Annotated in this window: 46 protein-coding genes and 2 pseudogenes (1 of these 48 cut by a window edge); 22 read left to right on the top strand and 26 right to left on the bottom strand. The window is 71.7% G+C overall.

Translation table 11 applies throughout. The features are described 5' to 3' along the window. Nucleotides 1–236, bottom strand: a 236-nt coding sequence (locus tag ACP4J3_RS27280) for a cbb3-type cytochrome c oxidase subunit I (RefSeq protein WP_426538688.1), incomplete at its 3' end; no start/stop codon positions are given. A gap of 105 nt (nucleotides 237–341) precedes the next feature. Between ACP4J3_RS27280 and ACP4J3_RS27275 the strand changes: the two genes are divergently transcribed. Continuing rightward, nucleotides 342–875, top strand: coding sequence for an RNA polymerase sigma factor (locus ACP4J3_RS27275; protein ID WP_426538687.1), 534 nt, complete (start codon nucleotides 342–344; stop codon nucleotides 873–875). Next, on the top strand, nucleotides 868–1857 hold the full coding sequence (locus ACP4J3_RS27270) for a CU044_5270 family protein (RefSeq protein WP_426538686.1): 990 nt from the start codon (nucleotides 868–870) through the stop codon (nucleotides 1855–1857). Before ACP4J3_RS27275 ends, ACP4J3_RS27270 begins: the two co-directional genes overlap by 8 nt. Before the next feature lie 73 nt (nucleotides 1858–1930). On the opposite strand, the gene ACP4J3_RS27265 is transcribed toward ACP4J3_RS27270, so the two are convergent. Continuing rightward, nucleotides 1931–2296: a nuclear transport factor 2 family protein gene (locus ACP4J3_RS27265; RefSeq protein ID WP_426538685.1), complete on the bottom strand. Its 366-nt coding sequence runs from the start codon at nucleotides 2294–2296 to the stop codon at nucleotides 1931–1933. A gap of 169 nt (nucleotides 2297–2465) precedes the next feature. Between ACP4J3_RS27265 and ACP4J3_RS27260 the strand changes: the two genes are divergently transcribed. Further along, nucleotides 2466–2786, top strand: a complete 321-nt coding sequence (locus ACP4J3_RS27260; RefSeq protein WP_426538684.1) for a hypothetical protein — start codon at nucleotides 2466–2468, stop codon at nucleotides 2784–2786. A gap of 67 nt (nucleotides 2787–2853) precedes the next feature. Here the strand turns inward: ACP4J3_RS27260 and ACP4J3_RS27255 are convergent, their stop codons facing one another. From ACP4J3_RS27255 to ACP4J3_RS27215, 9 genes are all read right to left on the bottom strand, one after another. After that, nucleotides 2854–4053, bottom strand: a complete 1200-nt coding sequence (locus ACP4J3_RS27255) for a type III PLP-dependent enzyme (RefSeq protein WP_426538683.1) — start codon at nucleotides 4051–4053, stop codon at nucleotides 2854–2856. Then, complete coding sequence (locus ACP4J3_RS27250) at nucleotides 4050–5807, bottom strand: IucA/IucC family protein (protein ID WP_426538682.1); 1758 nt, start codon at nucleotides 5805–5807, stop codon at nucleotides 4050–4052. The genes ACP4J3_RS27255 and ACP4J3_RS27250 overlap by 4 nt, the downstream gene beginning before the upstream one ends. Then, nucleotides 5807–6991, bottom strand: a complete 1185-nt coding sequence (locus ACP4J3_RS27245) for an MFS transporter (protein ID WP_426538681.1) — start codon at nucleotides 6989–6991, stop codon at nucleotides 5807–5809. The genes ACP4J3_RS27250 and ACP4J3_RS27245 overlap by 1 nt, the downstream gene beginning before the upstream one ends. Beyond that, complete coding sequence (locus ACP4J3_RS27240) at nucleotides 6988–8640, bottom strand: IucA/IucC family protein (protein WP_426538680.1); 1653 nt, start codon at nucleotides 8638–8640, stop codon at nucleotides 6988–6990. Before ACP4J3_RS27240 ends, ACP4J3_RS27245 begins: the two co-directional genes overlap by 4 nt. Continuing rightward, nucleotides 8637–9812, bottom strand: coding sequence for an ATP-grasp domain-containing protein (locus ACP4J3_RS27235; protein WP_426538679.1), 1176 nt, complete (start codon nucleotides 9810–9812; stop codon nucleotides 8637–8639). The genes ACP4J3_RS27240 and ACP4J3_RS27235 overlap by 4 nt, the downstream gene beginning before the upstream one ends. A 92-nt stretch (nucleotides 9813–9904) precedes the next feature. Continuing rightward, nucleotides 9905–10921 carry an ABC transporter substrate-binding protein gene (locus tag ACP4J3_RS27230; RefSeq protein WP_426538678.1) on the bottom strand — a complete coding sequence of 339 codons (1017 nt, stop codon included), beginning with the start codon at nucleotides 10919–10921 and terminating at the stop codon, nucleotides 9905–9907. Nucleotides 10922–10950: 29 nt separating this feature from the next. Next, nucleotides 10951–11769, bottom strand: coding sequence for an ABC transporter ATP-binding protein (locus tag ACP4J3_RS27225; RefSeq protein WP_426538677.1), 819 nt, complete (start codon nucleotides 11767–11769; stop codon nucleotides 10951–10953). A gap of 73 nt (nucleotides 11770–11842) precedes the next feature. After that, complete coding sequence (locus tag ACP4J3_RS27220; RefSeq protein WP_426538676.1) at nucleotides 11843–12892, bottom strand: FecCD family ABC transporter permease; 1050 nt, start codon at nucleotides 12890–12892, stop codon at nucleotides 11843–11845. After that, nucleotides 12889–13881: a FecCD family ABC transporter permease gene (locus tag ACP4J3_RS27215; RefSeq protein ID WP_426538694.1), complete on the bottom strand. Its 993-nt coding sequence runs from the start codon at nucleotides 13879–13881 to the stop codon at nucleotides 12889–12891. The genes ACP4J3_RS27220 and ACP4J3_RS27215 overlap by 4 nt, the downstream gene beginning before the upstream one ends. Nucleotides 13882–14087: 206 nt before the next feature. On the opposite strand from ACP4J3_RS27215, the gene ACP4J3_RS27210 reads away from it, so the two are divergent. After that, nucleotides 14088–14921, top strand: a complete 834-nt coding sequence (locus tag ACP4J3_RS27210) for a (2Fe-2S)-binding protein (protein ID WP_426538675.1) — start codon at nucleotides 14088–14090, stop codon at nucleotides 14919–14921. A 43-nt stretch (nucleotides 14922–14964) separates the two neighbouring features. Here the strand turns inward: ACP4J3_RS27210 and ACP4J3_RS27205 are convergent, their stop codons facing one another. Beyond that, entirely contained in the window at nucleotides 14965–16719 is a 1755-nt protein-coding gene (locus ACP4J3_RS27205) for an ABC transporter ATP-binding protein (protein WP_426538674.1), read from the bottom strand. Between the two features lie 122 nt (nucleotides 16720–16841). On the opposite strand from ACP4J3_RS27205, the gene ACP4J3_RS27200 reads away from it, so the two are divergent. From ACP4J3_RS27200 to ACP4J3_RS27180, 5 genes are all read left to right on the top strand, one after another. Continuing rightward, entirely contained in the window at nucleotides 16842–17129 is a 288-nt protein-coding gene (locus tag ACP4J3_RS27200; RefSeq protein WP_426538673.1) for a metal-sensitive transcriptional regulator, read from the top strand. A gap of 78 nt (nucleotides 17130–17207) precedes the next feature. Next, nucleotides 17208–18296 carry an S-(hydroxymethyl)mycothiol dehydrogenase gene (locus tag ACP4J3_RS27195; RefSeq protein WP_426538672.1) on the top strand — a complete coding sequence of 363 codons (1089 nt, stop codon included), beginning with the start codon at nucleotides 17208–17210 and terminating at the stop codon, nucleotides 18294–18296. Then, nucleotides 18296–18925: an MBL fold metallo-hydrolase gene (locus ACP4J3_RS27190; RefSeq protein ID WP_426538671.1), complete on the top strand. Its 630-nt coding sequence runs from the start codon at nucleotides 18296–18298 to the stop codon at nucleotides 18923–18925. The genes ACP4J3_RS27195 and ACP4J3_RS27190 overlap by 1 nt, the downstream gene beginning before the upstream one ends. Nucleotides 18926–18991: 66 nt before the next feature. Next, a complete protein-coding gene (locus ACP4J3_RS27185; protein WP_426538670.1) occupies nucleotides 18992–19366 on the top strand; it encodes a DUF4180 domain-containing protein in 375 nt (124 codons plus the stop codon). 95 nt (nucleotides 19367–19461) lie between these two features. Further along, nucleotides 19462–20376, top strand: coding sequence for an SDR family oxidoreductase (locus ACP4J3_RS27180; protein WP_426538669.1), 915 nt, complete (start codon nucleotides 19462–19464; stop codon nucleotides 20374–20376). Here the strand turns inward: ACP4J3_RS27180 and ACP4J3_RS27175 are convergent. Next, nucleotides 20367–20915: a hypothetical protein gene (locus ACP4J3_RS27175; RefSeq protein WP_426538668.1), complete on the bottom strand. Its 549-nt coding sequence runs from the start codon at nucleotides 20913–20915 to the stop codon at nucleotides 20367–20369. The two genes, ACP4J3_RS27180 and ACP4J3_RS27175, sit on opposite strands and share 10 nt — an antisense overlap. Before the next feature lie 113 nt (nucleotides 20916–21028). On the opposite strand from ACP4J3_RS27175, the pseudogene ACP4J3_RS27170 reads away from it, so the two are divergent. Together ACP4J3_RS27170 and ACP4J3_RS27165 are read left to right on the top strand one after the other, a co-directional pair. Continuing rightward, nucleotides 21029–21124, top strand: a pseudogene (locus tag ACP4J3_RS27170) (oxidoreductase); the annotation flags it as partial. A gap of 157 nt (nucleotides 21125–21281) precedes the next feature. After that, nucleotides 21282–21983, top strand: a complete 702-nt coding sequence (locus ACP4J3_RS27165; protein WP_426538667.1) for a L,D-transpeptidase family protein — start codon at nucleotides 21282–21284, stop codon at nucleotides 21981–21983. A 32-nt stretch (nucleotides 21984–22015) separates the two neighbouring features. On the opposite strand, the gene ACP4J3_RS27160 is transcribed toward ACP4J3_RS27165, so the two are convergent. Genes ACP4J3_RS27160 through ACP4J3_RS27145 form a run of 4 tightly spaced genes read right to left on the bottom strand, consistent with a single transcriptional unit; the run spans nucleotide 22016 to nucleotide 26497 of the window. Further along, nucleotides 22016–23218 (bottom strand): Gfo/Idh/MocA family protein, encoded by a 1203-nt coding sequence (locus ACP4J3_RS27160; RefSeq protein ID WP_426538666.1) that lies wholly within the window; start codon nucleotides 23216–23218, stop codon nucleotides 22016–22018. A 14-nt stretch (nucleotides 23219–23232) separates the two neighbouring features. Then, complete coding sequence (locus ACP4J3_RS27155) at nucleotides 23233–24582, bottom strand: ABC transporter substrate-binding protein (RefSeq protein ID WP_426538665.1); 1350 nt, start codon at nucleotides 24580–24582, stop codon at nucleotides 23233–23235. 10 nt (nucleotides 24583–24592) lie between these two features. Next, on the bottom strand, nucleotides 24593–25513 hold the full coding sequence (locus tag ACP4J3_RS27150) for a carbohydrate ABC transporter permease (RefSeq protein ID WP_426538664.1): 921 nt from the start codon (nucleotides 25511–25513) through the stop codon (nucleotides 24593–24595). An 18-nt stretch (nucleotides 25514–25531) separates the two neighbouring features. Beyond that, complete coding sequence (locus ACP4J3_RS27145; protein ID WP_426538663.1) at nucleotides 25532–26497, bottom strand: carbohydrate ABC transporter permease; 966 nt, start codon at nucleotides 26495–26497, stop codon at nucleotides 25532–25534. Nucleotides 26498–26662: 165 nt separating this feature from the next. Here ACP4J3_RS27145 and ACP4J3_RS27140 point away from each other — a divergent pair, with 165 nt between their 5' ends. Continuing rightward, nucleotides 26663–27823, top strand: a complete 1161-nt coding sequence (locus tag ACP4J3_RS27140) for an ROK family protein (protein ID WP_426538662.1) — start codon at nucleotides 26663–26665, stop codon at nucleotides 27821–27823. A 99-nt stretch (nucleotides 27824–27922) separates the two neighbouring features. Continuing rightward, nucleotides 27923–28108, top strand: coding sequence for a hypothetical protein (locus ACP4J3_RS27135; protein WP_426538661.1), 186 nt, complete (start codon nucleotides 27923–27925; stop codon nucleotides 28106–28108). A gap of 75 nt (nucleotides 28109–28183) precedes the next feature. On the opposite strand, the gene ACP4J3_RS27130 is transcribed toward ACP4J3_RS27135, so the two are convergent. Further along, a complete protein-coding gene (locus ACP4J3_RS27130; protein WP_426538660.1) occupies nucleotides 28184–29551 on the bottom strand; it encodes a S1 family peptidase in 1368 nt (455 codons plus the stop codon). 143 nt (nucleotides 29552–29694) lie between these two features. Here ACP4J3_RS27130 and ACP4J3_RS27125 point away from each other — a divergent pair, with 143 nt between their 5' ends. Beyond that, on the top strand, nucleotides 29695–30873 hold the full coding sequence (locus ACP4J3_RS27125) for a MalY/PatB family protein (protein WP_426538659.1): 1179 nt from the start codon (nucleotides 29695–29697) through the stop codon (nucleotides 30871–30873). 75 nt (nucleotides 30874–30948) lie between these two features. Then, nucleotides 30949–31338 (top strand): PPOX class F420-dependent oxidoreductase, encoded by a 390-nt coding sequence (locus tag ACP4J3_RS27120; RefSeq protein WP_426538658.1) that lies wholly within the window; start codon nucleotides 30949–30951, stop codon nucleotides 31336–31338. 27 nt (nucleotides 31339–31365) lie between these two features. On the opposite strand, the gene ACP4J3_RS27115 is transcribed toward ACP4J3_RS27120, so the two are convergent. Further along, the gene (locus tag ACP4J3_RS27115; RefSeq protein WP_426538657.1) at nucleotides 31366–34128 is read right to left on the bottom strand and encodes a hypothetical protein; all 2763 of its coding nucleotides are present in this window, start codon (nucleotides 34126–34128) and stop codon (nucleotides 31366–31368) included. 169 nt (nucleotides 34129–34297) lie between these two features. Here ACP4J3_RS27115 and ACP4J3_RS27110 point away from each other — a divergent pair, with 169 nt between their 5' ends. Beyond that, entirely contained in the window at nucleotides 34298–35659 is a 1362-nt protein-coding gene (locus ACP4J3_RS27110; RefSeq protein WP_426538656.1) for a Gfo/Idh/MocA family protein, read from the top strand. On the opposite strand, the gene ACP4J3_RS27105 is transcribed toward ACP4J3_RS27110, so the two are convergent. Continuing rightward, entirely contained in the window at nucleotides 35641–36054 is a 414-nt protein-coding gene (locus ACP4J3_RS27105; RefSeq protein WP_426538693.1) for a Zn-ribbon domain-containing OB-fold protein, read from the bottom strand. The two genes, ACP4J3_RS27110 and ACP4J3_RS27105, sit on opposite strands and share 19 nt — an antisense overlap. Nucleotides 36055–36221: 167 nt before the next feature. Further along, nucleotides 36222–36923: a TetR family transcriptional regulator gene (locus ACP4J3_RS27100; protein ID WP_426538655.1), complete on the bottom strand. Its 702-nt coding sequence runs from the start codon at nucleotides 36921–36923 to the stop codon at nucleotides 36222–36224. Between the two features lie 81 nt (nucleotides 36924–37004). Between ACP4J3_RS27100 and ACP4J3_RS27095 the strand changes: the two are divergent. After that, nucleotides 37005–37837 (top strand): annotated as a pseudogene (locus ACP4J3_RS27095) (hypothetical protein). A gap of 107 nt (nucleotides 37838–37944) precedes the next feature. Next, nucleotides 37945–38718: a cellulose binding domain-containing protein gene (locus tag ACP4J3_RS27090; protein ID WP_426538654.1), complete on the top strand. Its 774-nt coding sequence runs from the start codon at nucleotides 37945–37947 to the stop codon at nucleotides 38716–38718. A gap of 32 nt (nucleotides 38719–38750) precedes the next feature. Here ACP4J3_RS27090 and ACP4J3_RS27085 read toward each other — a convergent pair whose 3' ends face one another. The 5 genes from ACP4J3_RS27085 to ACP4J3_RS27065 all read right to left on the bottom strand — a co-directional run bounded on the left by ACP4J3_RS27085 (nucleotide 38751) and on the right by ACP4J3_RS27065 (nucleotide 45244). Beyond that, on the bottom strand, nucleotides 38751–39125 hold the full coding sequence (locus ACP4J3_RS27085) for a hypothetical protein (RefSeq protein WP_426538653.1): 375 nt from the start codon (nucleotides 39123–39125) through the stop codon (nucleotides 38751–38753). Between the two features lie 359 nt (nucleotides 39126–39484). Next, complete coding sequence (locus tag ACP4J3_RS27080) at nucleotides 39485–40432, bottom strand: MurR/RpiR family transcriptional regulator (protein ID WP_426538652.1); 948 nt, start codon at nucleotides 40430–40432, stop codon at nucleotides 39485–39487. Between the two features lie 56 nt (nucleotides 40433–40488). Further along, a complete protein-coding gene (locus ACP4J3_RS27075) occupies nucleotides 40489–42159 on the bottom strand; it encodes an ArnT family glycosyltransferase (protein ID WP_426538692.1) in 1671 nt (556 codons plus the stop codon). 93 nt (nucleotides 42160–42252) lie between these two features. After that, a complete protein-coding gene (locus ACP4J3_RS27070) occupies nucleotides 42253–44175 on the bottom strand; it encodes a phosphatase PAP2 family protein (protein WP_426538651.1) in 1923 nt (640 codons plus the stop codon). Between the two features lie 169 nt (nucleotides 44176–44344). Then, complete coding sequence (locus tag ACP4J3_RS27065) at nucleotides 44345–45244, bottom strand: N-acetylglucosamine kinase (RefSeq protein ID WP_426538650.1); 900 nt, start codon at nucleotides 45242–45244, stop codon at nucleotides 44345–44347. Nucleotides 45245–45677: 433 nt separating this feature from the next. On the opposite strand from ACP4J3_RS27065, the gene ACP4J3_RS27060 reads away from it, so the two are divergent. From ACP4J3_RS27060 to ACP4J3_RS27045, 4 genes are all read left to right on the top strand, one after another. Continuing rightward, a complete protein-coding gene (locus ACP4J3_RS27060; RefSeq protein WP_426538649.1) occupies nucleotides 45678–46799 on the top strand; it encodes an ROK family transcriptional regulator in 1122 nt (373 codons plus the stop codon). Nucleotides 46800–47079: 280 nt separating this feature from the next. Beyond that, nucleotides 47080–48408 carry an extracellular solute-binding protein gene (locus tag ACP4J3_RS27055; protein ID WP_426538648.1) on the top strand — a complete coding sequence of 443 codons (1329 nt, stop codon included), beginning with the start codon at nucleotides 47080–47082 and terminating at the stop codon, nucleotides 48406–48408. A 116-nt stretch (nucleotides 48409–48524) separates the two neighbouring features. Further along, complete coding sequence (locus ACP4J3_RS27050; RefSeq protein WP_426538647.1) at nucleotides 48525–49436, top strand: carbohydrate ABC transporter permease; 912 nt, start codon at nucleotides 48525–48527, stop codon at nucleotides 49434–49436. Then, nucleotides 49433–49600, top strand: the beginning of a protein-coding gene (locus ACP4J3_RS27045) for a carbohydrate ABC transporter permease (RefSeq protein ID WP_426538646.1). The gene runs 732 nt beyond the window's last position; the window shows 168 of its 900 coding nt (coding positions 1–168); the start codon lies at nucleotides 49433–49435; its stop codon lies beyond the right edge, outside the window. Before ACP4J3_RS27050 ends, ACP4J3_RS27045 begins: the two co-directional genes overlap by 4 nt.

Below are 49600 nucleotides of genomic sequence, written 5' to 3'. Positions count from 1 at the left end.
GCGAACATCAGCAGCATGATCGTGCCGTGCATCGTGAACGCCTGGTTGAACTGCTCGTTCGACATGATCTGCAGACCAGGTCGGGCCAGCTCGGCGCGCATGAGCAGCGCCATCACGCCACCGATCACGAAGAACGCGAACGACGTGACCAAGTAGAGCGTTCCGATCGTCTTGTGGTCGGTGGTGGTCAGCCACTGAACGGCCCTGACGCTCTTGATGTCTCTGATCCTCTTCACGCCCCGCCTGTGTCCGCACCCCACCCCTACGTCACACTCGAGTGACGCGACGAGAATCACGCAGACGGGTGTGACGATCCGGCGGGTGCCGGACACGAACGGGACATGAGCAACGACGAGATCTTCGCCGCTGCCTATCGCGAGCACTACTGGGCGGTCAGCCGCTATGTCGCGCGGCGACTGGACGGGCGTACGAGTGAGGTCGAGGAAGTGGTGGCGGAGGTGTTCACCGTCGCCTGGCGCCGCCGCGCCGACCTGCCGGACGCCCCGCTGCCCTGGCTGTACGGCGTGGCACGCAACTGCCTGGCCAACGCGGTACGCGGCTACGGCCGCAGGCGGCGGCTGGTCGACCGCCTCGGCAACGACGACGCGGCGCACGGCCGGCACCTCGCGGCCGGCCCCGACGCGGAGCGCCCCGGCGCCTGGGTGCACGAGGCGCTGGCCCGGCTGTCGGCGGCCGACCAGGAGGTGCTGCGGCTGACGGCGTGGGAGGAACTCGGCGTCGAGGAGCTGGCCGTCGCCCTCGGCTGCGGCAGACGGGCCGCGTCGATGCGGCTGCACCGGGCCCGCCGCCGGCTGAGAGCCGAGATCGACCGTGTGAGCCCGACGACCGCGCCCAAGGAACGAAGCCATGGCTGACGAACTCGAACTGCTGCGCAGGGCCAACCCGGTACCGGCCGACGGCCCGCACTACGGCGACGGCCCGCTGGACCACAACGCCGAACGGCACCTCGGCCAACTGCTGCTCGAGCGCCCGCCCGCCCCCCGCCGCCGTACCCGGCAGGCCTGGGGCCTCGCGGCCACGGCCCTCGTCGTCGCGCTCGTGTCGGCACTGCTGCTCACCGGCCGGACCACCGCCCCCGCGGTCGCCGCGCCCCGCCCGCTGGTCGTGCGGGCCGACTCCACGCCCGTACCGCTGGAGCGGCTGGCCGAGCGGGCCGAGCAGGCCGCGTCGGCGGGCTCGCCCGCGCTGCGCAAGGGCACGCATGTGCAGTCGTGGAGCCTGGCCATGAGCGAGGCCGACGCGCCGATCACCCTCCCGCGGGAGACGATCGTGCGCTGGAACGACGACGACAGCCACACGGAGATCGTCGTGGCGACCGACCCGCGCCACCCCGGCCGGCCGGTCCTCACCGACGAGGGCGGCGAGCCACGGCTCGTCGCCGACGGTCACGTCCTCACCAGGCGGACCTATCCGCCGAGTTGGAGCGACGCCCCGCCGGATTCCCCACCCCCGCAGGACGCCGCAGGACTGCACGACTACCTGGAGGAAGCGGAGCGCGCCTTCCTGTCGGACCACTCGCAGCCGCTGTCCACCGCCGAACTCCTGGACGCCACCAGGACCCTGCTCGACCACTGGACCCTCGGCACCCGCGAGTCGGCCGCGCTGGCCAGGCTGCTGGCGGACGCCGAGGGGCTACGGCCCGTCGGTCAGGTGACGGACCGGCTGGGGCGGCGCGGGCAGGCGTACGTGTACGACGGCCGAGGCAGCCGCCGGATGCTGATCCTCGACCCCGCCGACGGTGCCGTGCTCGGGCTGGAGGCGACCTTCACCCGCGACGATGCCCGCTTCGGCGTGCGGGCCGGTGACGTGATGGAGTACAGCGCCTGGATGCGCTGACCGGCCCGCCCCGCACGTGCCCCGAAGGCCCAGGTCGGTCGTCCCGTGACCTGGACCTTCGGCAGCGTCCTCCCTACTCGTCCCAGGCCTCGATCATGATCTGCCGGGAGATCTTCCCGTCCCGCAGCGTGATCATCGACTCGGCCAGGACGCGCACGCCGTCCGCGTACTCGCAGGACTCGCTGTAGGCCGCGCGGTCACCCTGGACCACACATCCCTCCAGCTTGTGCGTCATGTCGCGGCTGTAGACGTCGGTGAGCATCTCGGCTATCTCGCCACGGCCGTGCAGCACCTTGGGGTGGCTCGGCTGCGCGTTGCGGTTGACGACGCGGATCTCCGCGTCGTCCGTGTAGAGCGACAGCAGCGTGTCCGGGTTCTGTCCTTCTACGGCCCGGCGCAGTGTCTCGGTGTCGAAAGCGGGGGTTGCGGCGGTGCCCATGGTGACCTCCTCAGAGGCCCGCGGCAGGAACGGGTCGGCCGCGAGGGCCTCACCTCCGAGCCTCCTCCGCCCCGCCGGGCTCGGCAAGCGCTGCCGGAGCGCTGGGCCTGACGGGTGAGGGGCGCCGGCCGGCCGTGTCCGGCGGCGGGTCGGTCGCGTTGCGGAAAGCATGATGTCAACACGACGTATCGCCGCCGCCGTTGGTCTCGCAGTCGGTGTCACCGGCCTCGCCGCTCCGCTGGCGAACGCGGGCACGGCGGACGCCTCGAACGCCTCGAAGGCCGGAATGCTCAACCCGGTGACCACCCTCGACCAGCTCGCGATGTCCGGGGTTCCCGCGGACCGCAGGGCGAAGATGCCGCTGCCGTCCCAGCAGCTCGCCCGGCTGGACCAGCTCAAGGAGCTGAGCCGGCAGCAGCAGCGGCCGAAGCAGCAGATCAAGGCCGTCGACACCCCGGTCACCAGGATGCTGCCCGCCGTCGACCTCTGAGGCACCGCACCCAAGGGCCGCCCGTGCACCGGGCGGCCCTTCGCATGTGCCGAGCGTGACGGGCCGCCTACCCAGCGGTGTCCAGGAAGTGGAAACCGGGCCTCGGATGCATCAGGAACTCGTGGTGGGAGATGTTCCACGCATACGCCCCCGCCAGCGCGAACGCCACCCGGTCCGCGGCCCGCAGCCCGGCCGCCGGCACCCGGCGGGCCAGGACGTCCTTCGGGGTGCAGAGCTGCCCCGCCAGGGTGACCGTCCCGCCCTCGGCGGCCGGCCGCGGCCACGGGTGCGGCCAGGCGTCCACCGGCAGGACGGAACACGGCTGGTCGTGCCCCTTGGTCGCCGGGGTGCGCAGATGGTGCGTGCCGCCCCGGACCACGGCGAACTCCTCGCCATGGCTGTGCTTCACGTCCAGCACCTCGGTGGCGTACCAGCCGCAGTACGCCGTCAGCGCCCGCCCCGGCTCGATACGCAGGGTCAGCTCCGGATGCCGCTCCGTCAGCCGGGCGAGCCCCGTGCCGTAGGCCGCCCAGTCGAAGCGGCGCTGCGGGTCGCCGTAGTCGACGTGCATGCCGCCGCCGACGTTCACCTCGTCGAGCCGGACCCCGAGTCCCGTCGCCCACGAGACGACCGACTCGGCCACCGCCACCTGCTGCGCGGCCTGGAGTCCGCTGGCCAAGTGGGCGTGGATGCCGCGCAGTTCGAGCTGCGGGTAGGCGCCGTCGGCCAGTTGCCGGATCACCGGCTCGGCGCGTGCGGGATCCATGCCGAACGGCGTCGGCCGGCCGCCCATCGCGAGCGAGCTGCCCGCCAGCGACCCGTCGCCCACCGGCAGGTTGACGCGCGCCAGCACCGCCACCCGCCGACCCGGCACCACCCGCCGCGCCAGCTCGGCCAGCATGCCCAGCTCATACTCGCTCTCGACGTGGAAGCGCTCGACCCCCTGCTCCAGCGCGGCCGTCACCTCGTCCGGAGTCTTGCCGGGACCACCGAAGGCCAACGGGCGCCCCGGTACGGCCTTGGCGACATGGGCGAGTTCGCCGCCCGAGGAGACCTCGTAGCCGTCGACGTACGGGCCGAGCGCGCCGAGGATCTCCGGCTCCGGGTTGGCCTTGGCGGCGTAGTACAGCTCGACCCGCTCCGGGAGCGCGTCCCGCACGGTGGCGGCGTGGGCGCGTAGGGCCGCCAAGTCGTAGATGTACGCGGGGAGTTCGGTCGAGGGGAGGGACAGGACGCGGTCGCGGACCGCGGGCGTGGGCGGCGTCATCGGGCGGCACCTCCGGTCGTGTCGCGCAGGACGTCCTCGGCGAGCGGCGACGGCAGCCGCACATACCCCGCGTCCCGGTCGGCCTTGCGTTCCCAGCGGGTGAGGAGATTTGCCTTGGCGGGCAGCGGCACCCCGGCGAGGAGGGCGGCCAGCCGGGGCGGGCAGCCCCGGTCGTCGGCGTACGCCCGGATCGTGTCGCGCACCCGGGACCACAGCGCGGCCTCCGCCTGCGGGTGCAGGTCGGCGAGGGCGGCGAGCAGCTCGGCGACATGGTTGACCAGCAGGCAGTAGACGACGCGGTCCCAGCCGCGCTGCGCGTCGTACGTCATCGGCCCCGCGACCTCGGGCGGCAGCGCGCCGAGGGTGTCCCGGTGGTGGTCGGGGACCAGCTTGGTGCCCTCCAGGTCGCGGAAGAGGACCTGGGCGGGCCTGCCGTCGCCGTCGACGCAGATCAGGACGTTCTGGAGGTGGGGCTCCAGGACCAGTCCGTGGTCGAAGTACGCGGACAGCACGGGCGGGACGAGGAGGCCGAGGTACGTCGACCACCAGTCGAGGGCCGTGCGTTCGTCCGCGCCGGCCAGGAGCCGGGACAGATGCGCGGCGCCGGTCGGATACTCGTCGGCGACGGCTGCCGCGAGTAGGGGAGTGGTGCCGGGGGCGAGCCGGTTCGGCAGTCCCTCGCGGACGATCACCCCGAAGCCCTCGAACAGCGCGCGGTCCGGGGTGCCGTCCGGACCCGGCAGGGCGAGCGTGCGGTAGGCCGGCTCGCGCAGCATGTCGCTGCCGGGGAAACGCTCCGCCAGGTCGGCGAGGGCCGGGGCCAGCACGCGGGTCAGGGCGACGGCGCCGGACAGCTCGTAACTGCTGTTCTTGCGCAGGCAGTTGGTGATCCGCACGTTCAGGCTGAACTTCAGGAAGGTCTCCCCGTCGTACAGCGTGCGCACCGACGCGGTGGCGGCGAAGGGCTCCCCGCCGGGGCCCAGGTCGAGGATGTCGCCCCGGTCGAGGGCGGCGCGCAGCAGCGGGTGCTCGCGCAGCGTCTCGTACTGCCAGGGGTGGGCCGGCAGCAGCCGGTAGCCGTCCGGGACGTCCGTGCGCTGCCGGTCCAGCGGGGCGACGGACGCGGGGTCGGTGTACTCCTCGGCGATCAGGTGGGGGCGCACCGCGAGGTGCCGCAGCGGGAAGGACGCGCCCACCTCGGGAGCGTACGCGGACCAGGCGCGCGGGTCGCCCGTGCGGGCCTTCGGGGTGGGGTGGAAGCGGTGGCCGAACAGCAGGGACTGCTCCGAGGCCAGGTAGGCGGAGAGCCGGTCGTCCGCGGGGCGGGCCGTTCGCGGGGCGGCCAGGGCGGTTGCGACGGCGCCGTGGCTGGAGACGATCTGCTCCAGGAACTCCTCGTTGCGCACACCCGTGCGCAGCCACAGCTCGTCGTGCGTGTACTCGGCCAGCCGCCGCCAGTCCACCTCCACCCAGTCCTCGCCGCACTGCTCGCTCACCGGCCCGGTGAACCGGTGCGCGCCGAGCAGCGACGTACGGCGCAGGGCGACGCGCAGCAGGACCCCGCGGCGGGGCAGCCGCAGCAGCAGCTTGCCGTCGGTGACGACGCTCTGGTGCTCGGGTCCTGAGACCTCGCGCAGCAGGCAGTTGAGGAGGGTGTGGGCCACCACCTCGTCGGCGGCGGGCAGTTCGGCGGGGGACTGGGGCGAGGGCGAGAGCTTGCGGGACGTCCCGAGCGAGTCGGTCAGGGAGGGCATCAACGGCTCCAGCGGGTGCGCAGGTGCGAGGAGGGGAGAGCAACGGCCGCGATGGCGGCGGCGGCACCGCCGATCAGCACGGGTGCGGCCGGTCCGAAGCGGGCGCTGCCCGCCGCCGCGGCCACGCCGGCGGCGACCGCGCCGGCCTTGGAGAAGAACTCCAGCGAACCGAACAGGCCGCCGGGCGCCCGGCCCTTGGCGCAGTCGGCGGCCAGCACCGACAGACACACAAGGCCGAGCGTGAGCCCCGCACCCAGCAGCAGCCGTACGGCGATCAGACCGGCCAGGGACCCGGCGACCGCGTGCCCGGCGAGCCCGAGCGCGATGCAGGTGAAGCCCAGCGCGAGCCCGGTGCGCGGCCGGTCCCGGAAGGCGGCGTGCACGGCCAGCGCCGCCACCAGATAGCACAGGTGGGGCAGGGCGAACAGGACGCCGGACAGCGCCGGGGAGGTGCCCGGGAGCCGGTCGCCGACGAGCGCGATGAGGTACGGGAAGGAGATGACGGTGGAGAACACGAAGGCGAACTCCAGGACGTAGAGGGTCTTCAGGGAGACGATCGGCTGAGCGGCGTCGACCGCCTCGGGTATGTGCTCCGGCTCCCGCGCGCGCTCGGGCTCGGGCAGCGCCGCCAGCAGCAGGGCGGCCGTGAGCGGCAGCACGGCGAGCAGGGCGTACTGCCGGTGCGGGGACAGCCAGCCCGACAGCGAGCCCACCACGATCGGCGCGGCGACCAGCGCGGCCCGCGCGCTGCCCTGCATCAGGGTGAGCGCCTTCGACAGGGCCGGACCCTCCAGGGCGGCGCCCAGATAGCCGTTGGACGCGGCGAACGTGCCGCCCAGGATGCCCTGGAGCACCAGGGCCAGCGTGAAGGTCGTCAGCGAGTCCGCCCAGCCCGCGATCAGGAAGGACACCGCGAGCCCCAACTGGGCACGCAGCAGCAGCCGTTTACGGCCGTACCGGTCGGCGAGCCGCCCCCACAGAGGGGCACCGAGCGCGCCGAACACCGTCGGCACGACATAGAGCACCCCGGCCCAGCGGGCGTTCCGGTCGCCCAGCTCCGGAAGGATCTCGGTGAGATACGGCGGCAGCCCCAGCGCGGCGAACGACGCCACGAAGTAGCAGCCCGCCACCGCGTGCACCTGCGCACGCCCGGACGCCGGCATCCGCAGCGCCTGGGCGCTCATGCCGAACCCCCCTGGGACAGCAGGTAGTTGGGGCCGGTCGTGTAGTGCTTGTTGATGTCGGCGGCACCCGAACGCTCCTTGGACAGCAGCGTCCCGGCCGTCACCATCGCCTTCACCGGCAGCTCCGGCGCCTTGAGCACGCGAGCGCGCAGGACGTCCGCCGCGTCGCCGCCGAGCCGGTCGACCGCCTCGGTCAGCCGCTCACGGATGAGCCGCAGCAGGGCCTGGCGGTGCCGTGCCGAACCGAAGGCGTAGGCGCCGGCGCACAGATGGACGGTGATCGTGGTGAACACGTCGGCGACCGGCCCGTCGCCCGTGCCGAGGATCCGGGCGTCGTCGAAGTCCCACGGCCCGGGCAGGGCGGCGGCGAGCCGCTCGGCGTTGATCCGCGGCCCGTCGTTGTCCTTGAACAGCAGCCGCAGCTCGCCCGGCCGCAGCACCAGGGAGATGTTCTGCTGGTGCGACTCCAGCGCGATGCCGTAGCCGAACAGCGTGGTCTGCCAGTCGAACAGCAGGGTGAGGGCCGCGTCCAGCAGGGCGAGCGGGTCACCGCCGTAGAAGCGGTCGGCGAGCCCGTCGATGACCGGGCGGCCGTCCGGCGCCTCGGCCAGGAGCGCCGCCAGCGGCACCACCGTGCAGTCGTCGAGCCCGGCCGGGTAGCGGCGGCACAGCACGGCCAGCAGCTCGTGCCCGGCATGGGCGTACGTCGTTTCGTCGGCGTGCAGGACCGTCTCCCGGAAGCGGGGCTCGCGGGCGATCACCGCCTCCAGCAGCCGCTGCCCCACCGCTCCGTCGACCAGCGTGCCGGGCTTGATGGTCCGCTTGTTGCGCAGGCCCAGCGTGGCCGTGGCGAGGGGGAGCTTGAGGTGAACGCAAGGATCGTCGACCGTGGCCACGGTCCGCATGGAGAGGGTCGGTACGACGTCCAGGTGGGCGTGTTCGGCCAGTACGGTGCCGCCGGGCAGGGCGTCGACGGTCAGCGGATGCACGGGCAGCGTCACATGCGTGTCCCGCAGGCCGGGCAGGCCCAGCGCGTCGGGCGTCGGCCAGAACTCCGGCAGCTTGCCCGTCACGGTGACCTCGTCCCGGGGCACGGCCAGCCAGCGCAGCGCGAAGCGCGGGTGGAACTCGGGGGCGTACGCGCGCAGTTGCTCCTCCGTCAGCCCCGAACGGCCGCGGGCCGTCGGGTAGACGGGGTGGTCGTGGCGGGCGGCGAGCGTGTCGTACGTCAGGCTGCCGGCGAGGCCGGGCCCGTCCGTGAGCCGGGCCATGACCTCCGCCCGTGTCGCCGCGTGCAGCCGCATCGTCGCCAGCGTCTGACGGCACTCCTCGGCGAACGCGTCGAAGCCGCCCCGGTCCTCGGGATCGGCGAGCTCACGCAGTGCGCCGAGCACGCTCTGATACGAGGTCAGCTCGGCACCGTCCGACTCGCGTACGAGGAGGGGCCGTCGGGCGGCGTATTCGCACTGGAATCCGTCCTCGGCGACCGGCAGCAGCAGGGCCTCGCCTCCCGTGGCGAGCCGCAACCAGGGGCCGTCCGGCTCGTGGACGATCATGCCGCGGGTGCGCAGGCCGACCACGTCCTCGCGCAGGAGAGCGCTCAGCACACGGGTGAGGAGTTCCGCCACGCAGGGGTCCGCCGCCGTCACGGCTGGATCTCCCAGCGCCGCTCGGCCAGGAAGTCCGCCACCGCCCGGTCCACGGCCGGCTGGTCGGTGCCGGTGGCGCGCAGGACGCCGAGGTAGTCCCGGTTGGTGCGGTACAGCTCGTGGCGCTCGCCCACCGCGCGCAGCGGACGGTACGTCAGATGGACGCCGTCCACGTCCAGGTCGGCGGCGGCCGGGGCCCCGACGAGGGTGCCGGCGCGGTCCGCGCACGGGTACTCCAGGCGGGCGGCGCCGTCGCGGCGGGCGCCGAGGTCGGCCGGGAGCGGCTCGCCCAGGTGGGTGCGCAGGATGTGCTCGAAGAGCGGGATCTCCAGGAGCCGGGCCAGCAGCAGGTCGCACTGGTCGCCGATGGCGCGGTAGTTGACCTCGATGATCCGCGCCCGCCCCTCGTGCACCACGAACTCGGTGTGACAGGCCCCGAACCCGACGCCCAGCGCGTCCAACTGCCGCAGGACCTGTGCGACGACCGGCTCGGGGTGGGCGGGGACGAAGGTGAGGCGTTCCTCGATGAAGTACGGCGGCGGCGACAGCTCGGTGTGGAAGCCGCCCAGGACATGGCGGACCCGCCCGTCGCCGAGAGTCTCCAGGGTGAACAGGTCGCCGGGCAGGTACTCCTCGACGACCAGGACGGCGCCCGGGCGGCGGTTCAGGATCTCCTTGGCCTGCGCCACGAGTTCCTCCGGGCCGTCTACGCGGACGACGTCCTCGCTGGCCACGCCCTCACGCGGCTTGAGCACACAGGGGTAGGGCGCGTCGGCGGGCGCGACCGGCTCGGTCAGCTCGGCCGACCACACGGTGTCCACGCCGGCCGCGGCGAGCCGGCGGCGCATCTCGGCCTTGTCCTTGCAGCGCAGGGCGGCCCGCCAGTCCTTGCCGGGGAGGCCGAACCAGTCGGCGGCCAGGGCGGCCTGGGTCTGCAGGTGGTCGCTGTTGGTGAAGACGGCGTCGGGCGCGTGATGGGTGGAGACACGGGTGATCACGGCCCGGAAGTCACGGACGTCGCACTCCAGGACCTCGATCTCCGGGTAGGAGCGGCGGTGCGCGTCGGGCTGGTCGGTGAGGACGGTGACGTCCAGGCCCAGCTCGGCGGCGGCGGGCAGGAAGCCCTCGGTGACGGAGTCGGTCGGATTGAGGGCGAGCAGGTACAGGCGCATGGCAGAGGAGCGGCTTCCGCTAGCGGGTGGGGGGTGAGGGGCGGACCGATGCCGGTCGGGGGCACGGCCCGCCCCGTGTGATGCGGCGGCGGTTACTTCGCCGGGAGCTCCACGCCGGTGGCCTTCGCCACGTCCTTGAGCATCTCCTCGGCGGCCTGGACGCCGATGCCGGACATCCAGATCTCGTCCTTGACCTCGACGACCTTGCCGTTCTTCACGGCCGGGAGGTCCTTCCACACCGGGTTGGACGTGACCTCCTTCTTCTGGGTCTTGTCCTCGGCGTCGGCGGCGCAGACGAAGATCAGGTCGGCGTCGGCCTGGTCGATCTCCTCGGGGCTGACGTCCTTCATCGTGACCTCGGGGTCGTCGGAGATCTGCGACTTCGGGCGCTGGAGGCCGATGTCGTTCAGGACGACGCCGCTGTAGGAGTTGGTCTGGTACAGACGGGTCGGACCGGCGATGAAGCGGACCACGGACACGACCGGCATCTTGCCGCCGTCCTTCTTCTCGATCGCCTCACCGAGCGCCTTGGCCTGCGTCTCGTACTCCTTCAGCTTGGCCGCGGCCTCCTTCTCCAGGCCCAGCGCCTCGGCGTGGACCTTGAGGTTCTCCTTCCAGACACCGCCGGTGGTCTCGGTGAACACGGTCGGGGCGATGGCGCTGAGCTTGTCGTAGACCTTCTCGTGCCGGACCTTGGAGGACAGGATCAGATCGGGCTTGAGGGAGGCGATCTTCTCCAGGTTCGGCTCAAGGAGCGGGCCGACGTCGACGGTGTCCTTCAACTCGCCGTCCAGGTACGTCGGGAAGCCGCCCGACGTCTTGAAGTGCGGGGCGACCGCGCCGACCGGGTCGATGCCGAGCAGGGTGACGTCGTCCAGCTCACCGGTGTCGAGCACGACGACCCGCTTGGGCTGGGAGGGGATCTTCACATCGCCCATCACGGTCTTCAGGGTGCGCGGGAAGGCGGAGCTGTCGCCCGCGGCCTTGGCCGTGTCGCTTTCGCTGGAGGAGGAGGCCTCGCCGCCGCACGCGGCGAGGACGGCCGTACCGAGCACGACGGCGAGCAGCACGGCGATCAGCCGGCCGATTCCGCGCAAGGGAGATCGCATAACGGGGTCTTTCTGTGAGTGGGGACGGATCAGGCGGTCGCGGCTGAGTGCCGCACCGCACTGCTCTTCGGAACGACCAGCGGGGTGCCGGTCTCCGGGTCGGGGATCACCCGGCAGTCCACGTCGAACACGGACTTCACCAGCTCCGCGTCCAGTACGTCGGCCGGGGCGCCGGCGGCGGCGAGCCGGCCCTCCTTGAGGACCACCATGTGGTCCGCGTAGCGGGCGGCCTGTCCGAGGTCGTGCAGCACCATCACCACGGTGCGGCCCGCCTCGGCGTGCAGGGCGGCCACCAGGTCGAGGACGTCGAGCTGGTGCCGCAGATCGAGGAAGGTGGTGGGCTCGTCGAGCAGCAGCAGCTCGGTGTCCTGCGCCAGCGCCAGCGCGATCCAGGCGCGCTGGCGCTGACCGCCGGAGAGCTGGTCGACGGGCTGGTCGCGCAGGGCGGCGGTGCCGGTGCGCTCCAGGGCCTCGTCCACCGCCTTCTGGTCGGCGGCCGACCAGGGGCTCAGCAGCCGCTGGTGCGGATAGCGGCCCAGCCGCACCAGGGCCTCCACGGTGATCGCCTCCGGGGTGACCGGCTGCTGCGGCAGCAGCCCCATACGGCGGGCCAGCGCCCTGGCGGACATGCGGTGGATGTCGGAGCCGTCGAGCGTGACCGACCCGGCGGCCGGGGCGAGCAGCCGGCTCAGCCCTCTCAACAGGGTCGACTTGCCGCAGGCGTTGGGGCCGACGATCGCGGTGACCGCGCCGCCGGGCAGCGTCAGGTCGAGGCCGCCGACCACGGTCCGGTCGCCGTAGCGCAGATCGAGGCCCCGGGTGGAGAGCTGGTTGGCGGTCACGGACATCTGCGGCTCCTGGGGCCGGTGCGGGACATGTGCGGTTCCTGAACGCCGGTGGGGTGTGCGTGCGGGGCGCAGGTCATCCGTGGCTCCTCCTGACGGGCGAGCTCTGGCGCAGCATCAGCACCAGCAGCCAGGGCGCGCCGAGAGTGGCCGTGACCGCGCCGACGGGCAGCCCCTCGATCGGCAGCAGATGCTGTACGACCAGGTCGGAGGCGAGCAGCAGCACCGCCCCGGTGAGCGCGGCCAGCGCCAGCGACGCGGCCGTCGGCGGTCCGGTGACGAACCGCACGATGTGCGGCACAGCGAGCGCCACGAAGGTGACCGGCCCGGCGAGCGCGGCCGCCAGCGACGCCAAGGCGACGGCGATCACGAGCAGTTGGAGCCGTGCCGAGGACGTACGCAGGCCCAGCGCGCCCGCCGAGTCGTCCCCGAGGTCGAGCACGGCCAGCCGGCGGTTCATGACCAGGGCCGCGGTGAGCGCGAGCACCATGGCGCCGCCCGCTCCCCACACCTCGGTCCAGGTCCGCCCGTACACCGAACCGGTGGTCCACTGCAGCGCCGATCCGGCGAGCTCGGCAGGGAAGCGCACGATCATCAGGTTCACGGCGGCGGCGAGCCCCGCCTGCACGGCGAGGCCGGTGAGTACCAGCCGGGTGACCGCGAGCCCGGAACCCCAGGCGAACACGCCAAGGAGCAGGGCCGCGAGGAGCCCGCCGCCGAGTGCCCCGAGCGGGATCAGCGCCTGCGAGGCCCCGGCGGCGATCAGCGCGACCGCGCCCAGGGAGGCCCCGCCGGTCACGCCCATGACGTCGGGGGAGGCCAGCGGATTGCGGAACAGCCGTTGCAGCACGGAGCCCGCCGCCGCGAGCCCCGCACCGGCGACGATCGCCGCGACCGACCGGGGCGCCCGGAACTGCTGCACCACCAGCACGTCCCCCGGATCGCCGAGCCCGACGAGGGCCCGCAGCGCCGTGCCCGCGGACATCGGTATCTCACCCGTCGTCAGGGACACGGTGAGCAGCACCAACAGCAGGGCCAGACCGGTCACGGCGAACAGCAGGACGCGGCGCCGGACCCGGGCGCGGGAGGTGGACTTCGCCGGCACGGCGACGACCGCGGCGCTCATCGGGCCGCCCTCCGTGCCAGCAGCGCCAGCAGGGGCGCGCCCAGGAACGCGGTCACGATGCCGACCTCCAGCTCCGAGGGGCGGATCACCAGGCGGCCGAGCACATCGGCCGCGAGCAGCAGCAGCGGACCGGCGATCAGACAGCCCGGCACCAGCAGCCGGTGGTCGCCGCCGAGCAGTGGCCGTACGAGATGGGGTGCGGCGAGTCCGATGAAGGCGATCGGGCCGGCCACCGCGACCGCCGACCCGGCGAGCAGGATGACCGCGACACCGCCGGCCAGCCGGACCCGGGCCACCGGAACCCCGAGCGCCTGGGCCGAATCGTCGCCCAGGGCGAGGGCGTTGAGGGCGGGGGCGACGGCCAGCGCGACGACCAGGCCGAGCAGCAGGGTCGGCAGGACCGGCCACAGGACGTCCAGGGTGCGCCCGGACAGGGAGCCGGCCAGCCAGAAGCGGGCCTCGTCCAGGGTGCGCTGGTTCATCAGCATCACCGCGTTCGTCCAGGACAGCAGCACGAGTTGGAGCACGGTGCCGCCGAGCGCCAGCCGTACGGCGTCGATGTCCCCGGCGCGCCGGGCCAGCGCCTGCGCGAACAGGGCGGCACCGGCCGCACCCGCGAAGGCGAACCACACGTACTGGGCGGGGCTGTTGAGCTTCAGCGCGAAGATGGCGACGACGACCGCGAAACCGGCGCCCGCGTTGATGCCGAGCGTGGTCGGCGAGGCCAGCGGATTGCGGGTGATGCCCTGGGCGACGGCGCCGGCGACCCCGAGCGCGGCGCCCACCGCGAGCCCGATGACGGTTCTCGGCAGGCGCAGCCCGGTCACCACGAGGGCTTCGCGGCCGTGAGCGTTCCCGAACAGCGCGTCGGCCACCGTGCCGAGCGGCACGGAGCGGGCGCCGAGGGCCAGGCTCAGCGCGGCGCAGAGCACCAGGGCGGCGAGTCCGGTGAGGAAGAGCGGGATGTGCCGCAGGGCACGGAAGGGCACACCGACGGGTGCGCCCCGTTGGGTCGCAGTCACAAGCCGTGAGCTTAGGTTAGGCTTGCTTTACGTTTCAATCGCTGTGTGATCACTGTGACATACGCGATAGGCGATCACCCGCGACCGGTCCACCTGGCATTCTGTGCTTGATCGCTATTGTAAGGTAAGCCTTACCTGGTTGGCTCTCATCGAAACCTCGTACAGGAGCGCCGATGTCCGTGGCCCTGACAACCCCGTCCGCCGGCGCCGTCGCGCGCACGCTCGGTGATGTCTATGCCCGGCTCACCGAACTCTGCCCGGTGCTGTCGGTGCGAGTCGCCGAGGAGAGCCGGGCGGGTGTGTCGGCGGCGGAGCTGGTGAAGGACGAGTCCGTGCTCGACGCCTTCGTGGTGGCGGAGGCGGCCCGGATTCACGATCGCCACGGGGTCGTTCCGCGTCGCGACGTCGCCGCCTCACGCGCCCTGCACGACTACGCCTGGTCGGTCTCGCTCCTGATGAGCGGAGCCCGGTACCTCGAACGCCGGGTGCCCCGGATCCGCCCCGAGGACCTGCGCCTGGACCTCGCCACGGCCGAGTTCACCATCATCCCTGGGAGCGACCTCGCCTGCCTGGCCGACGACCCGGCGGCCGGGCTCCCCGGAGCGGTGACGGTCCCTCACGAAGACGCGCTGGATGCCGAGTTGCGGGCCGCGGTCGCCGATCACATGGGCCCGCTCCTTGACGCGATCGGCCCCATCGCGCGGCGCCGCTCACGCGCCCTGTGGGGCATGGTCTGCGACGACCTGGTCTCCGGCATCTGGCACCTTGGCCGCATGCTGGGCCGCGAGGACGAGGCCGTGCGGGCGGCCACCCGGCTGCTGCCGAGCCCCGTGTCCCCGTACCCGAGCGGCGCCGGCTTCCGCCACCTCACGACCGACGACGGGCGCCGGCACCCCACGCGCACCCGCGCCGGATGCTGCATGTACTACACGATCCGCCCGGCCGAGGCGTGCGCCACCTGCCCCCGCACCTGCGACGCGGAGCGGCTGCGCCGCCTTCAGGGCTGAAACGGCGATCCGAGGCCGCGCCGCCGGGCGCGACCGGCGCAGCTCACTCGGCCGTCGCCAGGAACTGCGTCGCCGCCAGCTCCGCGTACAGCGGGTCCGCGGCCACGAGTTCGCGATGGGTGCCCACCGCGCGCACCCGGCCCGCGTCCATCACCACGATCCGGTCGGCCATCGTCACCGTCGACAGCCGGTGCGCGACGACCAGCACCGTCGTCGTACGGGCGACATCGGCGACCGTGTCGCGCAGCGCCGCCTCGTTCACCGCGTCGAGCTGGGACGTCGCCTCGTCGAGCAGCAGCAGCCGGGGGCGGCGCAGCAGGGCGCGGGCGATGGCCACGCGCTGGCGCTCACCTCCCGACAGCCTGGTGCCGCGATGCCCGACGAGCGTCTCCAGACCGTCGGGCAGCCGCGCGACCAGCCCGTCCAGCCGGGTCGTCTTCAGTACGCGCGTGAGGGAGTCCTCGTCCGCGTCCGGGTTGCCGAGCAGCAGATTGGCGCGCAGCGAGCCAGACAGCACCGGGGCGTCCTGCTCCACATAGCCGATCGCGGAACGCAGTTGAGGCAGCTCCCACTCCGCCAGGTCCCGCCCGTCCAGCGAGATGGTCCCGCCCTCGGGGTCGTAGAACCGCTCGAGCAGCGAGAAGACCGTCGTCTTGCCGGCCCCCGACGGACCCACGAACGCCGTCATGCCCTGCGCGGGCACGGCGAACGTCACCCCGTGATGGACGTACGGCAGATCCTCGGCGTACCGGAAGCGCACGTCCTCGAAGGCCAGCGCGGCGGGCTCCGCCCCGGTGGCGGGCAACGGCGCGGGCTGCGCGGCCGGTTCGGCGGGCAGCCGCAGCGCCTCCTGGATCCGGGCGAGCGCCGCCGCCCCCGTCTGGTACTGCGTGATCGCGCCGACGACCTGCTGGATCGGCGACATCAGATAGAACACGTACAGCAGGAACGCCACCAGCGTGCCGATGTCGATCGCCCCGGTCGCCACCCGCGCCCCGCCCACCGCGAGCACCGTGATGAACGCGATCTGCATGGCGAGCCCCGCCGTGTTGCCCGCCGCGGCCGACCACTTGGCGGCCCGCACGCTCTGCCGCCACGACTCCTCGGCGGCCTCGTGCAGCGTCCGCTCCTCCCGGTGCTCCGCGCCGGACGCCTTCACCGTGCGCAGCGCGCCGAGTATCCGCTCCAGCGAGGCCCCCATCACGCCGACCGCGTCCTGCGCCTGCCGACTGGCCCTGTTGATGCGCGGCACGATCACGCCGAGCACCGTGCCGGCGCCCAGGATCACGGCGAGCGTGACCGCGAGCAGCACCGGATCCACCAGTCCCATCATCGCCACCGTCGCCACGAGGGTCAGCCCTCCGGTGCCGAGGCCCACCAGTGAATCGGTCGTGACCTCGCGCAGCAGCGTCGTGTCGGAGGTGATACGGGCCATCAGATCGCCCGGCTCGCTGCGGTCCACGGCGGTGATGCGCAGCCGCAGCAGATACGACGACAGGGCGCGCCGCGCGCCGAGCACCACCGACTCGGCGGTGCGCCGCAGCACGTACGAACCCAGCGCGCCCAGCGCCGCGTTGGCGACCACCAGCGCCGACATGATCAGCAGCGCTCCGGTGATGGCCCGGTCATGGGACAGGTCGTCGATCAGCTCCCGCGCCACCAGCGGCAGCAGCAGCCCCGTGGCACCCGTGACCAGCGAGAGCAGGGCGCCCACCAGCAGGGTCCACCGGTGCGGGCGCACATAGCCCAGGAGCAGCCGCCAGGTGGACGGGGCGGCAGGGGTCTCTGCGATGCTCACGGGGCTCCTTCGGCGTCGTACGGAGTCGTACGGAGCATTCAGGCTACGTCGGCTCCCGCCCGCGGGACCCGCCGGTTTCCGGGAGGGGTAAAATACCCCTAAGGGTATGTAGAGGAGTGAATGTGGAGCTTCAGTTCGAGGGCGACGACCTCAAGTCGGTGCTGAACCGGCTGCGCCGGGCGCAGGGGCAGATCTCCGGAGTGATCAGGATGATCGAGGAGGGCCGTGACTGCGAGGACGTGGTCACCCAGCTCGCCGCCGCCTCGCGCGCCCTCGACCGGGCCGGCTTCGCGATCATCGCGACCGGGCTGCAGCAGTGCCTCACCGACGCCGAGAAGGCCGGGAGCGACGGGGAAACGACGGAGCAGATGAAGGCCCGGCTGGAGAAGCTCTTCCTGTCGCTGGCGTAGGCATGTCCGTGCCTTTACCGATCAGTCACGTCTAGGGTCGGAACTGCACGAACGTCCGCGGAGGAAAGGTTTGGCACCATGGCGCAGGAAGTGCGGGGCGTGATCGCTCCGGGCAAGGACGAGGCCGTGCGTGTGGAGACGATCGTCGTGCCGGATCCGGGGCCGGGCGAGGCGGTGGTCCAGGTGCAGGCCTGCGGGGTGTGCCACACCGACCTGCACTACAAGCAGGGCGGCATCAGCGACGACTTTCCCTTCCTGCTCGGTCACGAGGCGGCCGGCGTGGTGGAGTCCGTCGGCGAGGGCGTCACGGACGTCGAACCCGGTGACTTCGTCATCCTCAACTGGCGTGCGGTGTGCGGGAGCTGCCGCGCCTGTCTGCGCGGGCGTCCCTGGTACTGCTTCGACACCCACAACGCCGAGCAGAAGATGACCCTCGCCGCCACCGGCCAGGAACTCTCGCCGGCCCTCGGCATCGGCGCCTTCGCGGAGAAGACGCTGGTCGCGGCCGGACAGTGCACCAAGGTCGACCCGTCGGTGGCCCCGGCGGTGGCGGGACTGCTCGGCTGCGGGGTGATGGCGGGCATCGGCGCCGCCATCAACACCGGCCACGTGGGCCGCGGCGACTCGGTCGCCGTCATCGGCTGCGGCGGCGTCGGCGACGCGGCCATCGCCGGATCGAACCTGGCCGGCGCCGCGAAGATCATCGCCGTCGACATCGACGACCGGAAACTGGAGAAGGCCCGCACCATGGGGGCCACGCACACCGTCAACTCCCGCGAGACCGATCCGGTCGAGGCGATCCGCGAGCTGACCGGCGGCTTCGGCGCCGACGTCGTCATCGAGGCGGTCGGCCGCCCGGAGACGTACCGGCAGGCCTTCTACGCCCGCGATCTCGCCGGCACGGTCGTCCTGGTCGGCGTCCCCACCCCCGAGATGAAGCTGGAACTGCCGCTGCTCGATGTCTTCGGCCGCGGTGGGTCGCTGAAGTCGAGTTGGTACGGCGACTGCCTGCCCTCCCGTGACTTCCCGATGCTGATCGACCTGCACCAGCAAGGCCGGCTGGACCTCGGCGCGTTCGTCACCGAGACCATCCAACTGGACGAGGTGGAGAAGGCGTTCGAGCGCATGCACCGCGGCGACGTCCTGCGCTCGGTGGTGGAGCTCTGATGGCCTCCCGTATCGAACGCCTCGTCACCTCCGGACAGTTCACGCTCGACGGCGGCACCTGGGACGTCGACAACAACGTGTGGCTGGTCGGCGACGACCACGAGGTCATCGTCATCGACGCCGCCCACGACGCCGACGCCATCGCCGAGGCCGTCGGCGACCGGCGCCTCACCGCGATCGTGTGCACCCACGCCCACAACGACCACATCGACGCCGCGCCCGCCCTGGCCGACCGCACCGGCGCCACGATCTGGCTCCACCCCGACGACCTGCCGCTGTGGAAGCAGACCCACCCGGACCGCGACCCCGACGCCCACCTCCAGGACGGCCAGATCATCGAGGCGGCGGGCGCCGACCTGACGGTCCTGCACACCCCGGGGCACGCACCCGGTGCGGTCTGTCTGCACGACCCCGGCCTGGACGTCGTCTTCACCGGCGACACCCTCTTCCAGGGCGGCCCCGGCGCCACCGGCCGCTCCTACTCCCACTTCCCGACCATCATCGACTCGATCCGCGACCGGCTGCTGACCCTCCCGCCCGAGACGAAGGTCCTCACCGGCCACGGCGAGACGACCACCATCGGCGACGAGGCCCCGCACCTGGCGGAGTGGATCGACCGAGGCCACTGAGGCCGGAACCGGCCGGACCGGAAAACCCGTGGTCAGGGGCGTGACGCGACCGTACGATCACGCCCCATGACCACCAACACGCTCGTGACCCTCCATGACGTACGCGTCCTGCGCTGCGCTCCCGACGGCCCGCCCCTGGACAGCGAGAGCGCGGCGCTCGATCTGATCGGCGACGCCTTCGGGCAGGAGGCCGAGGTGGTCGCCGTGCCCGTGCAGCGAGCCGGGGACGAGTTCTTCCGGCTGCGGTCGGGTGTCGCGGGCGCGATCATGCAGAAGTTCGCGAACTACCGGCTGCGCCTGGTCCTCGTCGGCGACATCTCCCACCACGTCGCCGAGAGCACGGCCCTGCGCGACTTCGTCCACGAGACCAACGCCGGCGGTCACATCTGGTTCCTGCCGAGCTACGACGACCTCGACGCCCGCCTGCGCTCTGCCGGGTGACCTCTCGACAAGGCCAGTAAAAGGCGACAGAAGATGTCCGGCTTACCCGGCACCCTCGAGAGCGACACCGCACACAAGGGCACGGGAGGCCGGACATGTCACAGCCGCTGAAGGACAAGGTCGCGCTGGTCGCCGGGGCGACACGGGGAGCCGGACGCGGCATCGCCGTGGAACTCGGGGCGGCGGGCGCCACCGTCTACGTCACGGGACGCAGCACGCGCGCCCGGCGCTCGGAGTACGACCGCCCGGAGACCATCGAGGACACCGCCGACCTGGTCACCGAAGCGGGCGGCCGGGGCATCGCCGTACCCACCGACCACCTCGACCCGGCGCAGGTCCGCACCCTCGTGGACCGCATCGCCGACGAACAGGGCCGCCTTGACGTCCTCGTCAACGACATCTGGGGCGGCGAGAAGCTCTTCGCCTGGGACAGCCCCGTCTGGGAGCACGACCTCGACAAGGGCCTCAGGCTGCTCCGCCTCGCGGTCGAGACCCACGCCATCACCAACCACCACGCCCTGCCGCTGCTGCTGCGCCACCCGGGCGGACTGGTGATCGAGATGACCGACGGCACGGCGGACTACAACAACGCCCACTACCGCAGCTCCTTCTTCTACGACCTCGCCAAGGCGTCCGTGCTGCGCATGGCCTTCTCCCTCGGCCATGAACTCGGACCGCGCGGCGCCACCGCCGTCGCGCTCACCCCGGGCTGGCTGCGCTCGGAGATGATGCTGGAGGGCTTCGGCGTGCGGGAGGACAACTGGCGCGACGCCCTCGAACGCGTCCCGCACTTCGCCATCTCCGAGACCCCGCGCTACGTCGGCCGCGCCGTCGCCGCCCTCGCCGCCGACCCGGAGGTGGCCCGCTGGAACGGCGAGTCCCTCTCCAGCGGACAGCTCGCCCAGGTCTACGGCTTCACCGACCTCGACGGCAGCCGGCCCGACGCCTGGCGGTATCTGGTCGAGGTGCAGGACGAGGGGAAGCCGGCGGACACGACGGGTTACCGCTGAGGCGGGACCGGGTCGGCCGTCCGGATCGCCCAGCGCGCGGAGTGGCCGGGCGGGAGGCCGAGGTCCTCCCGCACCGCCGCGTAGTACGCCTCACGCCCGGCCCGCTGGCGCTCCAGCAGCGCCTGCCATGCCTCCCGATCCCGACCCGGCTCGCGTACGAAGCTCTCCATGTCCATCACCGTAACGACCCAGGCCCGTGCACTCTCCACCACGGCGATGCTGCCCAACATGATCAACGCCTCGCCCGAGGGATCCCGTTCGCTGTTCGCCTCGGCCAGCAGCGGCTCGGCCTCCGCGAGGGTGAGAGGGGCCGGATGGGTGCTGTAGCCGTTGTGGGAAGCGACCCGGTACGTGATCGTCACCGTCTTCTTCACCGACCGCGCGTAGTCGGCGTACACGGCGAGCCGTCGCTCCTCCCAACGCGCCGCCTGCTCCCGCCGAAACCTCGCCTGATCGCCCCGCACGACCACCACATACGAACCGAGCGCGCCGATCACGACGCCGAGAAGCGCGGGGAGCTGCTGAATGAACACCGACATGTTCATCACGCTAGCCGCCCGTTGATCGTCCCGGCACTACGGTTTGCGTCCATGACGGACCCGACGCGCTTCGCGGCTCACGCAGTCCCGATCACCGGGCCCGCGACCTCGACATCACCACTCTCCAGGACTTCGGCAACCACGGCTACAGCGCCGCGAAGGCCGGCCTCGGCTCCCTCACCCGTACCCTCGCGGGCCATGCCGCACCCGTGGCGTCCGGCGCCGGGGCGACGACGCCTGAGGCGGGTGCCGAACTGGGGATGTTTCACCGTTTGGTCACAGCCCGGCCGACGCCACAACCGATGCTCCGGCACGCCGGTCTAGCAGGCAGAAGTCCACACGAACAGGTAAGGGAAGGGCTCGGCCATGGGGGACATACGCAGACGGCGCGCCGTCGCACTCGGCATCACCGCGGGACTGGTCGCACCGCTCACGCTGACGCTCGCCGCCGCACCGGCGCAGGCGGCTCCGAGCTGTACGACCCAGGCCGGGCCGTACCAGAAAAAGGTGGAGAAGTTCCTCGGCCGCCCGGTCGACGGCAGGCAGTCCGCCGCCGACTGCAGGGCCATCCGGGCCTTCCAGACCAAGCACGGCATCACCCCGAACGTCGGCTACGCGGGTCCCATCACCTGGGGCGTGATGGACCTGATGAACAAGCAGAAGGCCGTCGGCAGGAACCCCAACAAGGACGGCAAGTGCCCCGTCAACAAGGGCCGGATCGCCTGTGTGAACCTCACGCTCCAGCTCAGCTGGATCCAGGACGGCAGCAGGCTGGTGTACGGCCCGGTCCCGGTCCGCACCGGCCGTAACGGCTACGAGACGCGCACCGGTCTGAAGAAGATCTACTGGCGCAACATCGACCACGTGTCGACCATCTACCACGTGCCCATGCCCTACGCGCAGTTCTTCGACGGCGGCCAGGCCTTCCACTCGGTCGGCGTCAGCATGTGGAACCCGCCCGGCTCGCACGGCTGCGTCAACATGAGGAAGACCGACGCGAAGAAGTACTGGTCGCTGCTGAAGAACGGCGACGACGTCTACGTGTACGGCCGCAAGCCGGGCACCTGACACACCACAGGCACCCGGCTCGCGCAGGAACGTCACGCCTCCGGCGCGTCCCCGAAGTCCGGGATCTCCAGCCTGGCCCCGCCCTGCCGCGCGGACTCGTGCGCGACGATGCCCGGCAGGGTGTAGCGGGCCGCCACCCACGCGTTCACGGACGGCAGGGTGCGGCTGTTGACCGCGGTCACGAAGTCGTCGACCAGGAAGTGGTGGCTGCCCTCATGGCCGTTGTGCAGGTTGTCGAACTCCCGCGGCAGCCGGGCGCGGTCGTGCACCGGCGCCGAACCCGAGGTGAAGGCGGCCCGCAGCTCCGGCGCGATGTGCTCGAGTGACGGGTCGTCAGGGGACATCGTGGGCTTGGGCTCAAGCAGCTCGCTGATGTCCTTCACCCCCTTCTTGTCCTGCCACAGGGCCACCGTGGCGAGCTGCTCCATGCTCGCCTCGGTACCGAAGAAGCGGAACCGCGACTCCCTTATGTGCGAGGGGTAGCCGACCCGCCGGAACTCGTTCGTACGGAACGAGCCGCCGCCCGCGACCTCGAACAGCGCGGTCGCGTTGGACACGTCGTTGCCGAACTCGCTGACCTCCTTGTCGAAGACGCCGTCGCCGCGGTCGTCCACGACACCGATCGCCGAGACGCTGACGGCGTGCGTCCGCCATGCCCCGAGCACGCCGCCGACCGAGTGCGTCGGGTACAGCAGCGGGGGATAGGAGGCGGTGGCCTTCCAGTTCTCGCCGCCGCTGTACTGGTACGCCTCGTAGAACCCCAGGTCCATGTCGTGGACGTAGTCGCCCTCGGCGTAGAACAGCCGCCCGAAGGCGCCCTCGGCGATCCGGTTGCGGGCGTGCACGGTCGCCGGGTTGTACTGGCTGGTCTCGCCCATCATGTACGTCAGCCCGGTCGCCTTGACCGCGTCGATGATCGCCGCGATCTCCTCGGCGGTGATCGCCATGGGGACGGCGGAGTAGACGTGCTTGCCGGCGTTCAGGCCCTGGAGCACCAGCGGGCCGTGGGTCCAGCGCTGGGTGAAGACGGCGACCGCGTCGACGGCCGGGGATTCCAGCATGGCCTCGTACGTGGGGAAGGTGCCCGCCAGCCTCTGTGCGGCGGCGAGTTGTTCGGCCCGTTCGGGCAGCAGATCGGTGACGTACACGTCGCTGACCCCGGGGTGGGCCTGGAACAACGTGGCGAACTGGCCGGAGAACTGTCCGGCGCCGACGATGCCGATCGAGAACGTCATGTAAGGCGTGCCCTTCACTGGTCGAGGATCAGGTTGATCTGGTCGTTGGTCTGGTCGAGGCTGCTGACGGGCTTGCCGTTGCCGTAGATGTCCTCCATGGCGGGGTCCATCAGCGCCTGCACATCCGCGGCGTAGTCGGTGATCGGGTAGGAGAAGGTGGTGAAGTCCTTCTTGTCGGCCACCGGTTCGGTGAACGCGGAGACGTCGATGCCCTTCTTCTCGTACGCCGCCACCGCGGCGTCCGTGCCGTCGGGCGTGGCCGGGAAGACGACGCCGTAACGGCCCACCGCCGTCTGGCACTCGTCCGACGCCAGGTACTTCACCCACTTCCTGGCGCCCTCCTTGTTGCGGGCGTTCTTTGTGATGGAGTCGGCGAGGCCGTTCATCATCGTGGCGCGCTTGCCGGTGGGGCCCTCGGGTGTGAGGGCGGAGCGGACGGTCATGCCCTTGAAACCGGCGTACGTCGAGATCATCCACGCCCCGTCCAGCGAGGACGCCGCCTTGCCCGCGGCCACCTGGACGTTGCCCTCGTTGGACTGGGAGTTCCAGTCGGACAGGGGTGCCATGTACCCCTTCTTCGCCAGGCCGAAGTACCACTTGACGACCGACTGGAAGGTCTTGTCGTCGTACCGGTACTCGGTGCCCCACCGCTTCTTGTCGGTGTAGTTCCAGCCCGCGGAGGCGGCGAAGCTGCTCCACTGGGTCTGGCCGTCGGCGTAGCCACCGCCCTTGGAGGCCAGGCCGTACACCTTGACGTTGTTCTTGTCGAAGCCGGGCTCGTCGCCCCGCCTGCCCTTCTTGTCGATCGTGAGGTGGGCGATGGCCTTCTCGAAGGTGCCGCCGTCCTCCGGGTTCCAGGACAGGTTGTTGAGCTGCTCGGCGGTGAGACCGGCGTCCTTGGCCATCTTCTCGTTGTAGAAGAGGGCGACGGTGTCCCAGTCCTTCGGGGCGCCGTAGCGGTGGCCGTCCTGGCCGATCCAGTTGGCGGCCAGGCCGGGCTGGTAGTCGGCGTCCTTGATGCCGAGGTCGTCGAGCGGCTCCAGCACCTGAAGACCGGCGAACTGGCCGAACTTCTGGATGTGGTCGGTGAACACGTCCGGCTGGGTGCCCGCGATGAAGCTCGCGGTGAGCTTGGTCCAGTAGTCGTCCCAGCCCATCTGGGTGATCTTGACGTTCAGTCCGGGGTTCTGCTGCTCGAAGCCCTTGGCGCAGGCCTGGTAGGCGGGAAGCTGGTTGGCGTCCCACAGCCAGTACGTCACCGTCTTCGAGGACGAGCCGGTGCCGTCCCCCTGGGCACACCCGGCCGTCAGGGACAGCGCCAGGGCCCCGGCCAGCGCCCCGGCCGTACGGAATCGAAATCGCATGACCATTCCCTCACTTGAGCCCGGTGAAGCTGATGGAGCTGACGATGCGGCGCGCGAAGAAGCCGAACAGCACGAGCATCGGCAGGGCCGCGATGAGCGTCGCCGCCATGAGCCCCGACCAGTCGATGCCGGACTGCGGGGTCTGTGCCCGGAAGATGGCCAGGGCCACCGTCAGCACGCGCGAACTGTCGCTGTAGGAGACCATCAACGGCCAGAAGTAGTCGTTCCAGGACGTGATGTACGTCAGCACGGCCAGCGTCATGACCGGCGTGGACGCCATCGGCAGCAGTACCCGGAAGAAGATGCGCACCTTGCCGGCGCCGTCGAGGAGTGCCGCCTCCTCGACCTCCTTGGGGATGTTCATGAAGAACTGGCGCAGGAAGAACACCGCGAACGGCGTCATGAACATCGTCGGCAGCGCGATGCCCAGCAGGTTGTCCACCAGGCCGAGCTCCTTGACGAGCACGAAGTTCGGCAGCAGCGTGAAGATGGTCGGCACCATCAGCCCGGCCAGGAACAGGGCGAAGACCGTGTCCCGGCCCCGCCAGCGCAGCCGGGCGAAGGCGTAGGCCGCCATCGCGGAGAAGAAGATCTGACAGGTGGTGATCAGCGTCGAGACGAGCACCGAGTTGAGCAGATAGCGCCAGAACCTCAGCCCGCCGCCGGCGCCGCCCTGGGCGACCGCCTCCTCGGTGGACTGCAGGCCGAGCGCCCGCTCGAAACCGCCGAGGGTCAGGTCGACCGGCAGCGGATCGGCCGGTTGGGCGTTCAGCCCCGGGTTGGAGGAGAGCGCGGTGCGCAAAATCCAGTAGAACGGCACCAGGGTGATGAGCACGATCGCCACCATCACCGTCCAGGCCACGACCCGCCCGAAGGAGGGCCTGCGCCGTGCGGGCCGTACGGTCGTCGTCGTTTCTGCCACGGCAGCCATGTCGGCGTCTCCCTTCCGTCAGCCGAGGTCGGTCTGGCCGGCCCGGGTGAGCCGGTACTGCAGGACGGTGATCGCGCTCAGCACGACGAGCAGGGCCACTGACATGGCGGAGGCGTAGCCGAACTGGAAGCGGCCGAAGGCGGAGTCGTAGATGTAGAGCTGGAGCACGTTGGTGGCGTTGGCCGGTCCGCCGTCGGTCGTCACGGCGACCGTGTCGAACACCTGGAACGAACCGATCACCGTCATGATCAGCACGACCGCCAGCACCGGCCGCAGCAGCGGCATCGTGATCCGCCAGAACATCCGCCACTCGCTGGCGCCGTCCACCTTCGCGGCCTCGTACATGTCGTTCGGGATGGCCATGAGCCCCGCGAACAGCAGCAGCGCGGTGTAGCCGACGTGCCGCCAGACGTTGATCATGGCGATCGTCGGGATCGCCCAGGTCTCGTCGGCCAGGAACGGGATGCGGTCGAGACCGAGGCCCGCGATGATCTCGTTGCCGATGCCGAGCTGGGTGTCGAGGATCCACAGCCAGACGATGCCGGCGACGACGTTCGACATCAGATACGGCGTGAGCACGATCCCACGCAGCACCGACGACTGCGTGAGCCGCTGGAGCAGCACGGCGATGGCGAGGGCCGCGACCGTCTGCACACCGATGTTGAGGACCACGTACACGACGGTGACCCGGAGCGAGTCCCAGAAGATCGGGTCGTTGACCATCCGGACGTAGTTGTCCGGACCCACCCACTTCTCCGGCGTCAGCAGGTTGAAGTCGGTGAAGCTCAGATAGATGCCCCGCAGCGTCGGCCAGAGCAGGAAGACGGCGAAGCCCAGCAGCGCCGGCGCGATGAACACCGCGGCGAGCCGCCCGTCTCCCTGGTTCTCGCGGGACCCAGCCCGCCGTGTCCTCTGCTTCGTCCCTGCCTCCGCGGCGCCGCCCAGCGGCAGACGCGACGGAGGGCTGCTGGAGGCGATGGTCATCGGGAGACTCCCTCATCGGCGGCTCGTCCTCGCTGACTTACTTTTGTGGCGGAAGAATCGAGCCGTCAAGAGGCCTGCAAACATCTTCTTCAGGTCTGATCGGCTGTTCTAGACTGGCCTGGTTGTTTTCACGGAGGAAAAAATCAATGTGGGAGCCTGACGACCATGACCGCAGTAGCCGACAGTTGGCTTCCCCTCAGCCCCGGTGAACGCTCGGTGGCGATCGAGGTGCTCCTCGCCGGCCCCCTGTCGCGCACCGAACTCGCCCGGCGGCTCGACCTGTCCGCGGGCAGCCTCACCCGGCTGACCAAACCGCTGATCGAGTCGGGCCTCCTCGTCGAGGTCCCCGAAGCGGGCGGCGTGGCGGAGGCGCGCCAGGGGCGCCCGTCCCAGCCGCTGGACGTCGTGGCCGAGTCGCGGTCCTTCATCGGCTACAAGATCACCGAGGACATGGTCTACGGCGTCGTGACCACCCTCAGGAGCGAGATCGTCGCCCGCCACGACCGCCCCCTGACCAGCCATGACCCCGCGGAAGTCGTGGCCCTGCTGGGCGAGATGACCGACGAACTGGCCGCCGACCACCCCCGGCTCGCCGGCATCGGCATCGGGGTGGGCGGTCTCGTCGAGGACCGTGCCGTGGTCGGGGAGTCCCCGTTCCTGCGCTGGCGCGACGTGCCGCTCGCCGAGCTGGTCGAGGGGCGCACGGGGCTGCCGGCCGTGGTGGAGAACGACGTCGCCGCACTCGTCGAGGCCGAGACCTGGTTCGGCGCCGGCCGCGGCCTCGAGAGGTTCGTCGTCCTCACCATCGGCGCCGGCATCGGCTACGGCCTGGTGCTGGGCGGCAAGCGGGTGCCGTACGCCGAGGAGGACCGCGGCTTCGGCCGGCACTGGATCGTCGATCCCAACGGTCCGCTCACCCCCGACGGGGAGCGGGGCAGCGCTGTGTCCCTGCTCACCATTCCCAACATCCGCTACCAGGTGCAGGCCGCCACCGGCCGCGACCGGACCTACGAGGAGATCCTGCGGCTCGCCGCCGCGGGGGAGCCGATGCCCGCCCGCGTCATCCAGGAGGCGGCCCGCGCGCTCGGGATCCTGGTCGCGCAGATCGGCAACTTCGTGCTGCCGCAGAAGATCCTTCTCGCCGGGGAGGGGGTGGGGCTCATGGACGTCGCCGGTCGGACCGTGGCGGACACCATTCGCGCCCACCGGCATCCGCTCGCCGCTCCGATCGACCTGGAGACCAAGGTGTCCGATTTCCACGACTGGGCCCGTGGCGCCGCCGTTCTCGCCATCCAGGTGCTGGTGCTCGGGGCGGCGGACGCCTGAACTCGACGGCCGGTGTTGACAGATGGACGTGATCAGCAACACGTCCGATATGCCCATCTTAGGTGTGCTTACTCACAGCGCCTTCACCTCCGGAGCCGTATGCTTCACAACATGTCCACCACTGTTGAAATCGCCTCCGATCGCTCGGCTGACGAGGTCAACGAGGAGATCCGGGCGCTGTGGCGCCGGTCGGGCGGGACACTGAGCGTCGAGCAGCGCGAGGAGTACCAGCGCCTCGTCATGGAGTGGGCCAAGGCGGCCCCGCAGACGGCGAAGGCGGCCTGAGCGCTCGGCTCTCGCCGGAGTCCCGAGCGCACCCTCCTCGCCCCCTCGCCGAGACCGAGACCGAGACCGAGCCTGTCAGCCCCACGTCGCCGAGTAGTACCTCCGATACGCCTTGCGGTCCTGCTCGGCGCGGATGAAGCGGGTCGCCGCCAGCGCGACCAGGCTGCCCGCGATCACCAGCAGACCGGGGCCGACGTTCTTCGGGTCCGCGAGCCGGGACAGCAGCGTCGAGGCGGTGACACCGGTGATCGGCGTCGCCGCGCCGGGCGACGCGTCCCCGGGCGGGGCGGCGCTCTGCGTCGCCGACGGGGCCGGCGAGGCACCCTGCTGCCCGGCACCGTTCGGCGCCGCCACGATCAGCTTCATGTTCAGCGCGGCCAGCGCCTTGGTCACGGGCTGGAAGAACGTCGTACCGCCCGAGTTGCAGTCCCCGCTGCCGCCCGACGTCACTCCCAGCGCGATCCCCTCGGAGAACATCGGGCCACCGCTGTCCCCGGGTTCGGCGCACACGTTGGTCTCGATCAGCCCGGTGACCGTCCCCTCGGGATAGTTCACCGTGGCGTTGAGCGCCGTCACCTCGCCATTGCGCAGCCCGCTCGTAGAGCCGCTGCGGAACACCCGCTGCCCGACGGCCGGATCGGCCGCACCGGTGATCCGCACGCCCTTGTCGTCACCGATGGACACCACCTCGGCCCCGGCGCCCGCCTTCCCGCTCGCGTACTGCACCAGCGAGAAGTCACCACCGGGGAAGTTCTGCCGCACGGTCTGCCCGATCTGCTGACGGCCCTGATTGTCCGCGAACCACACGGAGCCGTCCGGACCGCAGTGCCCGGCCGTGAGGATGAAGTCGCGCTGTCCGTCGGTGACGTTGAAACCCGCGGAACAGCGCCCGGCCGTCGACAGCATCGGCAGCGCGCCGTTGAGCCGCGTCGTGAACGTGCCCTCGGTGCGCTCCATCCGGACCATGCCGCCCATGCCGTCCGCGAGGTCCGTCATCCGGGACCAGTCGCCGGCCGACACGGTGCTGTCGCCCTTCACGACCACCTCGTTGGACCGGTAGTCCATCACCCACGCCGTGCCGGCCACCCGGGGCGCCGAACGCAGCGTCGACGTCGCCGAGTTCAGCTCGTCCATGCTGTGGTCGACCATCTTCGCCTCGGCTCCGGCCTTGCGCACCTCGGCGGCCGCCGCCTCGTCGGTGACCGCGACGACCGGCTTGCCGTCGGCGCCGATCCAGCTTCCCGCCGTACGGGAATCGCCCAGCCTGGAGACCAGCTCACCGCCGGTGTCGGCGGCCGAGGCGGCGTAAGTGCGCGGGACGGCGGGGCCGTCGCCGGGTTCGCTCGCCACGGCGCGGGTGACCATCGTTCCTCCGAGGAGGAGTCCGCCGACGGCCGCCAGCCGTGTCACCCGCCGGACGAGACGTCGTCGTGCGTGCCTCATGCATGGCTCCCGAACCAAGTACAGCGCGGCGTCAATGCCACGGGGCCCTCCCGGAGTTGAGCACCCTCTCTCCATACGGAGCCCGGCACGTCCGTGTTCACGGCACCGGTGATCTTTCTCGCGCGGCGACCTATCTTGTGGCCATGACCAGGATCACGCACGCGACGTCCGACGAACCCAATCCCCTGCGCGCCCTCGGGCTCGACCAACTGCGCCGTCGTACGAGCATGAAATGGCGCGCCTACCCCGACGACGTCCTGCCGCTGTGGGTCGCCGAGATGGACGCACCGCTCGCCGAACCCGTGGTGCGCGCCCTCACCGACACCCTCGCCCTCGGCGACACGGGCTACCCGGCGGGCACCGGCTACGCCGAGGCGCTCGCCGCGTTCGCCGAGAAGAGGTGGGGCTGGGACGGGCTGGCCGTGCAGCGGACGGCGCTCGTGCCCGATGTGATGCTCGGGGTGGTCGAGATGCTCAAGCTGGTCACCGGACCGGGCGACCCGGTCGTGGTGAACTCACCCGTCTATCCGCCGTTCTACCAGTTCGTCGAGCACATGGACCGACAGGTGATCGAGGCGCCGCTCGGCGCGGATCTGCGCATCGACCTCGACACACTGGACGAAACGTTCCAGCGGGCGACCGGCGGCGGACGCCGCGCCGCCTTCCTGCTGTGCAACCCCCACAACCCGACCGGCACCGCGCACTCCGCCGATGAACTGGCCGCGGTCGCCGCCCTCGCCGACCGCCACGGCGTGCGCGTCGTCGTCGACGAGATCCACGCGCCGCTCACCGCCGGCGGCGTCGCGTTCGTGCCGTATCTGAGCGTGCCGGGCGGCGAGAGCGGCTTTTCGCTGATGTCGGCGTCGAAGGCCTGGAACCTGGCCGGCCTCAAGGCGGCGCTGGCCATCGCCGGACCCGCGGCCGCCGCCGACCTCGCCAGGCTGCCCGAAGAGGTCAGCCACGGGCCCAGCCACCTCGGCATCATCGCCCACACCGCGGCCCTGCGCGACGGCACCGGCTGGCTCGACGCGCTGCTGGCCGGGCTCGACGACAACCGGCGGCTGCTCGCCGACCTCCTGGCCGAGCACATCCCGGCCATCGCCCACCGCCCCGCCGAGGCCACCTACCTAGCCTGGCTCGACTGCCGCGCCCTCGGCCTCGGCGACGACCCGGCCGAGGTCTTCCTGCGGCGCGGCCGGGTCGCCCTGAACTCCGGCATACCCTTCGGGACCGGCGGCGCGGGGCACGTGCGCATGAACCTGGCGACCTCACCCGAGCTGATCACGGAAGCGGTACGGCGGATGGCGGCGGCACTCGACTAGCCGAGCCGTAGGCGGCGGGGCAGGCCCCCCGGACCCCCACCCCGGGCCCTCACTCCGCCGCCTAGACTGCGCGCCATGGACGACACGACCCCGGCGCGACTCGGCGCGGGCAAGTACCTGCTCATCACCAGCTTCCGCAAGAACGGCACCGGCGTCCCCACCCCGGTGTGGGTGGTCCGGGACGGGGACGACGCGCTGGGCGTGTGGACGGTCGCCGACTCCTGGAAGGTCAAGCGCATCCGGGCGCGCGGCGATGTCCTCGTCGGGCCCTGCGACCTGCGCGGCAAGCCCACGGGCGAGCAGGTCCCGGCGACCGCCGAGATCTGCGACGAGGCGACCAGCGCCCGCTACCGCAGGCTCATCGCCCGCAAGTACGGCATCGTCGGCCGCCTCTCGCTGCTCGGCAGCCGACTGCGCCGGGGTGTGAACGGCACAGTCGGCCTGCGGATCACGCTGACGCCCTGACCCGGGTCACGGACGTCCACCGCCGGATCACGGGGCGTCCAGCACCGTGCCCGTGATCACCGGCGCCCCGGGCAGCGGCGCACCGGAGTCGTCGATCGCCCGCAGCCGCACCGACTCGGCCTGTTCCGCGACTTGGTCGCGCACCGTCGGGATCGTCAACTGCGCGGACGTCCTGCCCGGCTCGACGTACACCCACAGGGTCAGCCCGTCCACCTTGGACAACGGCCGCTCCGGGTCCGGGGATTCGCCGGTGGTCTCCTCGAGCCAGCGGGGGTCCACGTCCTTCGTCGACAGCTCCCGGCCGTCCGTGACCGGCAGCACGGCGTACGCCGCGGTGATGTCGGCGTCGGCGACCTCGGACAGGGACACCCGCCACTTCAGCGGCTTCCCCTCGGTCACCCGGTCGGCGACCGGTGTCACGGAGACCGACGGCATCGGGTCGTCGTTCTCCACGGTCACCCCGCCCAGGTGGGCGCCGACCACGGCGCTGCGCACCGCCTTCACGAACACGTTGCGGCCCACGTCGTAGCCGTAGCGCGTATTGCCCTCGACCTTCACCGGCACGTCGACGGCCTGCCCGCCGGGCCGGACCGTCAGCAGCCGGTCGGTGACCCTGCCCGTGACCGGGTCGGAGACGAACAGCCGTATCTGCCCGCTGCCCTGTCCCGAGACCTTCACCGGCACCCGGTAGGTCCGCACGCCGGAGTCCCCTTCCTTGACGGTCAGCCGCCCGATGTCGACCCGGGGCAGCGGGGTCTGACGTACCTCGGGCGTACCCGGCCGCCAGGCCCAGGCGTCCATCAGCCAGGCTCGCCCCGACCGCGTGCGCGGCGTCAGCTCCAGGGACTTGACGTGCCGCAGGTCCAGCGCGGCCGCGTCGTCGGAGCCGATCGGCACCCGCACCTCGCGCGCCCAGTACGAGGCGGTCCGGTCCGTCCCCGGCAGTCCGTCGACCCGGACGCGGCCGAGGGCCCGGTGTCGTCCGGCGGTGTCGGTGACGGCTACGTCCAGCTCCGTTCCGGAGGTGTTCGGCGGCACGAAGACGCGCAGCGCCAGCGCCTTCGCACCGGCGAGGGACAGCGGCCGGCCGGGGGTGATCCGGGCGGCGGAACCGGGCGCGGACCAGCGCAGCGCGACCGCGCGCCGGCCCGGCTCACGATCGGTCTCCCAGTGCGCGAAGTGCGGTGACACACCTGCCGTCTCCGACGACAGACAGGCCCTCGCCGTGGACGGATCCACCGCCGAGCACAGCCGCGCCCCGCGCACGGTGACCTTGCCGTCCGGCAGGAAGCCGGCGCCGCGCCGCGCACCCACCGCGTGGGTCAGGACGTGCGCGGGGTCGGCCGAGGGCGCGCGGCGGCCCGAGCCGTCGAGCAGCGGACGCACCCGGTCGTCCTGCGCGACGAACAGCCGTGCCGCCGCGGCGATATAGGTGGCGCCGGCCTTGTGCTGCTGGTCGGCGGTGAGCCGGGTCCTGGTGCCGGGGGAGCAGACCAGGTCCGGCTCCTCCTCGTCGGTCCAGAAGTCGTCGTCGGCGGGCGCCTCGGCCTGGCCTGGCGTCCATTCGCTGTTGAAGAAGTTGTGGTTGGCGCCCACCATGTAGACGGCGCTGTGCAGGGCGGCACCGCGGCCGACCCGGCGGGTGCCGTCGACGTACACCTCGCCCTGGAGGTCGGAGACGTCGCCGTCGCAGCCCGGCAGGATCGTCATCGACGGCACGTCCGGCACCGGGTTCTGACCGAAGATCGTCGGGCCGATCAGGACGGTGCCGCGAATGTGCCAGCGCACCGGGCCGCGATAGCCGTCCTGGTCCGCGGGCGGCGGGTAGAGGCTGTCCATCGCCGCCCGGTTGACGCCCTCGCCACCCCGGGAATGCCCCACGAGCAGCAGGCGGGACAGATCGGCCCGGGGCGCCTGCCGTACGGCCGCCGGGGCGGTGTCGGGATGCGCGGACCAGCCGGCCCAGCGGGCGAGGTGCTGCCGTATCAGCGACGAGCGGGCCTGCGCGCCCCCGTCCTCGGCCTGCCAGTCCTGGCCGTTGATGCCGTTGGCGGAGATCGACACCGTCACATAGCCCTGGGAGGCCAGGAGCCGCTGGTCGCGCAGATAGCCCCGGTGGCTCGGCACCGGCTTGGCGCCGGCGGCGCAGGGCCAGTCGCCGGTGATCTCGCCCCGCGGTGTGTAGCAGGTGAAGTGGCGGCCGTGCAGGAACAGGGCGAGCGGACGGCGGCCCTCGGCACCCTTGGGCGCCACCACCACGGCCCGCATCTCGACCGGCTCGGCGAATCCGGGCAGCCGTACGGGGGCGAGGTCGTATTCGCCGGTGACGGTGCGGTGGGCGCCGGGCTTGCCGGGGTCGACCGGGTTCGCCGGGGACCGCCTCGGGACGGTCACCGCCGAACGTGCGCCGGAGGCGGTGTCGGGCGCGTCCAACCGGCGCCCCGCGGCCCGCACTTGAAGGTCCCGCACGGAGTCCAGCCGAACCCCGTCGAGGTCCAGCCGGAACGTCCGCCCGTCCTTCGCCGGCGCCGGTACACCGAGCACGCGGTCACCTGCGTAGAACTCGACCCGGGCGTCCCCCATGGGCACCCGCTCGTCGGACCGCCACACCAGCTTGCGCGCCGCCCCCTCGCCGGTGACGCTCCAGTCCGGCGGCAACCCCTCTTCTCCGTCCGCCGACGCCAACGGTCTTGCTCCGGAGGCCTGTTGAGCCTGAGCCCACCCTGGCGAGGCCCCCACGATCGCCAGTAACGCCAGCGCGGTGACCCCTATTCGCCGGGCACGAATCACGTGCCCCTCCTTCCGCTCGCTCCGGGACGGGGCGTCCCGGGCTCTCACCCCGTGAGGACGGAAGGTGTCGGCTGTGCGTTGCCTGTGGCGACAGGGGAAAACGAGCCGAGCGGGGTCGGCCGGCCCGCGGACAGGACTGGTTGGGCGCCCGGCGGGAAAGGCCACCCCAATGAGCCGAACTCCCCGTCACCGCGCCGCCGTCGTCGGCACCGGCCACCGCGCCCAGACCTTCACCCGGGCCCTCGCCGAGCGCCCCGACCACGTCGTCGCCGCCCTCTGCGACCCCAGCCCCGTCCGCATGGCCTTCCACAACCGGCTGCTGGCCGAGGCCGGCGCACCCACGGCCACCCGGTGGGAGCCCGACCGGTTCGCCGACATGCTCGCCGAGGAGGAGATCGACGAGGTCGTCGTCACCACCGTCGACGCCGAGCACGACCGCTACATCGTCCCCGCGCTCGAGGCGGGCTGCCGGGTCGTCACCGAGAAGCCGATGACCGTCGACGCGGACCGCTGCGCCCGCATCCTCGACACGGTGCGGCAGACCGGCAACTCCCTCACCGTCGCCTTCAACTACCGCTTCAACCCCGTGCACGAGAAGGTCCGCGCACTGCTCGCCCAGGGAGCGGTCGGCGAGATCCTCTCCGTCCACTTCGAGTGGCTGCTCGACGTGCGCCACGGCGCCGACTACTTCCGCCGCTGGCACCGCGAGAAGGATCGCAGCGGCGGCCTGATGGTGCACAAGTCGAGCCACCACTTCGACCTGGTCAACTGGTGGCTCGGCGACGAGCCGAGGGACGTCTTCGGCTACGGGCGACTCGCCTTCTACGGCCCAGAGGCGGGCGAACGCCACGGCCTGCGCCGGCACTACGACCGCGCCCACGGCGCCGGCCCGGCCGCCGACGACCCCTTCGCCCTGGACCTGGCGGCCAACGACACCCTGCGCGCCCTGTACCTGGACGCCGAAGGGGACGACGGCTACGTCCGCGACCGCAACGTCTTCGGCGGGCCCGTCACCATCGAGGACGACATGGCCGTCCTGGTGCGCTACGCCAAGGGCGCGACCATGACGTACCACCTCACCGCGTACTCCCCGTGGGAGGGCTACCGGGTCATGTTCAACGGCAGCGCCGGGCGGCTGGAACTGGAGGTGGAGGAGAGCCGTTGGCAGCGCCCCACGACCCGGATCGGCTCGGACAGCGGCGCGCTGCACGGGGACACGGCCGCCGAACACGCCGGCGGGGCACGGCTCACCCTGCGTCCGCTGTGGCGGGCCCCGGTGGACGTCCCGCTCGTGACCGCCCACGAGGCGCACGGCGGGGGAGACCCACGGATGCTCGACGCCCTCTTCGGACCGGTGGGGCCCGATCGGTCAGCCCGAACGGTGGCTCATCCCACGGCCACCGAACGCGACGGCGCGCTGGCCCTGGCCGTCGGGCTCGCCGCGAACCGGTGCTTCGAGACGGGACGGCCCGTCGACGTACGGGATTTGGTCCCGGAGCTTTGGCGGGGAGATCAGGTCCAGGCGCGGTAGGGCTCGTCGACCAGTTGGAACACCGGCTCGCCCCGGACCGGGTCCTTCGCCGTCGACAGCCGGACCCGGTCCCCGCTGTGAATGCCGATGGGCGGCCCCATCACCCGGCCGCGCACGACGAACCCCTCGGCCATCTCTATGAGCGACACATTGCGCGCGGCGGGGGTGTTGCGGTGGACCACCGTGGAGTGGCGGATGGTCCCCACACCCTGGCTGCGCTCCGTGCGCAGGTCGCTGCCCTGGCAGACCGGGCACAGCAGCCGGTGGTACATGGCGGTGCCGCACCAGGTACAGCGCTGGAAGACGATGGCATCGGTCTCGGGTGCCGTGCGGTCGAGGACGCCCGCCGCATGGCCGACGGTCTGACGAGCAACGCTTCCTGAGTGGTGGTACACGCTGGTCAACTCCCTGCGCTCGGCCGGAATCCCACGTGCGCGGCTCACCCGTGCACGCACGTGCGCGGTTCACCGTGCCACCGTGCACACCGCCAGCGTATGGCACTGAGTGCCACACGTAAAGGCACTGCGTACCCTGAATCTCGCCGGGATTCCGCACGCGCGGATCAGCCGTGCTGCAGCGTGGCCTCGATCTCCTGGACCACCCGCCACAGCGGGGCACCGCGCCGGGACACGACGACGACCACGTCGTCGGGCTGCTCGTCCCGGGCGGGCGGCGGGACGGGGGCGACGCCGAAGGCCGACTGCACATACCCCAGCGCGTGGTCCACCGCGGCGCTCGCGTCGCCCTGGCCGTCCGAACGCAGCCAGGAGCGCAGCGCGTTGTTGTGCGCCGCGACCACGGCGGCGGCGATGACATCGGCCTGGAGGGTGCCGTCCCGCCGGCCGGCGAAGCGCTCGCGCAGATACTCGGCCAGCGCCCGCTCGTAGCGCCACACCACGGACAGCTCGTACGCCCGCAGCCCGGGCACCTTCTTGGTGAGCCGGTAGCGCTGCACCGAGAAGGTCGGGTTCTCCGCGTACATGCGCAGCACCAGCCGGGCCGCGTCGCACACCCGTCGCACCGGCTCGTGCTCCTCGCCGCTCGCGGCGAGGAAGGCCGTCATGTCGGCCAGACAGCGCTCGTGGTCCGGGAAGACCACGTCCTCCTTGGACGGGAAGTAGCGGAAGAACGACCGCCGTCCGACCCCGGCCAGCGTCACGATGTCGTCCACGGTCGTCTGCTCGTAGCCCCGCTCCAGGAACAGCCGGAAGGCCGCGGCGACCAGGGCGTCCCGCATGGGGGGCTTCGTGCTGCTGGAGCTCATGGTCGGAACGTAGCACCCATGGATGCGTCTTTGGCACTCAGTGCAACACTTGGAGGGAACCGAGTGCAGCCGAGGAGTTCCATGCCGCCCACCCGCCCCCGCATCCTGTACGTCACCGACCTGGCCTATCCGGCCCGCGGGCGCCGCTACTGCGACGAGGACATCCTCCTCACCTCCCGGCTGCGCGACGACTTCGACCTCGCCCTGTGCCACCCCGGGGACGCGGCCGCGCTCATGGGCGCCTTCGACGCGGTCGTCGTCCGCAACAGCGGCCCGGTGCTGACGTACCAGGACGCCTACGACGACTTCCGGCGGCGTGCGACGGCCGACGGGACGCGCGTGTACAACCCGCTGTCCGGCAAGGCGGACATGGCCGGCAAGCAGTACCTGCTCGACCTGACCGCCGCCGGGTACCCGGTCATCCCCACCGTGGACCGCCCCGAGGACCTGCATCGCCTGCCCGAGGCCGACCGCTATGTCGTCAAGCCCAAGCTCGGTGCCGACTCGATGGGGCTGCGGATCGTGCCGGCGGCGGGCGTGCGCGAGTCGGTCGACGGGGACGTGCTCGTGCAGCCGTGCGTCGACTTCGCCTACGAGGTGTCGTTCTACTTCGTCGACCACGACTTCCAGTACGCCCTGTACGCGCCGCACACCGACCGGCGCTGGCAGCTGGAGCGGTACGAACCCACCGACGACGACGTCCGGTTCGCCCGGCGCTTCGTCGAGTGGAACGGGCTCGAGCACGGCATCCAGCGCGTGGACGCCTGCCGCGCGCCCGGCGGTGAGCTGCTGCTGGTCGAGCTGGAGGACCTCAACCCCTATCTGTCCTCGACGCCCTGGACGACGCGGGACGGGACGGCTTCGTCGCCGCGATGAAGGCCTCCCTGCACCGCTTCTTCGCCGCGCCCGCCTGACCGGCCCCGCGCGCGCCGCGCCGCGCTGAACCGGCGGGACGCGGGGCCCGTATCTCTCCTCGGGATTGGCGAAGCCCCGTGCAGACGGGGGACGGAAGGAGAGCGGCGTGTCCACACGGCCCGACCCCGCGGAGCCGGACCCGGACGAAGTCCCGGCCCTGGAACCGATCCACGTCCTGCGCCCACGCCGGACCGACGCCCTCGCGGAGCTGTTCAAGGAGTGGGAGGAGAACAAGGCCGGCTACGAGGCCGTGGCCCTGCCCGGGGCCCTGCCCGGCGTCGAGGACGCGACACAGGAACTGCCGGCCGTCCCCGAGGACACCTCGGGCGCAGGGCGCCGCGGTCACCCCGGTCCGGCCGGCCGCCCCGGCTTCCGCCGCACCGCCGTCGCGGTGGCCGTGACGGCGGCGGCGGTCATCGGCTTCGGCGCCGCCCTCCTGCTCCCCGGCCACGACGAGGACGCGACGGCCGGGAAACCGGCTCCGTCCGAGACCGCCTCCGCGGCCGAGCCCGACCCGACCGCGTCCGAGGCACCCGGCGCGGGCGAGGCGGGTGATCCCGACTGCACCGCGTCCTTCCGGACCGTCAACAGCTGGCAGGGCGGCTTCCAGGGCGAGGTGACGGTGACCAACGCGCCCGCGGCCTCGGCCTCCGGCTGGACCGCGACGGTCGAACCGCCCGACGGCGCCCGTCTCACCCAGGTCTGGGACGGCACCCTCGCCACGGCCCGGGACGGCAGGGCGACGGTCACCAACGCGTCCTGGAACGGCGCTCTGGCACCCGGCGCCAGCGTCACCTTCGGGTTCCTCGCCGACACCTCGGACGCGACCGGCCGGCCGTCGGCGACGGTCACCTGCGCGGCGACCGCGGGCGCCTCCTGACGCCCCGTGCGGGAGCCCCGGGAGCCGATGGCTCAGCGACCGCGGTCGACCAGCGCCTGCGACACCGCGCGCACGCTGCGGGCGATGTGCTGCAACTGCATGACCTCCGCCGCGTACAGCTTGATGGTGTGCTCGATGACCGACTCGGGCATGCCGAGCCGGGGCAGGTCGGCCCGCGCCGTCTGCAGCGCGGTGCGCGCGACCCGGATCTCGTTCTGGACCTGGAGCTCCGCGTGTCGTGCGAGCAGCACGGGGTGGCGGATCAGCGCCGGATAGCTGGCGTAGCGGGCCGGCACCAGCTCACGCAGCCACTTGGCCGCGGAACGCTCCCAGTCGTAGGAACCGGGGGTCTTGACCTGGCACGGCCAGTCCGGGCTGATGCGCGTCGTCGTCAGGGTCATGGTCATCGCTTCCGGGTGTGCGGCGTCGTCCGGTTGTCCGACGGGGTCGGGGGCGGCCCCGGCCTAGGGGATGACCGGGGCCGCCGCCACGGGCGCTCGCGCAGGCGATGCCCGACAGAACAGCCCGAGCGCCGACGCGGGTAGGAGACGGCGGCCACGGCTGTTCGCAGAGGAGCCCGGAAAGACAGGCGGCAGTCGCACGGCGGATGGGGTGACGTGCGCATGAGCGGACCGGCTGCTTTCGGCGGGCGGATGTTGCGTGTTGCAGTATTTATATATGCCGTCTTCTTTTCAAGGCGTATGAAAACATTCATGCGCGCTTTGTTGTGAATGCTGGCGGTGTGGCGTGCTTTGACCCGAGTGGATCAGTCCCGGAGGAAGAACTGGTGCTGGTCGGAGAGGTGCTCGTACTCCTCGAGCCGCGCCTGCGTCCGCTCCGGGTCGGCGTCGGTCATGGCCTGCAGCAGCGCGGCGGCCATCACGCCGGGCGCGGCGTAGGAGTCGAAGACCAGCCGCGATCCGGTGCCGGTGGCGAAGACGACGTCGGCCGAGTCGGCCACCGGCCCGAGCGCCAGGTCGGTGATCAGGGCGACCCGCAGCCCGGCGCCCCGCGCGACCTGCACGGCGGTGAGGGTCTCGTGCGCGTGCCGGGGCATGGAGAACGCCAGCACCCAGGTGCCGCCGGCCTCGCGCGACTGGAGCAGCGCGTCGTAGGCGACACTGCCGCCCCGGGTCACCAGCCGTACGTCGGGGTGGATGCGGCGGGCGGCGTAGGCGAAGTACTCGGCGAGGGACACCGAGATGCGCAGCCCGAGGACGGTCAGCGGGGTCGACTGCGACAGCTTGCGGCCGATGTCGATGACCTGGCCGGGGTCGGCGAAGTCGCGCCGCAGGTTCTCCAGGCTCTCGATCTCGGCGTCCACGGCGGCCTGGAGCTCGTTGGCACCGTTCTCGTCCGCCGCGACGGGACCTCCGGCCAGGGTGCCCAGGGCGATCGCCTGGAGCTTCTCCCGTAGCGCGGGGTAACCGCTGAAGCCCACCGCCGCGGCGAAGCGGGTCACGGACGGCTGGCTGACCCCGACCCGGTCGGCGAGATCGGTGATCGACAGGAACGCGGCCTCGGTGATGTGCTCGATCAGGTACTGGGCGATACGCCGCTGCCCGGGGGAGAGCCGGGGCCGGTCGAAGAGCGTCCTGAGCTGGGAAGTCGGCGAAGCCTCGGTCTCCGGGACCGCCTTTCCCGAGGTGATGGCGGATGCCTGTGCGCGTGCCTGCTGAAGGGATGGCTCCGGTGCGCCTCGTTTGTCTCCCACAGTGCCTCAACATAGCTCACGCACCGTGTCGGCCAGGGCCGCTCCGGTGCCCACGGTCAACGGCGGTAGATCGTGATCGAATGACCGACCGTGTCGATCGGCCGACTGCTGTCGATCAGTTCGGCCAGCCTCCCGGTCGCCTTGGCCACGGACGAATCGGACACCACGAGCAGTCCGCGCACCTCGCCGACGGGCACCTCGCGGGGATCGGCGGCGCGGATCCCGTAGTGGGACGGCACCCCGCTGCCCTTGTACACCAGCCAGATCCGCTCGCCCCGGTACCGCTCGCGTAGCCGGTCGGCGAGCCTGCCCAGGTCCTGGCCCCAGTCCACATTCGAGTCGTGCAGCCGCAGATGGGTCTTGGCCGGACCGCCGAACGCCTCGTTGGAGTACGGCAGATAGTAGGGGTACGTCCGCAGCGAGCTCACCGCGACGAACAACACCAGTACGCCGGCCGCGACCGGCGCCCATCGCCATCGCACCGCGAGCACACAACCGGCCGCCACTGCCAGGAACATCGGCACGAAGACGGCGTAGCGGGTGCCGAAGTCCCGCGAGCCCAGCATGGCCGCGCCCAGCAGCACGGCGGCCGGGAGCAGCAGATACGGCGCCACGGGCCGCAGCCGCCGCACGGCCACCACGGTGACGGCGCCTGCGACCCACAGGACGAGCATGCCGAGCGGTGTCTTCACCAGCAGCGCGGCCGGCAGGTAGTACCAGAGCGAGCCCGTGTAGAGCCGCCCGAACAGGAAGCCCTCCCACGGATGGTTCTCGAAGCGGAACTGGACCCGCATCCCGTCCCGGTAGGCCTCAGGGAACGGCAGCAGTTCCACGGCGAGCCCGCGCAGCCCGCGCACCACGGGGGCGGGCTGCTCCGGCGCCCAGCGCAGCCGCGGATCGACCACCAGATACGACGCCCACACGACGGCGATCGCGACCAGCGTCACGGCGCCCGCGCCGACGGCGGCCCGGCCTAGCGCCCGGCGACGGGACCCGGAGGGCGCCCGCGCCCACCACACCGACAGCCCCGCGAGCGCGGCCAGCACCGGCACCGCCGCCAGCGTGCTCATCTTGGTCGCCAGGGCCGCCCCCAGGGCCGCCCCGGCCAACGGCACATACAGCCGCGGCCGGTGACGGGCCCGCCACAGCAGCCAGACCGCCGTCAGCACGAACCCGGACGCAGGCACGTCCAGCGTCGCGAGCGAGCCGTGTGCGATGACGTCGGGGGAGAAGGCGTACAGCCCGAGCGCCGGCAGTCCGCCCACCGGTCCGGCCAGTTCACGGGCGAAGGCGAACACGACCAGCCCGAAGGCGAGCGTCAGGGCGATCACGGGCAGCCGGGCGAACAGCATCAGGCGCCAGGGGTCGTTGCCGGACTCGTACAGCAGATGCCGTCCCAACCGGCCCTGATCGCCGGTGAACGAGGGATCGACCCACGGATCGGCGAGCGCCACCCCCACGCCGATGACCAGCTTCCCCAGCGGCGGATGCTCGGGGTTGTGGAACACGCGGTGCTCGTGGAGGTACTCGGCCGCCGTGCCGACGTACACGGGCTCGTCGATCGTCGGCGTCTGCTGGACCGCGGTCGTGACCATCGCGACGGCCATCTGGCCCAGCAGCACGACCACCAGGAGGGGCACGAGCAGGCGCCCGAGGGGCCGCCGCGCGGGGCGGGCGTCGGGGGGCGTGTCCGAGGCCGGGGCCGCTTGCTGTTCGAGCGTCATCATCCGCTCCACGGCGCCGTCGGCCCCGAGTCGGCGGAAGCTGATCAGGAGCCGGCCCATGGGCCTACTCTGCATCAGCTCCCGCCCGGGACGTCGTTACCGCTTCAGGAGTCGTACCGACAGACCTTCCGTCGTGTAGACGGGTACGGCCCGCAGCGTGTCGGAGTTCAGCTCCACCCGGTGGAACCGGCCGCGCAGCCGCCGCGCCTCGATCACCGGCACCGTGGACCCCGCGACCGGCGGGCGCTCGGCGTCGAGCCGCAGCGACAGCACGGAGCCCCGGCCCAGCAGGACCCGGCGGGAGACCTCGAGCGCCGGACCGTGGTTCTTGCGCAGCAGCAGCTCCAGCCGCGTGTCGCCCTTCTGGACGTACGAGCCGCGCACCCGCAGCACCTTGTCCGCGCGCAGCGTGCCGCCCGTCACCCGCACGTCGCCCTGGCCCAGCGCGCCCGCGGACCCGGCGACCAGCGCGCCGCACTCGACGGCCGTGCCGCCGTGGTACCGGTTGTGCCCGGTCAGGGTGAGCGTGCCGGTGCCGCGCTTGGTCAGACCGCCCTCGCCGCGGATGTCGTTGCGCCAGGTGTCCGCCGCGCCGAAGCCGCCGGCCGCCGCGTCCAGGGTGACGGTCACGTCGGAGTCGAAGGCGCCGTAACCGTCCGCCGCCGCGAACAGGTCGAGCCGGCCCCACTGCTCGGGGCCGTCCAGCAGGACGTACCCGGCGCGCAGCGCGGTCGTGCGCAGCACCTCGCGGCGCTGGGCCGCCGTCAGATACGGCTGCCGCGTCTCCAGCAGCACCTCGGCGCCCTTCGGCACGGTGAGGGGCGTGTCGCGGCCCTGCCGCTTCAGCGCATACGTCAACTTGGGCTCGACCGTACGGGCGTTGGCGTCCCGGTCGGCGTACGGGTCGGTGTCGGTGCCGGCCGAGTGGGCGTAGTCGTACAGGGTGTCGGCCGTCGTGCCGGTCCGCTCCTGGAAGTAGGCGAGGGCCTGGGCCCGTGCCGCGGCCTTGAGCTCGGCGTTCGCCGGGTCGGCCAGCGCGGCGGCGGCCAGGGCGGTGGCCATGACGCGGCCGCCGATGACGTCGACCGCGGAGTGCATGCCGGAGACGATGCGGTCGTGGCTGAGGTCGAACGCCCGGGTCACCAGCTCCTGGAAGCGCTCGGGCACGGCGTACGCGTAGGCCAGCGCCGCGAGGTGGATGGCGTTGGTGTGACCGCTGGGGTAACCCCCGTCCTCGGCCGGGTCGGTGGAGCGCTGGCGCAGCAACTGCGGGGCGACGACCACCTTCGAGTCGTACACCGGGAAGCCGAACGGGTCCGTGCGCCCGGTGTCGACGACCTCGCTGTCCTCGTTCATGCGCCACGGACGCGGGTACTGGAAGGTGAACTTGGCCGGGTTGCTGGAGGCGAACGGGCCACGCACGGTGTTGACCAGGGCGGCGACCTGGCCGAGTTCCGAGTCGGTCGCCCCCGCGCCGGTCGCGGATCCGGCCGGGGCGTCGGCGGGCACCGAGTCGCTGATCTTGCCCGCGGGGGTGCCGTCCGGCGCGCTGGTGATGGAGGTGACCGCCTTGGCGCCCTCCTTGTACAGCTCGGCCAGCGGGCCGAGCCCGTCGATCACGGAGTAACTCTGGTGCTGGCGGTCGGTGATGAACGCCCGCTTCGCCTCCGCCTCGGTGCGCCGCGACGTGATGTCCGCGCTGTAGCGCATGTTGGCGCGCAGCACCTCGGGCATCAGCGGCGTGCCGGTGTCCCAGGCGCCGCCGGTCTTCCACACGTGCGCGAAGCCGCCGAGGATCCGGACCACCGCGTTGGTCTCGGGCGTCTGGTTCTCGACGACGTTGGTCTTGTAGTCGTCGACGAACGCGGCGGTGTTCGTGGCGGCCTTGGCGTCGGCGGCGGGGAGCCAGCCGGCGACGGCGGGGACGGCCAGCAGGGCCGCGCCGCCTCCGACGGAGGCGGTGAGAAAGCGCCTTCTGTTGATGGACGGGGTGGCGTGGCCCTCGGCGGGTGACGGCATGCGTGCCTCTTTCGAAGGTCTACGGCTCTACGGCCGGAAGAGGATCGAGGTAATCGACTCGACCGTCCGGTGCGCGGGAGACTGATCAGGCGCAAAGGATCGAGTCTTACGAGCGAAGATCTACGGGCGAGTTGTGTCGGACTCGGGATGGCCCGGCGTCCGGCAGGTGTCACACAAGTGAACGGGCGAGCGCTACGGCCCCGTCGACCGGCGGCACCTCCAGGGGCCGTGGCGTGGCCCCCGGTGCGCAGTCGGCGAGGGCGGCGGCGAACGCCTCGTACAGGACGGACTGCGCGAGGATCGTGCTGCCCGCCACCACGACGTCGTCCACCGGGACCCCGCGCGAGGCGAGCTGCCCGACCAGCGCGGCCAGGGAGCGGCCGCCTTCGTCGATCACCGCGCGCGCGAGCGGCGAACCGGCCTCGGCGGCCGCGAACACCACCGGCGCGTGCCGGCCCCGCTGAGCGGAGATGTCCTGGGCGCTCTCCAACGCCGCGCCCAGGGCGGGCACTTCGGCGACCTGGAACGCGTCGAGGAGCCCGCGCGCGAGAGCGTCGGGCTCCTCACCGAGGTCGTGCGCCGCCCATACGGCCCGTGCCGCCTCGCGGACCAGACCGGCCGAGCCGCCCTCGTCGCCGAGGGCCGCGCCCCAGCCGCCGACCTGGACCGGGGTGCCGTCCGGCAGCCTGCCCACCGCGACGGACCCGGTGCCGGCGACCAGGCCGACCCCCTTGTCCAACCCGGCGGCGGGAACGAGCAGTTCGGCGTCGCCCACCACCAGCGCGGGCGCGTCGAAGTGGAGTTGCAGGGCGGTGCGGAGCTGGGCGCACTGGCGGGGTGTCTCACAGGCGTGCCCGCCCACGGCGAGCGCGGACGGGCGGCTGCCCCTCGGCAGGGCGTCGGCGACCAGCGCGGCCAGCCAGCCCGCGGCGGCCACCGGGTCGTGCGGCCGCCAGCCGCTGCTGGTGCGGACGTGATCGGCGATCAGGGCGTCCCCCGCACGGGCGCGGAGATGCGTCTTGGTGCCGCCCACGTCGATACCGACCACGAGGGGCGTCGTTTCCTGCACGGGTCCTCTTTCATCGTTGCGCAGCGCGATGACGGCGGGCGAACCGTGTTTCGAAAACGGGTGTTGAAGAATCGGGAAGCCCCGGGACGGGCCTCGTGCGGAACACGGCAGGCGAGTACCGTGCACTTCGTTAGGAAGTTAACTAACGAAGTAGGGTGCGCGTCAAGAGGCGCGGAAACCCGATGCCGAACGACCTTGGCGACCCTTGGAGGGGCCGGGGGAGTCCGGGTGCGTTCCCGTGTCGTCCGGTGCGTGCTCGCGGCGTGCGGACGAAGGTTCTCGGTGGCGGTGCCCACGGTCGGACGAAGTCGCGGCTGGGGCAGGAGCCACTGGGGCCTTTGTCCGGTGCGCGAGACCGCGTGCCGGGCGGTGCGAGAGCGCGCCCGGACCTCTCCGCCGCTGCCCGGCCGCCGCCGCACCACCTGGGGAGAGCATGGACCTGAGCGAGAGCGCGCGTGCGGTGTTCGCCGTGCTGGCCGCGGCCGGCAGTGCGACCCGGCCGCAGCTCGCGAGCCTGGCGGGCCTGTCCAAGCCCACCGTGTCCGCCGCCGTCGCGGAGCTGGAGAGCGCCCGGCTGGCCGCCCACTCCGGCACCGCCTCCGGCGGCACGGGCCGCACCGCCGCCGTGTACGGCCTCGGGCCTGCCGCCGGGGCGGTGCTCGCCGTGGACCTCGGCCCCGCCCTCACCCGGGCGCGCGGCTGCGCCCTGGACGGCACCCTGCTCGCCCAGGCCACCGGGACCCGGGAGGAGGCCGCCGAGGTGGTGCGCGAGGCACTCGTCGCGCTGCCCGCCGGCGCCCCGCTGCGCACCGTCGTCGTCGCCGTCGGCGACGTCACCGCACGCGAGAAGGAGGGCGCCCGGATGCGCCCCGCCACGGCCAAGGCCGGCCCCGTCTTCGACGCCATGGCCGTCGCCCTGCCGCCGGGCGTTCCCCTCCACCTCGAGAACAACGTCAACTGCGCCGCGCTCGCCGAACTGCACGAGGGCGCCGCGCGCGGCCGGCACACCTTCGGCTACCTGCGGATCGGCGTCGGTATCGGCCTCGGCATCGTGGTCGGCGGCCAGGTACTGCGCGGAGCCAACGGCGCCGCCGGTGAGCTGGCCCGGCTGCCCTACCCCTGGGACGACGGCCGCGAGCCGCGCCACGAGGCCCTGGAGGAGTACATCGGCGCCCGCTCGCTCCTGCGGCGGGCGGCCGAGGCCTGGCCGGACGAGGACGGGCCGTGCCCGCGCACCGCCGAGCAGCTCTTCGCCCTGGCGGGTCAGGGCCGGGCGGCGGCCCGCGCCGTGATCGGCCGACACGCCACCGACGTCGGCCGTCTCGCCGCCGCCGTGACCGCCGTACTGGACCCGGGGCTCATCGTGCTCGGCGGCAGCACCGGGGCGGATCCGCAGGTGCTGCCCGGTGTGCGGGCGGAACTCGCCCGGCTGAGCTGGCCCACCGAAGTCGTCAGCAGCACGGTCGGCGATCTCGGCACCGTCGTGGGTGCCGCCCGGCTCGCGGTCACCCGAGGAGTCCAAACCGTGACCGAGACCGCGGGGGCGAAGCATTGACGGCCTCCGACTCGATCTGCCAATGTCCGGACAAGCGCTTTCTGAGTCGGCCGGGACGCCGACTCCGGGTGAGCCTCCCGCCCGTACGCGAAGTACGGCAGCCGCACGAGGGCGTGCTCGTGCGACGACGGCCCTCATGGCCGGGGATCCCACCCGTCGAGGCGGCGATGCGGCCGGGCGAGGCCGTGCCCCCCCCGGAAAGCGAAATTTCCTGCAAAATGCACCTGTGCCGCCTCGGTCGGCGCCGTGCTCCGTCCCCTATGACGAAAAGGGATCGAAGATGACCACTGTGGGTGTGCGGCGCTCCCGCCGACTCGGCCGCGGCGGCATACGCCGCCTGGCTCCCCTCGCTGCCGTGGCCACGGCAGGTGCCCTGCTGCTCTCCGCCTGCGGGTCGGATTCCGGCTCGGGCGGAACCTCCAAGTCGCTGACGTTCTGGATCTCCACGGTTCCGGGGCAGGACGCGGGCTGGAAGAAGATGGTGGCGCAGTACAAGAAGGAAGCCGGCGTCGACATCAAGCTCGTCAACATCCCCTACGACGGCTACGACGCGAAGCTGCGCAACGCCGCGCAGGCGAACTCCCTGCCCGACGTGGCGTCGGTGCCGAAGCTGGACCCGATCTGGGCGAACAAGCTGATCGACCTCCGCTCCATCGCCGACAAGAAGAGCAACAAGATCAACGGCAACTTCGTCGCCAAGGACTCGTCCGGGAAGGTGCTGTCCATCCCCTCGGACGTCACCGCGTCCGGCATGTTCATCAACAAGTCGCTTTTCGAGAAGGCCGGCGTCGACTACCCGACCTCGCCCGACAAGACCTGGACCTGGACCGAGTTCATCAAGGCTGCGAACGAGGTCCGGGAGAAGACCAACGCCAAGTACTCCCTGACCTTCGACCAGTCGCCGTCCCGGCTGCGCGCCATGGTGTACGAGATGGGCGGCAAGTACGTCCACGCGGACGACTCCGGCAAGTTCTCGGTGGACGCGGCGACCAAGAAGGCCGTGAACACCTTCGTCGGATGGAACGACGACAAGACCATGCCGAAGTCGGTGTGGACCAGCGGCGCCGACCCGTCGGCCATGTTCCAGAGCGGTGACGTCGTCGCCTACTGGTCCGGCGTGTGGCAGGTCGCCGCCTACGCGGAGAGCATCACGAAGTTCGAGTGGGCGAGCGTCCCGACTCCCGCCGAGCCGGTGCAGGCCAGCGACGTCAACAGCGGCGGCATGACGGTGGGCTTCAACAACAACGGCGACGCGGCCGCCGCCGCGGAGAAGTTCCTGTCCTGGCTGTACGAGCCGGCCCACTACCAGGCGCTGTGCGAGGCGTCCGGGTTCCTGCCCGTCGAGAGCGGTCTGAACCCGAAGTACCCCTTCAAGTCCGAGGCGGCGCAGGCGGCGTTCAAGCTCTACAACGAGTCGATCCCGCTCTACGACCCGATCTCCGGCTACTTCAACACCGCGCAGACGAACTGGGCGCTGAAGGGCAAGACCCTCACCGAGGACCCGACCAAGACGGAGCTCGGCAAGGCGATCAACGGCCAGCAGTCGGCCGACAAGGCCCTGGAGAACATCGTGGCCGGCTACAACCAGCAGGTCGGCGGCGCGTCGTAGACCACAGGGCCGGGCGGCGGGGTCCAGACGCGCCGCCCGGCCCTGGGCGCCCACGTGATGCCGGGCTCATGGCCTGAGCCCACAGCAATCCATTCCACCAGCACGGAGTCAGGAAGATGACAAAACGCGCCTCGGCCGTGTCCGCGAGCCCGCCCAGGAGACGCAGTAAGTACACCGTCGCGCCGCTCGTCCTCATCGCGGGCAATGTCGTGCTCTTCGCGCTGTTCTTCGTCTGGCCGGCGGTGATCGGGCTCGTCTACTCCTTCACGAACTACACGGGCATCGGGGCGTTCCAGTTCGTCGGACTGGACAACTACAGCAACCTGTTCGGGGACTCCACCTTCTTCGACGCGCTGACCCGGACGCTGCTGTACACCGTGCTCTTCGTTCCGCTGAACTTCGTGTTGTCGCTGCTCATCGCCAATGTGCTGGTGAGCAAGCACGCCAAGGGCGTGTCGGTCGCCCGCGTCTTCTTCTTCATCCCGTGGCTGCTGTCCCCCATCGTCGTGGGCGTCCTGTGGCGGTGGCTGTTCGGCGAGAACTTCGGACTGGTCAACTACCTCATCGAGAAGCTCGGCGGAAGTGCCGTTCCGTGGCAGTCGAACGCGGACCTGTCGCTGATCGTGGTGGTGGTCGCGGCATCCTGGGCCTGGACGGGCTTCTCCATGCTGCTGTTCATCGCGGCGATCAAGAACGTACCGCAGTCGTACTACGAGGCGGCCGCCCTCGACGGCGCCGGTCCGTGGCGCCAGTTCATCAGCATCACCCTGCCGAGCATCGCGCCGACTTCCTTCATCGTCATCCTGCTCAACACGATCCACGGGATGAAGGAGTACCCGCTGTTCGCCTCCCTCAACAACGGCGGACCCGGAACGTCGAACAACCTGCTTGTCCAGTACATCTACCAGACCGGCTTCAAATCGGGCCAGATCGGCTACGCGAGCGCCGCGTCGTTCGTGCTCATGCTCATCCTGATGGCCGTCGCGATCATCCAGCTGATGGTCAACCGGCGGGTGGAGAACCGATGACAACCACAGACATGCCACGCAAGGTCGACGCCGAGCCCGGACGGGCTGTCCGCAAGAAGCGGCCCCGCGGCGCGGCCGGCGGCGGGCTTCGGCGCGCGGTGCCCGCGACGACACTGCTGTGGGTCCTGGCGGCCGTCTACGGGTTTCCGGTGCTGTGGTTCGTC

The organism is Streptomyces sp. UG1 (assembly GCF_049974585.1).
GTDB lineage: Bacteria > Actinomycetota > Actinomycetes > Streptomycetales > Streptomycetaceae > Streptomyces.
This window is presented reverse-complemented; position numbering and strand designations above follow the sequence as displayed.

What these genes read in the sequence shown, in the direction of transcription:
- ACP4J3_RS27275 (WP_426538687.1), top strand. Translation starts at nt 342, where the DNA reads ATGAGCAACGACGAGATCTTCGCCGCTGCCTATCGCGAGCACTACTGG.
- ACP4J3_RS27270 (WP_426538686.1), top strand. Translation starts at nt 868, where the DNA reads ATGGCTGACGAACTCGAACTGCTGCGCAGGGCCAACCCGGTACCGGCC.
- ACP4J3_RS27265 (WP_426538685.1), bottom strand. Translation starts at nt 2,296, where the DNA reads ATGGGCACCGCCGCAACCCCCGCTTTCGACACCGAGACACTGCGCCGG.
- ACP4J3_RS27260 (WP_426538684.1), top strand. Translation starts at nt 2,466, where the DNA reads ATGATGTCAACACGACGTATCGCCGCCGCCGTTGGTCTCGCAGTCGGT.
- ACP4J3_RS27255 (WP_426538683.1), bottom strand. Translation starts at nt 4,053, where the DNA reads ATGACGCCGCCCACGCCCGCGGTCCGCGACCGCGTCCTGTCCCTCCCC.
- ACP4J3_RS27250 (WP_426538682.1), bottom strand. Translation starts at nt 5,807, where the DNA reads ATGCCCTCCCTGACCGACTCGCTCGGGACGTCCCGCAAGCTCTCGCCC.
- ACP4J3_RS27245 (WP_426538681.1), bottom strand. Translation starts at nt 6,991, where the DNA reads ATGAGCGCCCAGGCGCTGCGGATGCCGGCGTCCGGGCGTGCGCAGGTG.
- ACP4J3_RS27235 (WP_426538679.1), bottom strand. Translation starts at nt 9,812, where the DNA reads ATGCGCCTGTACCTGCTCGCCCTCAATCCGACCGACTCCGTCACCGAG.
- ACP4J3_RS27230 (WP_426538678.1), bottom strand. Translation starts at nt 10,921, where the DNA reads ATGCGATCTCCCTTGCGCGGAATCGGCCGGCTGATCGCCGTGCTGCTC.
- ACP4J3_RS27225 (WP_426538677.1), bottom strand. Translation starts at nt 11,769, where the DNA reads ATGTCCGTGACCGCCAACCAGCTCTCCACCCGGGGCCTCGATCTGCGC.
- ACP4J3_RS27220 (WP_426538676.1), bottom strand. Translation starts at nt 12,892, where the DNA reads ATGAGCGCCGCGGTCGTCGCCGTGCCGGCGAAGTCCACCTCCCGCGCC.
- ACP4J3_RS27210 (WP_426538675.1), top strand. Translation starts at nt 14,088, where the DNA reads ATGTCCGTGGCCCTGACAACCCCGTCCGCCGGCGCCGTCGCGCGCACG.
- ACP4J3_RS27195 (WP_426538672.1), top strand. Translation starts at nt 17,208, where the DNA reads ATGGCGCAGGAAGTGCGGGGCGTGATCGCTCCGGGCAAGGACGAGGCC.
- ACP4J3_RS27190 (WP_426538671.1), top strand. Translation starts at nt 18,296, where the DNA reads ATGGCCTCCCGTATCGAACGCCTCGTCACCTCCGGACAGTTCACGCTC.
- ACP4J3_RS27185 (WP_426538670.1), top strand. Translation starts at nt 18,992, where the DNA reads ATGACCACCAACACGCTCGTGACCCTCCATGACGTACGCGTCCTGCGC.
- ACP4J3_RS27180 (WP_426538669.1), top strand. Translation starts at nt 19,462, where the DNA reads ATGTCACAGCCGCTGAAGGACAAGGTCGCGCTGGTCGCCGGGGCGACA.
- ACP4J3_RS27175 (WP_426538668.1), bottom strand. Translation starts at nt 20,915, where the DNA reads ATGTCGGTGTTCATTCAGCAGCTCCCCGCGCTTCTCGGCGTCGTGATC.
- ACP4J3_RS27165 (WP_426538667.1), top strand. Translation starts at nt 21,282, where the DNA reads ATGGGGGACATACGCAGACGGCGCGCCGTCGCACTCGGCATCACCGCG.
- ACP4J3_RS27160 (WP_426538666.1), bottom strand. Translation starts at nt 23,218, where the DNA reads ATGACGTTCTCGATCGGCATCGTCGGCGCCGGACAGTTCTCCGGCCAG.
- ACP4J3_RS27155 (WP_426538665.1), bottom strand. Translation starts at nt 24,582, where the DNA reads ATGCGATTTCGATTCCGTACGGCCGGGGCGCTGGCCGGGGCCCTGGCG.
- ACP4J3_RS27150 (WP_426538664.1), bottom strand. Translation starts at nt 25,513, where the DNA reads ATGGCTGCCGTGGCAGAAACGACGACGACCGTACGGCCCGCACGGCGC.
- ACP4J3_RS27145 (WP_426538663.1), bottom strand. Translation starts at nt 26,497, where the DNA reads ATGACCATCGCCTCCAGCAGCCCTCCGTCGCGTCTGCCGCTGGGCGGC.
- ACP4J3_RS27140 (WP_426538662.1), top strand. Translation starts at nt 26,663, where the DNA reads ATGACCGCAGTAGCCGACAGTTGGCTTCCCCTCAGCCCCGGTGAACGC.
- ACP4J3_RS27135 (WP_426538661.1), top strand. Translation starts at nt 27,923, where the DNA reads ATGCTTCACAACATGTCCACCACTGTTGAAATCGCCTCCGATCGCTCG.
- ACP4J3_RS27130 (WP_426538660.1), bottom strand. Translation starts at nt 29,551, where the DNA reads ATGAGGCACGCACGACGACGTCTCGTCCGGCGGGTGACACGGCTGGCG.
- ACP4J3_RS27125 (WP_426538659.1), top strand. Translation starts at nt 29,695, where the DNA reads ATGACCAGGATCACGCACGCGACGTCCGACGAACCCAATCCCCTGCGC.
- ACP4J3_RS27120 (WP_426538658.1), top strand. Translation starts at nt 30,949, where the DNA reads ATGGACGACACGACCCCGGCGCGACTCGGCGCGGGCAAGTACCTGCTC.
- ACP4J3_RS27110 (WP_426538656.1), top strand. Translation starts at nt 34,298, where the DNA reads ATGAGCCGAACTCCCCGTCACCGCGCCGCCGTCGTCGGCACCGGCCAC.
- ACP4J3_RS27100 (WP_426538655.1), bottom strand. Translation starts at nt 36,923, where the DNA reads ATGAGCTCCAGCAGCACGAAGCCCCCCATGCGGGACGCCCTGGTCGCC.
- ACP4J3_RS27085 (WP_426538653.1), bottom strand. Translation starts at nt 39,125, where the DNA reads ATGACCATGACCCTGACGACGACGCGCATCAGCCCGGACTGGCCGTGC.
- ACP4J3_RS27075 (WP_426538692.1), bottom strand. Translation starts at nt 42,159, where the DNA reads ATGATGACGCTCGAACAGCAAGCGGCCCCGGCCTCGGACACGCCCCCC.
- ACP4J3_RS27070 (WP_426538651.1), bottom strand. Translation starts at nt 44,175, where the DNA reads ATGCCGTCACCCGCCGAGGGCCACGCCACCCCGTCCATCAACAGAAGG.
- ACP4J3_RS27060 (WP_426538649.1), top strand. Translation starts at nt 45,678, where the DNA reads ATGGACCTGAGCGAGAGCGCGCGTGCGGTGTTCGCCGTGCTGGCCGCG.
- ACP4J3_RS27055 (WP_426538648.1), top strand. Translation starts at nt 47,080, where the DNA reads ATGACCACTGTGGGTGTGCGGCGCTCCCGCCGACTCGGCCGCGGCGGC.
- ACP4J3_RS27050 (WP_426538647.1), top strand. Translation starts at nt 48,525, where the DNA reads ATGACAAAACGCGCCTCGGCCGTGTCCGCGAGCCCGCCCAGGAGACGC.